The sequence below is a fragment of the Streptomyces corynorhini genome (genome assembly GCF_003346515.1).
Lineage (GTDB): Bacteria > Actinomycetota > Actinomycetes > Streptomycetales > Streptomycetaceae > Streptomyces > Streptomyces corynorhini.
Genome location: NZ_QQNA01000094.1, coordinates 1 through 56963, shown reverse-complemented (window position 1 = coordinate 56963; position 56963 = coordinate 1). Strand labels below are relative to the sequence as shown.

General features: G+C 72.0%; 46 protein-coding genes, 4 pseudogenes and 1 riboswitch (1 of these 51 running past the window's edge). Of the genes and pseudogenes, 25 read left to right on the top strand and 25 right to left on the bottom strand.

Going from position 1 to position 56963, the window contains the following annotated elements; genetic code table 11:
* The 3 genes in view from DVH02_RS13500 to DVH02_RS13490 are tightly spaced (at most 6 nt apart) and all read left to right on the top strand, a layout consistent with a single transcriptional unit that may run on beyond the window.
* On the top strand, window positions 1–376 hold the 3' portion of the coding sequence (locus tag DVH02_RS13500; RefSeq protein ID WP_114624036.1) for a carbohydrate ABC transporter permease. Its footprint begins 599 nt before the window's first position; 376 of the gene's 975 nt are visible here — the last part of the coding sequence; its start codon lies off the left edge, out of view; it ends in the stop codon at window positions 374–376.
* On the top strand, window positions 373–1209 hold the full coding sequence (locus DVH02_RS13495; protein ID WP_114624035.1) for a carbohydrate ABC transporter permease: 837 nt from the start codon (window positions 373–375) through the stop codon (window positions 1207–1209). Before DVH02_RS13500 ends, DVH02_RS13495 begins: the two co-directional genes overlap by 4 nt.
* Window positions 1210–1215: 6 nt before the next feature.
* Window positions 1216–1827 carry a hypothetical protein gene (locus DVH02_RS13490; protein ID WP_114624034.1) on the top strand — a complete coding sequence of 204 codons (612 nt, stop codon included), beginning with the start codon at window positions 1216–1218 and terminating at the stop codon, window positions 1825–1827.
* 162 nt (window positions 1828–1989) lie between these two features.
* On the opposite strand, the gene DVH02_RS13485 is transcribed toward DVH02_RS13490, so the two are convergent.
* The 4 genes and pseudogenes from DVH02_RS13485 to DVH02_RS13470 form a co-directional block, all read right to left on the bottom strand.
* Entirely contained in the window at window positions 1990–3036 is a 1047-nt protein-coding gene (locus DVH02_RS13485) for a zinc-dependent alcohol dehydrogenase family protein (protein WP_114624033.1), read from the bottom strand.
* Window positions 3037–3113: 77 nt separating this feature from the next.
* On the bottom strand, window positions 3114–3524 hold the full coding sequence (locus DVH02_RS13480; protein WP_233518207.1) for a (2Fe-2S) ferredoxin domain-containing protein: 411 nt from the start codon (window positions 3522–3524) through the stop codon (window positions 3114–3116).
* A gap of 363 nt (window positions 3525–3887) precedes the next feature.
* Window positions 3888–4603, bottom strand: a pseudogene (locus DVH02_RS13475) (sugar-binding domain-containing protein); the annotation flags it as partial.
* Between the two features lie 127 nt (window positions 4604–4730).
* Window positions 4731–8063: a S8 family peptidase gene (locus DVH02_RS13470; protein ID WP_233518206.1), complete on the bottom strand. Its 3333-nt coding sequence runs from the start codon at window positions 8061–8063 to the stop codon at window positions 4731–4733.
* A gap of 384 nt (window positions 8064–8447) precedes the next feature.
* On the opposite strand from DVH02_RS13470, the gene DVH02_RS13465 reads away from it, so the two are divergent.
* Both DVH02_RS13465 and DVH02_RS13460 read left to right on the top strand, forming a co-directional pair.
* On the top strand, window positions 8448–10091 hold the full coding sequence (locus tag DVH02_RS13465; protein WP_147286055.1) for a hypothetical protein: 1644 nt from the start codon (window positions 8448–8450) through the stop codon (window positions 10089–10091).
* A 367-nt stretch (window positions 10092–10458) separates the two neighbouring features.
* Window positions 10459–12039: a hypothetical protein gene (locus tag DVH02_RS13460; RefSeq protein ID WP_147286054.1), complete on the top strand. Its 1581-nt coding sequence runs from the start codon at window positions 10459–10461 to the stop codon at window positions 12037–12039.
* 189 nt (window positions 12040–12228) lie between these two features.
* On the opposite strand, the gene DVH02_RS13455 is transcribed toward DVH02_RS13460, so the two are convergent.
* Window positions 12229–12627 carry a RidA family protein gene (locus tag DVH02_RS13455; RefSeq protein WP_114624030.1) on the bottom strand — a complete coding sequence of 133 codons (399 nt, stop codon included), beginning with the start codon at window positions 12625–12627 and terminating at the stop codon, window positions 12229–12231.
* Window positions 12627–13904: an acyl-CoA dehydrogenase family protein gene (locus DVH02_RS13450; protein WP_114624029.1), complete on the bottom strand. Its 1278-nt coding sequence runs from the start codon at window positions 13902–13904 to the stop codon at window positions 12627–12629. Before DVH02_RS13450 ends, DVH02_RS13455 begins: the two co-directional genes overlap by 1 nt.
* A 121-nt stretch (window positions 13905–14025) precedes the next feature.
* Between DVH02_RS13450 and DVH02_RS13445 the strand changes: the two genes are divergently transcribed.
* Together DVH02_RS13445 and DVH02_RS13440 are read left to right on the top strand one after the other, a co-directional pair.
* Entirely contained in the window at window positions 14026–15660 is a 1635-nt protein-coding gene (locus tag DVH02_RS13445) for an AMP-binding protein (RefSeq protein ID WP_114624028.1), read from the top strand.
* A gap of 24 nt (window positions 15661–15684) precedes the next feature.
* Window positions 15685–16569: a PaaX family transcriptional regulator gene (locus DVH02_RS13440; RefSeq protein WP_114624027.1), complete on the top strand. Its 885-nt coding sequence runs from the start codon at window positions 15685–15687 to the stop codon at window positions 16567–16569.
* Here the strand turns inward: DVH02_RS13440 and DVH02_RS13435 are convergent.
* Both DVH02_RS13435 and DVH02_RS13430 read right to left on the bottom strand, forming a co-directional pair.
* Entirely contained in the window at window positions 16556–18973 is a 2418-nt protein-coding gene (locus tag DVH02_RS13435; protein WP_114624026.1) for a bifunctional salicylyl-CoA 5-hydroxylase/oxidoreductase, read from the bottom strand. The genes DVH02_RS13440 and DVH02_RS13435 overlap by 14 nt on opposite strands.
* Entirely contained in the window at window positions 18970–19800 is an 831-nt protein-coding gene (locus DVH02_RS13430) for an enoyl-CoA hydratase family protein (protein WP_114624025.1), read from the bottom strand. The genes DVH02_RS13435 and DVH02_RS13430 overlap by 4 nt, the downstream gene beginning before the upstream one ends.
* Window positions 19801–20131: 331 nt before the next feature.
* Between DVH02_RS13430 and DVH02_RS13425 the strand changes: the two genes are divergently transcribed.
* Window positions 20132–20542 (top strand): ATP-binding protein, encoded by a 411-nt coding sequence (locus DVH02_RS13425; protein WP_114624024.1) that lies wholly within the window; start codon window positions 20132–20134, stop codon window positions 20540–20542.
* 22 nt (window positions 20543–20564) lie between these two features.
* Here DVH02_RS13425 and argF read toward each other — a convergent pair whose 3' ends face one another.
* The 9 genes from argF to DVH02_RS13380 all read right to left on the bottom strand — a co-directional run bounded on the left by argF (window position 20565) and on the right by DVH02_RS13380 (window position 30211).
* The gene (gene argF, locus DVH02_RS13420) at window positions 20565–21581 is read right to left on the bottom strand and encodes an ornithine carbamoyltransferase (protein ID WP_114624023.1); all 1017 of its coding nucleotides are present in this window, start codon (window positions 21579–21581) and stop codon (window positions 20565–20567) included.
* Window positions 21582–21729: 148 nt separating this feature from the next.
* The gene (locus tag DVH02_RS13415; RefSeq protein WP_114624022.1) at window positions 21730–22962 is read right to left on the bottom strand and encodes an arginine deiminase; all 1233 of its coding nucleotides are present in this window, start codon (window positions 22960–22962) and stop codon (window positions 21730–21732) included.
* A gap of 77 nt (window positions 22963–23039) precedes the next feature.
* Window positions 23040–23951 (bottom strand): homocysteine S-methyltransferase, encoded by a 912-nt coding sequence (mmuM, locus tag DVH02_RS13410; protein WP_114624021.1) that lies wholly within the window; start codon window positions 23949–23951, stop codon window positions 23040–23042.
* Window positions 23952–24070: 119 nt separating this feature from the next.
* Window positions 24071–24994: an LLM class F420-dependent oxidoreductase gene (locus DVH02_RS13405; protein ID WP_114624020.1), complete on the bottom strand. Its 924-nt coding sequence runs from the start codon at window positions 24992–24994 to the stop codon at window positions 24071–24073.
* A gap of 57 nt (window positions 24995–25051) precedes the next feature.
* Window positions 25052–25603: a DUF6099 family protein gene (locus DVH02_RS13400; protein ID WP_199566270.1), complete on the bottom strand. Its 552-nt coding sequence runs from the start codon at window positions 25601–25603 to the stop codon at window positions 25052–25054.
* A gap of 145 nt (window positions 25604–25748) precedes the next feature.
* On the bottom strand, window positions 25749–26105 hold the full coding sequence (locus DVH02_RS13395) for a nucleotide pyrophosphohydrolase (protein WP_114624041.1): 357 nt from the start codon (window positions 26103–26105) through the stop codon (window positions 25749–25751).
* Between the two features lie 176 nt (window positions 26106–26281).
* Window positions 26282–27436, bottom strand: a complete 1155-nt coding sequence (locus DVH02_RS13390) for an AAA family ATPase (RefSeq protein ID WP_114624042.1) — start codon at window positions 27434–27436, stop codon at window positions 26282–26284.
* Between the two features lie 129 nt (window positions 27437–27565).
* Window positions 27566–27952: a cell division protein SepF gene (locus tag DVH02_RS13385; RefSeq protein WP_114624019.1), complete on the bottom strand. Its 387-nt coding sequence runs from the start codon at window positions 27950–27952 to the stop codon at window positions 27566–27568.
* A gap of 138 nt (window positions 27953–28090) precedes the next feature.
* Window positions 28091–30211, bottom strand: coding sequence for a glycogen debranching N-terminal domain-containing protein (locus DVH02_RS13380; RefSeq protein WP_114624018.1), 2121 nt, complete (start codon window positions 30209–30211; stop codon window positions 28091–28093).
* A gap of 176 nt (window positions 30212–30387) precedes the next feature.
* Between DVH02_RS13380 and DVH02_RS13375 the strand changes: the two genes are divergently transcribed.
* The 5 genes from DVH02_RS13375 (at window position 30388) to DVH02_RS13355 (ending at window position 35820) form a co-directional block, all read left to right on the top strand.
* The gene (locus tag DVH02_RS13375; RefSeq protein ID WP_114624017.1) at window positions 30388–31440 is read left to right on the top strand and encodes a LacI family DNA-binding transcriptional regulator; all 1053 of its coding nucleotides are present in this window, start codon (window positions 30388–30390) and stop codon (window positions 31438–31440) included.
* Window positions 31441–31533: 93 nt separating this feature from the next.
* Window positions 31534–32778: a sugar ABC transporter substrate-binding protein gene (locus DVH02_RS13370; protein ID WP_114624016.1), complete on the top strand. Its 1245-nt coding sequence runs from the start codon at window positions 31534–31536 to the stop codon at window positions 32776–32778.
* A 186-nt stretch (window positions 32779–32964) separates the two neighbouring features.
* Window positions 32965–33951 carry a carbohydrate ABC transporter permease gene (locus DVH02_RS13365; RefSeq protein WP_407697619.1) on the top strand — a complete coding sequence of 329 codons (987 nt, stop codon included), beginning with the start codon at window positions 32965–32967 and terminating at the stop codon, window positions 33949–33951.
* Window positions 33948–34883 carry a carbohydrate ABC transporter permease gene (locus DVH02_RS13360; RefSeq protein WP_114624014.1) on the top strand — a complete coding sequence of 312 codons (936 nt, stop codon included), beginning with the start codon at window positions 33948–33950 and terminating at the stop codon, window positions 34881–34883. The genes DVH02_RS13365 and DVH02_RS13360 overlap by 4 nt, the downstream gene beginning before the upstream one ends.
* Window positions 34884–34956: 73 nt before the next feature.
* A complete protein-coding gene (locus DVH02_RS13355) occupies window positions 34957–35820 on the top strand; it encodes an endo alpha-1,4 polygalactosaminidase (protein ID WP_233518205.1) in 864 nt (287 codons plus the stop codon).
* Between the two features lie 59 nt (window positions 35821–35879).
* Here the strand turns inward: DVH02_RS13355 and DVH02_RS13350 are convergent, their stop codons facing one another.
* From DVH02_RS13350 to DVH02_RS13335, 4 genes are all read right to left on the bottom strand, one after another.
* Window positions 35880–37016: a DUF5954 family protein gene (locus DVH02_RS13350; protein ID WP_114624040.1), complete on the bottom strand. Its 1137-nt coding sequence runs from the start codon at window positions 37014–37016 to the stop codon at window positions 35880–35882.
* Window positions 37017–37157: 141 nt separating this feature from the next.
* Window positions 37158–37583: a hypothetical protein gene (locus DVH02_RS13345; protein ID WP_114624012.1), complete on the bottom strand. Its 426-nt coding sequence runs from the start codon at window positions 37581–37583 to the stop codon at window positions 37158–37160.
* A gap of 53 nt (window positions 37584–37636) precedes the next feature.
* Window positions 37637–38362 carry an HAD family hydrolase gene (locus tag DVH02_RS13340; RefSeq protein WP_114624011.1) on the bottom strand — a complete coding sequence of 242 codons (726 nt, stop codon included), beginning with the start codon at window positions 38360–38362 and terminating at the stop codon, window positions 37637–37639.
* Window positions 38363–38594: 232 nt separating this feature from the next.
* The gene (locus tag DVH02_RS13335; RefSeq protein ID WP_114624010.1) at window positions 38595–39605 is read right to left on the bottom strand and encodes a ScbA/BarX family gamma-butyrolactone biosynthesis protein; all 1011 of its coding nucleotides are present in this window, start codon (window positions 39603–39605) and stop codon (window positions 38595–38597) included.
* 126 nt (window positions 39606–39731) lie between these two features.
* Between DVH02_RS13335 and DVH02_RS13330 the strand changes: the two genes are divergently transcribed.
* On the top strand, window positions 39732–40427 hold the full coding sequence (locus tag DVH02_RS13330) for a ScbR family autoregulator-binding transcription factor (protein ID WP_114624039.1): 696 nt from the start codon (window positions 39732–39734) through the stop codon (window positions 40425–40427).
* Between the two features lie 154 nt (window positions 40428–40581).
* Here DVH02_RS13330 and DVH02_RS13325 read toward each other — a convergent pair.
* Window positions 40582–40812 (bottom strand): annotated as a pseudogene (locus DVH02_RS13325) (LacI family DNA-binding transcriptional regulator); the annotation flags it as partial.
* Between the two features lie 321 nt (window positions 40813–41133).
* Between DVH02_RS13325 and DVH02_RS13320 the strand changes: the two are divergent.
* Both DVH02_RS13320 and DVH02_RS13315 read left to right on the top strand, forming a co-directional pair.
* Window positions 41134–42156 (top strand): Gfo/Idh/MocA family protein, encoded by a 1023-nt coding sequence (locus DVH02_RS13320; RefSeq protein ID WP_114624009.1) that lies wholly within the window; start codon window positions 41134–41136, stop codon window positions 42154–42156.
* 270 nt (window positions 42157–42426) lie between these two features.
* Window positions 42427–43350: a nitrilase-related carbon-nitrogen hydrolase gene (locus DVH02_RS13315; RefSeq protein ID WP_114624008.1), complete on the top strand. Its 924-nt coding sequence runs from the start codon at window positions 42427–42429 to the stop codon at window positions 43348–43350.
* A gap of 51 nt (window positions 43351–43401) precedes the next feature.
* Here DVH02_RS13315 and DVH02_RS13310 read toward each other — a convergent pair whose 3' ends face one another.
* Both DVH02_RS13310 and DVH02_RS13305 read right to left on the bottom strand, forming a co-directional pair.
* Window positions 43402–44217, bottom strand: a complete 816-nt coding sequence (locus tag DVH02_RS13310) for a transglycosylase SLT domain-containing protein (RefSeq protein ID WP_114624007.1) — start codon at window positions 44215–44217, stop codon at window positions 43402–43404.
* A gap of 2 nt (window positions 44218–44219) precedes the next feature.
* A riboswitch (cyclic di-AMP (ydaO/yuaA leader) is annotated at window positions 44220–44409 on the bottom strand.
* 583 nt (window positions 44410–44992) lie between these two features.
* Window positions 44993–45484, bottom strand: a complete 492-nt coding sequence (locus tag DVH02_RS13305; RefSeq protein ID WP_233518204.1) for an AMP-binding protein — start codon at window positions 45482–45484, stop codon at window positions 44993–44995.
* Between the two features lie 489 nt (window positions 45485–45973).
* Between DVH02_RS13305 and DVH02_RS13300 the strand changes: the two genes are divergently transcribed.
* From DVH02_RS13300 to DVH02_RS36085, 9 genes and pseudogenes are all read left to right on the top strand, one after another.
* Window positions 45974–46966, top strand: coding sequence for a substrate-binding domain-containing protein (locus DVH02_RS13300; protein ID WP_199566269.1), 993 nt, complete (start codon window positions 45974–45976; stop codon window positions 46964–46966).
* 68 nt (window positions 46967–47034) lie between these two features.
* On the top strand, window positions 47035–48141 hold the full coding sequence (locus DVH02_RS13295; RefSeq protein WP_199566268.1) for a galactitol-1-phosphate 5-dehydrogenase: 1107 nt from the start codon (window positions 47035–47037) through the stop codon (window positions 48139–48141).
* Between the two features lie 25 nt (window positions 48142–48166).
* Window positions 48167–49702 carry an FGGY-family carbohydrate kinase gene (locus tag DVH02_RS13290; RefSeq protein ID WP_114624005.1) on the top strand — a complete coding sequence of 512 codons (1536 nt, stop codon included), beginning with the start codon at window positions 48167–48169 and terminating at the stop codon, window positions 49700–49702.
* A 27-nt stretch (window positions 49703–49729) separates the two neighbouring features.
* Window positions 49730–50695, top strand: coding sequence for a sugar-binding transcriptional regulator (locus DVH02_RS13285; protein WP_114624004.1), 966 nt, complete (start codon window positions 49730–49732; stop codon window positions 50693–50695).
* Between the two features lie 35 nt (window positions 50696–50730).
* Complete coding sequence (locus tag DVH02_RS13280; RefSeq protein ID WP_114624003.1) at window positions 50731–52317, top strand: sugar ABC transporter ATP-binding protein; 1587 nt, start codon at window positions 50731–50733, stop codon at window positions 52315–52317.
* The gene (locus DVH02_RS13275; protein WP_114624002.1) at window positions 52314–53333 is read left to right on the top strand and encodes an ABC transporter permease; all 1020 of its coding nucleotides are present in this window, start codon (window positions 52314–52316) and stop codon (window positions 53331–53333) included. Before DVH02_RS13280 ends, DVH02_RS13275 begins: the two co-directional genes overlap by 4 nt.
* A gap of 46 nt (window positions 53334–53379) precedes the next feature.
* On the top strand, window positions 53380–54312 hold the full coding sequence (gene deoC, locus DVH02_RS13270; RefSeq protein WP_114624037.1) for a deoxyribose-phosphate aldolase: 933 nt from the start codon (window positions 53380–53382) through the stop codon (window positions 54310–54312).
* Between the two features lie 16 nt (window positions 54313–54328).
* Window positions 54329–55789 carry an aldehyde dehydrogenase family protein gene (locus tag DVH02_RS13265; protein WP_114624001.1) on the top strand — a complete coding sequence of 487 codons (1461 nt, stop codon included), beginning with the start codon at window positions 54329–54331 and terminating at the stop codon, window positions 55787–55789.
* Between the two features lie 76 nt (window positions 55790–55865).
* Window positions 55866–56690: pseudogene (locus DVH02_RS36085) on the top strand (aldehyde dehydrogenase family protein); the annotation flags it as partial.
* Window positions 56691–56786: 96 nt separating this feature from the next.
* On the opposite strand, the pseudogene DVH02_RS37110 reads toward DVH02_RS36085, so the two are convergent.
* A pseudogene (locus DVH02_RS37110) lies at window positions 56787–56945 on the bottom strand (aldehyde dehydrogenase family protein); the annotation flags it as partial.
* Between the last annotated feature and the right edge of the window lie 18 nt (window positions 56946–56963).

Here is a 56963-nt window from a genome sequence, read left to right as displayed (position 1 = left end):
CCTGGCCGGACTGCAGCAGATCTCGCCCGATCTCTACGAGGCGGCGGCCCTCGACGGGGCGGGCCGGTGGCGGCAGTTCGTCTCCATCACCGTGCCGATGCTGTCGCCGGTCGTCTTCTTCAACCTGGTGCTGGAGATCATCAACTCGTTCCAGGTGTTCACCCCCGCCTACGCCGTCAGCGGCGGCGACGGCGGGCCCGCCGACGCGACCATGTTCTACACGCTGTACCTGTACGAGCGCGGCTTCGTCACCTCGCACATGGGCTACGCGGCGGCCATGGCCTGGCTGCTGCTGGCCGCCATCGGCGTCATCACCCTGGTCCTGTTCCGGACGTCCCGGTCCTGGGTCTTCTACGCGGACGAGGAGGGACGATGAACATCGCCACGAAACGGTGGCTGCCGCACATGTTCGCGGCGCTGTCCCTGCTCGTCCTGCTGTACCCGCTGGCCTGGCTGCTGGCGACCTCGCTCAAACCGGCCGACGAGGTGGTGACCAGCCTGAACCTGTGGCCGAGCCGTCCCGAGTGGTCCAACTACACGACCGCCCTGGACGGGGTGTCGGGCATCACCGTCACCCAACTGCTCGGCAACACGGTGCTGATCGCGGTGGGCGCCGTCGTCGGCAACGTGCTGTCCTGCTCGCTGGCCGCCTACGCCTTCGCCCGGCTGCGCTTCCGCATGCGCAAGGTGATGTTCGCCTTCATGGTGGCGACCCTGATGCTCCCGCACCACGTCGTGCTGATCCCGCAGTACATCATCTTCAACCGGCTCGGGATGGTCGACTCGTACTGGCCGCTCATCCTGCCCAAGTTCCTGGCCACGGAGGCGTTCTTCGTCTTCCTCATCGTCCAGTTCATGCGCGGTCTGCCGCGCGAACTGGAGGAGTCCGCCCGTATCGACGGCTGCGGCCCGTTCCGTATCTACCGCTCGATCACACTGCCGCTGAGCAGGCCCGCGCTGATCACCACGGCCATCTTCACGTTCATCTGGACGTGGAACGACTTCTTCACGCAGATGATCTACCTGTTCTCGCCGGAGAAGTACACCATCACCCTCGCGCTGAGCAGCTTCGTCGACCAGTCCAGCACCTCCGCCTACGGCCCCATGTTCGCGATGTCGGTGATCTCCGTCCTGCCGATCGTGCTGTTCTTCTTCGTGTTCCAGCGCTACTTGGTGCAGGGCATGGCCACCTCAGGACTGAAGGGCTGACCCACCATGTCCCACGCACCCGCACCACCGCGTGACCGCCGGGAACCGGGAGAGGTGTTCGGCCCGGGATTCTCCCTCTTCGCCGATGTGCTGCTCGTCGGCCTGCTCACCACGCTCGCCTGTCTCCCGGTCGTCACGGCCCCGGCCGCCTTCGCCGCGGCGGCCGCGTGCCTGGGCAGGAGCGTCGACACCGGTGTGCCGGTCGGTGTCGGCGCGTACGCCCGGCGGCTGCGCGGCCTGCTGTCGGCGCGCACGCTGGCCATGGGCCTGCTGCCGCCGCTGCTCGCCGTGGTCGTGACGGCCGATGCCGCGCTGCTGCGCGGCGCGCTGCCCGGGGCCGTCGTCATGGCCCCCGCCCTGGCGCTGCTCACACTGGGCATCGCGGTCGTGGGACTGCGCGCCACCGCGCTCACGGCCCCGCACCGGCTGTCCGCGCGCGAGGGGCTGCTGCGCACGGTCGCCGATCCGCGCGGCAGCCTGCTCCTGGCCGGCGCCGTCCTCCTGGCCGCGCTCCTCGTCTGGTCGATCCCGCTGCTGATCCCGCTGCTGCCCGGACCGCTGGCGTTCGCCGCCACCGCGGTGGCGGCGCGCGCCGGGGAGGTTGCGGGGCGGGACTGAGCGGGTCCCGCGCCGCGCTTCGTCGCGCTCGCGCTCGTGCCTGCGTTCGCGCTCGCGCTCGTGCCGTGCTCGTACTCGTGCCGTGCTCGTACTCGTACTCGCGCTCGTGCCGTGCTCGTACTCGTGCGCAGGTCCGTGTCCGTCCTCCGGTACGGGCGGACGTCAGCCGGGTACGAGTACGGCCGCGCCCTCGACCCGGTCGGCCGCCAGATCGGCGAGCGCCCGGTCGGCGCTGTCCAACGGGTAGCGGCTCACCGTGACCCGGATCCCGACGCGCTCGGCCAGCGCCAGGAAGTCCCGGCCGTCCTGGCGGGTGTTGGAGGTGACACTGCGCAGATCGCGCTCCTGGAACAGATGGCGCCGGTAGTCGAGGGCCGGGATGCCGGAGAGATGGATCCCCGCGACGGCGAGCGTGCCCGACCGGTCCAGGGCCGCCAGCGCCACCGGCACCAGCTCCCCCACCGGGGCGAAGAGGATCGCCGAGTCCAGCGGCTCTGGCGGTCTGTCGCGGGAGCCGCCCGCCGATGCCGCGCCGAGCCGCAGGGCCAGCTCACGGGCGCGCGCCGACCGGGTGAACACATGGACCGTGGCGCCCTCCGCGAGGGCCGCCTGAGCGGTCAGATGGGCCGAGGCGCCGAAGCCGTAGAGGCCCAGGCGCCCGCCCGGGGGCAGCATGCTGCGCCGCAGCGACCGGTAGCCGATGATGCCGGCGCAGAGCAGGGGCGCGAGCAGCGCCGGGTCCCGGTCCTCGGGCAGCCGGTACGCGTACGCCTCGGGAACCAGCGCCGTCCCGGCGAAGCCGCCGTCCGCGTCCCAGCCCGTATAGGTGGAGCGCGGGCAGAGGTTCTCCCGGCCGGCCCGGCAGTACCGGCACGCGCCGCACGTGGAGCGCAGCCAGGCCCCGCCCGCCCGGTCACCGGTACGGAAGCGGCTCACGCCCGCGCCCGCGGCCGCGACCCGGCCGACGATCTCGTGGCCGGGGATCGTGGCGGGGCGGTGCGGTGCGAGATCCCCTTCGGCCAGATGCAGATCCGTGCGGCACACACCGCACGCCTCCACCCGCAGCAGCAGCTCTCCAGGGCCGGGCTCCGGCGTCCCGCGCCGGACCCGCTCCAGCGGCCCGGTCCCGGTCCGCGCCGTCCCGACCGGGCCCGGTCTGCGCACGGCCCAGCCACCGTGGGTACCGGCGGCGGACGAAGCAGCGGCCATGTCTCCACCCTGCGACGGTGGGACGGCCGGGGCAAGCGGGCGGGCCTGTGGTCGGGCGGAGAGGCGGGTGGCGCCGGTCAGGACGCCCTGTCGCGGCGCGGCGGCCCGAAGGCGTACAGGTCGAGGATCTCCGGGCGGGGAGCGACCCCGGGGCCGCCCGCCCGTACCCACGCGACGATGTCCTCGGTCGCGTCCGGGTCGTTGACCAGGCCCAGCCAGACCGGACGGCCACCGGCGGCCCGGCCCGCCGCGGAGGGCTGCACGACGACGACGTTGGCCTGGTCGCACACGTCCAGGCAGGCGGAGACGCGGACGGGGGCCTCGGCGCGCAGCCGCGCGGTCTGCGCCGCGTGATCGACGCCGATCACCTTGGCGCTGCCGCAGCAGCAGTCCCGGCACACGACGACCCGGCACGGCGCGGGACCGGCCGTCCGCGCGTGCGCGGGCGCCGGGTGGTCCCGGGCCCCTCCGGCCGGATTCGCGGACATGCCGAATCTCCTCCCCGGATCACCGTCGCCCTGTCGGCGGCCCATCATTCCATCCGGGAACGGCCCACGTCACCGGGGCCCCGGCGGCGGTGGGGCCCCGGGGCCCGGCGAACCGTGCTCCCGCCGCCGCCTACTCCCGGCCCCGTTCCTCCACGGCTGCCGGGCGGAGCGCGCGGCACGGATCCGTTCGATGTCCAGCTCGGCGCCACGGTCGAAGCGGTGGACGCCGTCGCGCTCCTGGAACACGTCGGTCGGCTGCGTGCAGCAGTAGCCGAACGTGGCGGGGTCGTCGAGCAGCACACCGGTCAGGCCCGCGAACCGCGCGTGGAACTCCTCCTCGTCGCGCACCCGTTGCCCGTACCCCCAGGATTCCCCGCGGTCCTCGCCCGACTGCCCGGCGGCGGCGGCCGGGTCCCGCGGTGCGCGATCGAGTTCGGCGCGGACCTCGGCGCGGCAGACCTCGCCGTCGGCGTCGGTGAGCACGGCGCGCGCCCGGTGGCCGGGGCGGCTGCCGGCGAGGGGCAGCTCCAGGTGGGACGCCGGTCCCGCCAGGTCGGGCGTGATGCGGGGGCGCCTCAGGTGGAGTTCGGGTACGGGCTCCCGTCACACCGTCTGCCAGATGCCGGTGACGCGGGTGCAGTGGCAGTCGTGGTCGGCGTACGGGACGGCCTGCTTGCCGCGGGCCTGCGGACCGGAACGCGGGTCGCGGGCCCGGACGGTGAGGACGACCTCGTCGCCGGAGCCCGCGAGGCCACCGAGGCCACCGAGGCCACCGAGGTCGGCGGTGAACGGGGTGAACCCGCCCCGGTGGCGGGCCGCTTCGACGCCGTCGGCCCACACGGTGGTGTCGTGGTCGACGGCGCCGAAGTGCAGCAGCACCCGCCGTCCGGCCCAGGTGAGGGGCAGTGTGAGGACCCGCCGGTACCACACGGCCGCCAGGGAGCCGGTGTCGCCGACGCCGGACAGCTCCGATTCCGGCGGGAAGGGGACGAGGATCGTGCCGGTCGGGGCGCGGTCCGGAAGTCCCCGTTCGCGACCGCTGTCCTCCGGTCGGTCTCGAACTCCCAGGGGCCACGGAGGGCGTGCGGCGCTGACCCGGTGGGGGCCCCGCCGTACGCGGACGCGACCGCGCCCGGGGAACGTGGTGCCGGGTTCCCCGGGCGCGGCCGGATCGTCGTACGTGCCGCTCGCGGCTCGTCGCGTGACCTACTTGAGCAGGTACGCCTTGATGACGGTGACGTCGTAGGTGTTACCGCTCTTGTCCGTGAGCTTCGCCTTGAGGGAGACCGAGGTGGCCTTCTTCGGGTGGTTCAGGGACAGGGTCCGCTTGCCGCTCTTGGTGGTGACGGGGGCCTTGGACCACTTCTTGCCGCCGTCGTAGGAGACCTGGACGGCGAGGGACTTGAAGTTCTTGGCCGCCGGACCCTGGATGGTCAGCGGGACCGTGAGCTTCTTGCCCGGCTTGGCGGTGCTCGCCGGGGTCAGCGCCGGGGCGAACCGGACCGTGGAGACCGGCAGGTTGACGACCTTGTCGGCCGCGCCCTTCTTCGACGCGAACGTCCAAGCGGCCGTGAGCCGGGTGCTGACGCCCGCGACCGAGGTGGCGCGGGTCGCGTCCGTGCTGACCTTGATCTTGGCGGACTTGGCGGGAAGGGCATCGGTGTACAGGCACAGCTGGCCCTTCTCACCTGCGACCTTCTTGCCGTCGACGGTGAGGAGGGACTGCTGCTTGCTGACGACCGAGGTGCCGAGGTGGCCGGCGCCGTCGGTGAACTCGGCTATGCAGGCCATCATCTCGTTGTTGTAGCGCTGGGCGCCGCTCTGTCCGCCGACCTTCGGGCTGAACACACCGACGTTGTACGTCTCCGTGTACGTCTTCTTGGCCGTGTAGGTCTTCGGCGTGGAGACCAGCGAGACATCGGCCGCGCCCCGGCTGTCGAACTGGTCGACGCCCAGTCCCCAGGTGTAGCCCTTGGGCGTGGAGAGATAGGTCTTGGCCGTGGCGGGCAGGGCGAAGGGGTTGCCCATCGTGCCGATCGAGAACATCCCGGACGGCGCGATCCAGTACGGGCTGACGGAGCCCTTGCGGTTCTTGACGGACGAGCCGATCTTGGTGTTCACCAGGGCGAGTTCACCCTTGGCGGCCTTGTGGGTGAACCCGGTGTAGAACGAACCGGCGCGGTTGTAGAGCAGGTTGTAGGTGGTGGAGCCCTTCTGCCAGGTGCCGCCCGCCTGGGAGTTGAACAGCTTCGCCGGGACGGACGGGCCGACCTGGCCGACGCGGAAGCCCTGGTAGGAGTCCATCAGCCACATGCTGCTGAAGCCGCCGTTGGCCGACGCGAGGTCGTAGTTGACGTACGACTCGACGACCTTGGCGGAGTCCGGCGCGGTGACGCTGAGCGGCTTCGCCTTGCGGGCGTCGAAGGTGACCGTGGCGTTCTTGGTCACGTCGAGCTTCGGCTGGACCATCCAGGCGACGTCCGGGTCGGCCTTGCCCTTGGGGGTCTCGACCTGTGCGTCGAGCAGGTACGCGCCCTTCGGAACCCGGATCTTGGCGATCCCGTCGCTCTTGGTGGCGGTCGCGTCCCTCCAGAAACTGACGTTGTGTCCGAAGACCGTGGCCGTCGACCGGGAGGGCTTGCCCTTGACGTCGACGAACTTCACCGTGAGGTCGTACGACTCGACCTCGCGGACGGCGCCGAAGGCCGTACGGACGGCCTGGCCGCCGTCGGCGGCGCGGGCGACGACCGTACCGCTGAAGGCGCCGTCCTGGCTGCCCACGCTGGTGTGGGACGTGAGGTCGACGCTCACCGAGGCGCCGGCGGGGACGGTGACCTGGTCGGCGCCGAGGGTGAAGAAGCCGGCCGGGGCCGCCTTGCCCTTGGGGCCGGTGGTCTCCAGCGACAGGTCGAGGCTGACGTCCCGCGTACCGCTGTTGCTGTACGTGACCTTCTTGGTGACCGGCTTGTCATCGGTGTGCGGCCACTGCTGCGTGCCGAAGTTGATCCCGGTCTGCTCGCTGACGACGGTCTGGGTGATCGCCTTCGTCAGGTCGACGCGGCCGGTGCCCTGCTGATACGGGGTGAGCCCGGTGCCGGACTTGGCCGAGGAGGTCAGCGCCTGCTTGATGCGGGCACCGGTCCAGTCCGGGTGCTCCTGGGCGAGGATCGCGGCGGCGCCCGCGACGTGCGGGGTCGCCATCGAGGTGCCGGACATCGACACGTATCCGGCGGCGGCCGGGTCGCCGATGACGCCCTTGGCGGCCTTCGCGGCGACGATGTCCACGCCGGGCGCGGTGATGTCGGGCTTCAGCGAGCCGTCGGCCGTGGGGCCCGCGCTGGAGAAGCTCGCGATCCTGTCCTTGCTGTCGACCGCGCCCACAGTGAGGGCCGCGGCGGCGCTGCCGGGGGAACCGATGGTCTGCGCGTCCGGTCCCTCGTTGCCCGCGGCGATGACGAAGAGGATGTTCTTCTCGGCGGAGAGCTTGCCGACCGCCGCCTCCAGCGGGTCGACCTCAGGGGTGTCCTCGCCGCCGAGGCTCAGGTTGGCGATCCGCGCACCCTGGTCCGCGGCCCACTGCATGCCCGCGATGATGCCGGAGTCGTCACCGAAGCCGTTGTCGTCGAGCACCTTGCCGTCGAGGATCTTCGCGCCGGGCGCGACCCCCTTGTACTTCCCGCCCGACTTGGCGCCGGAACCGACGGCGATCGACGCGACATGGGTGCCGTGGCCGAAGTGGTCGACGGTGTTGCCCGAGCCGGAGAAGTCCTTCTGCGCGATCTCGGCACCCTTGAGGTCCGGGTGCGTCTCGTCGACCCCGGTGTCCAGCACGGCGATCTTGACGCCCTTGCCGTCGTACCCGGCCTGCCACGCCGTCGGCGCGCCGATCTGCGGCACGCTCTTGTCGAGCGCGGCCTTGCGCTTGCCGTCCAGCCACACCCGGGCGATACCGGGGGCGGCCTCCCTGGCCTCGCTCCGCGAGTCGCCCTCCGCCGTGAGCGCGTCCCAGACGTCCGCCGCGTCGTCCTTGGGCGCCGTGAGCGCCTCGCCGCCGACGGCGGGCAGGGTGCGGCGCACCGAGACGTCCGCGGCGGCGATCGCCGACTTCGCGCGCGCCTTCTGGTTCGTGTCCTTCGCGTACGACACGATGAGCGGGAGCGTCGCCCGGTGCGCGTCGTCGTACTCGGCCTTGAGCAGGCCGGTCACGTTGAACAGCCGCCGGTCCAGCTTCCCCTGGGCGACCAGCTCCGCGGCGTCGGCCGGCAGGACGTACACCTGGCCCGCGACGCGGTTCACGTTCATCCGGATGCCCTCGCGGCCCTTGGCGGCCTGTACGCGCGTCACCCGGCCCCGGTCGTCGAGGTGGACCCGGTCGCCGGTGATGAGCGTGACCGCGGACGCGTCGGACCGCGCCTGGCGCGCCTTCGCCGCGAACGACTGGACCGCCGCGGTCTCCCCGGCGGCGGCCGTACCCGTGGCGGCGGCCGTACCCGCGGCGGCTCCGGACATGAGTCCGGCCGTGAGCAGAGCGGCGACCATGGCCGCTCCCGCTCTCTTCCTGTCAGTGCGCAAAACTCCCCCAACCCTTGAGGCATTTATCGAACAAATCCCCGAAGTGCATGCGTGCTGAGTATGCACACACTCCGCACATGCGGAGAATCACCCCGCCCGCCACGATGCACAGAGCGCACAACTCGCCCCTTCTCGGGCACGGTTGGCGCATATCTCGATCTTGGCGATCGTTTCAGCCCGATAGACGAGGGCCGACCCCGATGGGTTCACTCGCACAGCTATCGATTTTGTTCGTCGTCGGCGACTTGGGCCCGCGTATGGGTCCGCGGGCCCTGCCGGTGGGCCCGCGGCCATATCTAGTCTTTCCGGACTCGGGGGAGTTCGGGACGCGGGACGACAAGGGAGTGACGCATGAGGGGAGCCAAAAACCTCCGTGACTGGCATGCCCATGGCGGGATAACCGCCGGGCGGGCCGGGGACAGAGGCGCGGCCGGCACGGAGTACGCGGCGATGATCATGGTCGTCGCCCTGATCGTCGCCGCGATCGTGGGGCTCTCCGTACCCCAGGACGAGGCCACGGGGCTCAAGGCCGCGGTCTGCCGGGTCATCCATCCCCTCGACGGCGCCGACGCCTGTGCCGACGGTGACTACCGGGACCCGGACGAACCGTACGACCCCGACAACCCCAAGGACGTACCGGACGTACCGGAGAACGATCCCTTCGAGCCCGCGAAGTGTCTGCTGGCCGAGGACCAGACGAAGACCACCGTCGTCGTGCAGATCCTCTTCATCAAGATCAGCGGTTCCGAGACGGTCAAGGTCCAGCAGTGGTCCGACGGCACCGTCACCATGGAGCGCGTGTCCGAGGTCGGCGGCGGGGTCACGGCCAGCATCTCGGCGGGCATTCCCGGGCTGAAGGACTGGGGCGGCAGCGCCTCCCTCAGCGGCAGCTACATGAAGGGCAGTGGCAGCGGCGGACAGTGGGTCTTCGACAAGAACAAGAGCGACGACCCGCAGGCCGACCTGGAGGCCAACCTCGCGGACGCCAAGAAGTTCGCCGACTTCCTCAAGGACGTCCAGGACTGCAACAACCGGCCGGGGCGGTCCGAACTCCAGATGATCTGCGGCTACCACGCCAACAAGAAGAAGGGCGACCTGGACCCGGACCGGGCTCCGGACGTCGACATCACCAAGACCTCCACCGAGGTGGCCGGCGGGCTGAGCCTCGGCAAGTCCTTCAGCAAGGGCAAGGGTGACGGCAAGAAGGACCTGGGCTCCATCTCCACCGACCTCCTCTCCGCGTCGATGACCGAGGACGTCGTCGTCCTGCGGACCAAGACGGGGTCGGACGCGGGCAAGGTCACCTTCGTCTACACCTTCTCCGTGGGCGGTCAGGGCGGCGAGGTGGTCCAGGGCAAGGGCAGCAAGATGCAGCAGGTCGCCGTCACCTACGACGCCGCCGCCTTCGACGAGGAGGAGAAGAACGGCGACCCCCACCGGCCCCAGAAGCTCGCCATCACCACCAGTGAGGAGATCGGCGACGGCGGCGGCGTCAAGGTGGGCGCGGGCGCCAACGCCGGTCCGGTCACCATCGACGTCGGCGGCGGAGGCGGCACCATCCACTCGACCATCCACACCGAGACCGCCGAACTGCCCCTCGACAACGACGCCGACAGCACCCTCGTCGAGGACTGGCTGCGCGGACGCGGCGACTTCCCCGCCTCCGACGCCCTGCCCAACCCCTCCGACGCCACCAAGCCGCTCACCGACGACGCGGGCCCCCTCGAAACACTGCTGCACGACAAGGCCAAGCTCTCCCGGCTCGACTACGAGGCCAACACCGACTGGTGGAACGCCTCCCTGGGCATCGGCTTCGGCATCTCGGCCGGTCAGGTCACCTTGGGCTTCAAGCTCTTCGGCATCGACGTGACCCACGAGGAGAAGAAGCAGACCATCACCGGCGACCCGACGTACGCCACCGGGCCGCAGAAGGGCGGCGGTCGCCCCTGGGTCGAATGGAAGAACTGCACCAGGACGAAGCCCATCCCGACCTGATCCGGCGCACGGCCCGGCAGCGGGCCGGGCGCGATCCGGCCACCTCTGCGAGCACGCCCCGAGGCGTCGGCGGTCCCCACACCGCCGGCGCCTCGCGCCGTACCCGCGGGGCGGGCCACCCGTACGGGCGGGCCCGCCCGACATCGGCCGGATCGTCCGTCAGCTGCCGAACCACCCGTCCCAGTGGGCCCACCAGTGGGCCTGTGGGCCCTGCCGATGGGCCCGGACCCCTCCCTAGGCTGCTGCCACTCGGGGGAGTTGGCGGCTTGCGGTCATGAGGCAATGAGGAGTTCGGATGAGACGGGCCATGGTCCGTGTCCGGTACACACCGGGCGGTAGCGCGATACGCGCCGCTCGGGACCGGGGCGTGGCGGGTACCGAGTACGTCGCGATGATCCTCGTCGTCGCGATGATCATCGCGGCGATCGTCGGGCTCTCGGTCCCCCAGGACGAGGCCACCGGGCTGAAGGCCGCCGTCTGCCGCGTACTCCACCCGACGAGCGGTTCCGAAGCCTGCTCCAGCGGCGACTTCGACGACCCCGACAACCCCTCGGGGGACCCCGACGACCCCGACGTTCCCGGCGTACCGCCCGAGAACGACCCGTTCGAGCCGGCGAAGTGCCTGCTGGCCGAGGACCAGACCAAGGACACCTACACCGTCCAGATCCTCTTCATCAAGATCAGCGGTTCTGAGCAGGTGAAGGTCAGCCAGTGGTCCGACGGCACCGTCACCCTGGAACGGGTGGTGGACAGCAGCGTCGGTGTCACCGCCAGCATCTCGGCGGGCATTCCGGGGCTGAAGGACTGGGGCGGCAGCGCCTCGCTCAGCGGCAGCTACTCCAAGGGCAGCGGCAGCGGCGGACAGTGGATGTTCTCCGGCCACAAGAGCGACGACCCGCAGGCCGATCTGGAGGCCAACCTCAAGGACGCCAAGCAGTTCGCCGAGTACCTCAAGGCATCCTCGAAGTGCAAGAGCGCGCCGCCGCGTGCCTGGGGCGCGGAGCTGGGGATGATCTGCAACGACGCGGCCAACAAGAAGAGGCCCGATCTCGACCCCGAGAAGGCCCCGGACGTCGACATCACCAAGTCGACCACCGAGCTGGCGGGCGGGCTGAGCTTCGGCAAGTCCTTCAGCAAGGGCAAGGGCGACGACAAGAAGGACCTCGGCTCCCTCTCCACCGACCTCCTCTCCGCGTCGATGACCGAGGACGTCGTCGTCATGCGGACCAAGACCGGCGCGGACGCCGGGAAGATCACCTTCGTCTACACCTTCAGCGTCGGCGGCCAGGGCGGCGAGGGAGTCCAGGGCAAGGGCAGCAAGATGCAGCAGGTCTCGGTCACCTACGACGCCGCCGCCTACGACGCGGAGGAGAAGAACGGCGACCCCCACCACCCCGAGAAGATGGCCATCACCACCAGCCAGGAGGCCGGGGCGGGTACGGGTGTCAAGGTCGGCGCGGGTGCCAACGCCGGTCCCCTCCCGGTGACCATCGACGTCGGCGGCGGCGCGGGCAACATCCAGTCCACCATCCACACCGAGACCGCCGAACTGCCCCTCGACAACGACGGCGACAGCACCCTCGTCGAGGACTGGCTGCGCGGACGCGGCGACTTCCCCGCCTCCGACGCCCTGCCCAGCCCCTCCGACGCCGCGAAGCCCCTGGGCAACGACGCCGGTCCCCTGGAGACCCTCCTCCACGACAAGGCCAAGCTCTCCCGGCTCGACTACACCGCCAATACGGACTGGTGGAACGCCTCGCTCGGCATCGGCTTCGGCGTCTCCGCCGGACAGGTCACCCTCGGCTTCAAGCTCTTCGGCCTGGACGTCACGCACGAGGAGAAGAACAGCCGGATCACCGGCGACCCGACCTACGCCACGGCGCCCAACAAGGGCGGGGCCCGCCCCTGGGTCGAGTGGAAGAACTGCACCCAGACCACGCCTGTCTGACGCCACCGCGCACACGGCGCGTCTCCCCGATCGGGCTCCGGCCCGCGGCTGCTCCCCCTCCGGGGTACGGCGCCGCGGGCCGGAGCCATGTGCGGCCGTGCGCACGGGCGCGGGTGCGAACGCGGGCACGGGCACGGGCACGGGCACGGGCACGGGCACGGGCATGGGCATGGGCATGGGTGCCCGGCCTCAGGGCAGTACGGCGATCCCGTCCAACTCCACCAGGGCCTGTTCGTCCCAGAGGCGTACGACGCCGATCACGGCCATGGCCGGATACTCGCGGCCGACCGCCGCCCGCCATATCCGGCCCAGCCGGGCCGTGTGGGCGCGGTAGTCGGCGACGTCGGTGGTGTAGACGGTGACCCGGGCCAGATCGCCCGGCGTGCCGCCCGCCGCCGCGAGCGCGGTGAGCAGATTGCCGAGCGCGACGGCGAACTGGTCCGGGAGCGTGTCGCCGGTGATCCGGCCCGCGCTGTCGAGCGCGGTCTGTCCGGCCAGCAGGACCAGCCGGCCGCCGGTGGCGGTGACGGCGTGCGAGAAGCCGGTGGCCGGGGAGAGCGCGGCGGGGTTGGTCCGTTCCAGGCCCATCAGTGCTCCTCCCGTGGGGTGTTGTCCGCTGCCCGGTACAACTCCTTGGCGATGATGGTGCGCTGGACCTCGCTGGCTCCCTCGTAGATGCGCACCGCCCTGACCTCGCGGTAGAGGTGTTCCAGCCGATGGCCGCGCTGGAGGGCGCGGGCGCCGTGCAGCTGGACGGCGGTGTCCACGGCGAACTGGGCGGTCTCGGTGGCGTACAGCTTGGCCATCGCCGAGCGCGCGGGCACATCGGGCGCGCCGCTGTCGTGGGCGTGGGCCGCCGCGTACACCAGGAGGCGGGCGGCCTCGATCCGGGTCGCCACCTCCGCGACCTGGTGGGAGACCGCCTGGAGTGCCTTGAGCGGGCCGCCGAACGCGGTACGGGTCGCGGTGTGCTGCACGGCCGCGTCCAGCGCGCTCTGTGCCATGCCGACGGCGAAGGCGCCGACGCTGGGGCGGAAGAGGTCGAGGGTGGCCATGGCGACCCGGAAGCCGTGGCCGACCTCGCCGAGCACATCGGCGCGGGTCACCGGCACGGCGTCGAAGGTGAGGGCGCCGACCGGGTGCGGGGCGAGCATCTCGATCGGCGAGCCGGTCAGTCCCGGCCGCCCGGAGGGGACGAGGAAGGCGGTCACACCGCGGGCTCCGGCGCCGCCCGTGCGGGCGAAGACGGTGTAGAAGTCGGCCTCGGGCGCGTTGGAGATCCAGCGTTTCTCGCCGGTCAGCAGCCAGCCGCCGTCGCCACCGCCGTCGCCCGGACCGGCGCCACCGCCGTCGCCACCGCCGTCGCCACCACTGTCATGCGGACCGTCGCCACCACTGTCGCTCGGGCCGTCGCCACCGCCGTCGCTCCCGCCGTTACTCCGGCGATCGCTCCCGCCGTCCGGGTCGGCCCGCAGGGAGAGCGCGGCGGCGTCCGACCCGGCGCCCGGCTCGCTCAGCGCGAAGGCCGCCACGGCGCGGCCCGCCGCGACCTCGGGCAGCCAACGGGCGCGCTGCGCCTCCGTACCGGCCAGCACCAGCGGGTACGTGCCGAGCCCCTGGAGCGCGAGCGCGGTCTCGGCGTCCGTGCAGCCCTGGGCGAGGGACTCCCTGAGCAGGCACAGGTCCAGCGCCCCGGAGCCGAACGCCTTCTCCAGCAGGCCGAGTTCGCCCAGAGCCGTGAGCAGCTCCCGGTTCACCCGGCCCGGCTCGCCCCGCTCGGCGAGGGGACGCAGCCTGCGTGCGGCCACGGTGCGCAGGTCGGCGCACCATGCGGTCTGTACCGGATCGAGCGAGAATGCGGGCATCCGATCCCCTGCCTCCAGCGCTTGTATCGCGGACCGTTGACTGTCGTCACGTTCACGATACGCTCGTAGGGCGACCCCACCACAGGTACTGCCGAGACCGGCACCAAGTAGGGGGCGATCCATGGAGCTGACCCCGTCCGCCCACACCGACACCTTCACGCGCGACCATCTGCCGCCGGAGGAGCAGTGGCCCCGGCTCCTCCCCCTGCCACCCGGGTCCGCCGCCGACCGGCTCAACTGCGCGGTCGAGCTGCTGGACCGGACCGTCGACCGGTTCGGCCCGGACCGCCCCGCCTTCCGCACGGCGGCCCCCGAAGGACTGTGGTCCTATGGGGAGCTGCGCGACCGGGTGGACCGGATCGCCCACGTGCTCACCGCCGATCTGGGCGTGGTGCCGGGCAACCGGGTGCTGCTGCGCGGTCCCACCACCCCGTGGCTCGCCGCCTGCTGGCTCGCGGTGCTCAAGGCGGGCGCGGTGGCCGTGACCGTACTGGCGCAGCACCGGGCGGGCGAGCTGGCCGTCATGTGCGAGATCGCGCGGGTCGGCCACGCGCTGTGCGACGTCCGGGCGGTGGACGAGCTGGTCGCGGCCGAGGTGCCGGGGCTGCGGATCACCACGTACGGGGACGCGGCGGCGGCGGACGATCTGCTGCGGCGGGCGGGGCGCGCGCCCGGCCGGTACGAGGCGGTGGCGACGGCGGCCGACGACGTGGCGCTGATCGCCTTCACGTCGGGCACGACGGGCCGCCCCAAGGGGTGCATGCACTTCCACCGGGATGTGCTGGCGGTGGCCGACACCTTCGCAGGTCAGGTGCTGCGGCCGGAGCCAGGCGATCTCTTCGCGAGCAGCTCGCCCCTCGGCTTCACGTTCGGTCTCGGCGGTCTGCTGATCTTTCCGCTGCGGGCGGGCGCCTGTGCGCTGCTGCTCGAACAGGCGGGTCCCCGGCAGCTGCTGGCGGCGGCGGCCGAGCACCGGGTGTCGGTGCTGTTCACCGCGCCGACCGCCTACCGGCTGATGCTCGACGAGCTGGCGGCGCGCTCCTACGACCTCTCCTCGCTGCGGCGGTGTGTCTCGGCGGGCGAGAACCTGCCCGCCGGGACCTGGCGGGCGTGGCGGGAGCGGACCGGGCAGCGGATCGTCAACGGCATCGGGGCGACCGAGCTGCTGCACATCTTCATCTCGGCGGCGGACGGGGCGATCAGACCGGGGACGACGGGGGTGCCGGTGCCCGGCTGGCAGGCCCGGGTCGTGGACGGGGCGGGCGCGCCCGTACCGGACGGCGAACCGGGGCTGCTGGCCGTCCGGGGGCCGGTGGGCTGCCGGTATCTGGCCGATCCGCGCCAGCGGGAGTACGTGCGGGACGGCTGGAACCTGACCGGTGACACGTATGTGCGCGAGCCGGACGGCTACTTCCGGTTCGTGGCGCGCGCGGACGACATGATCATCTCGTCCGGACACAACATCCCGGGCCCCCAGGTCGAGGAGGCGCTGCTGGCACATCCGGACGTGGTGGAGGCGGCGGTCGTCGGCCTTCCGGACGAGGTGCGCGGCCGGATCGTGGCGGCGTATGTCGTGCTGCGCGGCGGTGTGGCACCGGGCGAGGAGACGACGAAGGCGCTGCGGGAGTTCGTGCGGTCGCGGCTGGCTCCGTACAAGTGCCCGCGCGTGTTCGTCTTCGTGGCCGCGCTCCCCCGGACGCCGACGGGCAAGCTCCAGCGCTTCCGGCTGCGCGAGGCGGAGGGGGACATGCCCTGACGGCCCGGTGCGTAACATGATCACGTGGCCGAGCAGCACTCCCCCCGATCCCTGATCGTCACCCTGTACGGCGCGTACGGGCGCTCCCCGGACGGCGCGCCGCTCGCGGTGGCCGAGCTGATCCGGCTGCTGGACGCTCTGGGGGTGGACGCGCCCTCGGTGCGCTCGTCGGTCTCCCGGCTCAAGCGGCGCGGGCTGCTGGTCGCGGAGCGTACGGCGCGGGGCGCGGCCGGGTACGCGCTCTCCGCGCAGGCGCGGCAGCTGCTCGACGACGGGGACCGGCGGATATACGCCCCCGCTCCGCCCGGGATCGCGGACGGCTGGGTGCTGGCCGTCTTCACCGTGCCGGAGTCGGAGCGCCACAAGCGCCATCTGCTGCGCTCCCGGCTGGCCCGGCTCGGTTTCGGTACGGCGGCGCCCGGGGTGTGGATCGCGCCCGCGCGGCTGCGCGAGGAGACGGGTCATATGCTGCGCAGGCTCGAACTCGACGCGTACGTGGAGCTGTTCGGCGGCGCGTACCTGGGCTTCGGGGCGACGGCGGACGCGGTGGCCCGCTGGTGGGATCTGCCCGCGATCGCCGGGCGGTACGAGGAGTTCCTCGCGGTGCACGAACCGGTGCTGCGGGACTGGGAGGCCCGAGGAGAGGACGGCGGGGAGAGCGGCGGAGAGGGCGGAAGGGAGGGCGGAAGGGAGGGCGGAAGGGAGCGATCGGCGCGCGACGCCTACCGCGACTATCTGCTCGCGCTGGACTCCTGGCGCGCGCTGCCGTACGCGGATCCCGGTCTGCCCGCCGAGCTGCTGCCGCCCGACTGGCCCGGTGGGCGCTGCGCCGAGGTCTTCGCCCGGCTGCACGACCTGCTGCGCGATCCGGCACGGGAGTTCGTCGACGGGGTCCTCAGCGAAGAGTGAGGCGCGCCTTCGGTGCGTCGGTGCGGCCGGCGGGCGGCGGCCTGCTGCCCGCGCGGTACGGCGTGGGCCAGGGCGCGGCCTGGCCCTCGTACCCCTGGGCCGCCGCCGCGTGCAGCGTCCAGTTCGGGTCGTGGAGATGGGGCCGCCCGAGCGCGCACAGATCGGTGCGGCCCGCCAGGATGAGGGAGTTGACGTCGTCCCAGGAGGAGATGGCGCCGACGGCTATGACGGGTAGGGACAGGGTGTTGCGGATCAGATCGGCGAACGGCGTCTGGTACGAGCGGCCGAACTCGGGCCGTTCGTCCGCGACGACCTGTCCGGTCGAGACGTCGATCGCGTCGGCGCCGTGCGCGGCGAAGGCGCGGGCGATCTCGACGGCCTCGTCCGGGGTGGTGCCGCCCGGCGCCCAGTCGGCGGCCGAGATACGCACCGTCATGGGCCGCTCGGCGGGCCAGTCGGCGCGTACGGCGTCGAAGACTTCGAGCGGGAAGCGCAGCCGCCGCTCCAGCGTGCCGCCGTAGGCGTCGGTGCGCAGGTTGGTGAGCGGGGAGAGGAATCCCGACAGCAGGTAGCCGTGCGCGCAGTGCAGTTCGAGCAGGTCGAAGCCGCTGCGCTGGGCCCGTCGCGCCGCCGCGGCGAACTGCTCGCGTACGGTGTCGAGCTGGCGCCGGTCGAGCTGATGCGGGATCTGGCCGACCCCCGGCCGGTAGGGCAGCGGGGAGGCGGCGTACAGCGGCCAGTTCCCGCCCGGCAGCGGCTCGTCCATGCCGTCCCACATGAGCCGGGTGGAGCCCTTGCGGCCCGCGTGCCCGAGCTGGACTCCGATGGCGGTGCCCGGTGAGCGGCGGTGGACGAAGTCGGTGACGCGGCGCCAGCCCTCGCTCTGTTCGCGGGTGTAGAGGCCGGTGCAGCCGGGGGTGATCCGGCCCTCGGGGCTGACGCAGACCATCTCGGTCATGACCAGACCGGCGCCGCCCAGGGCGCGGGCGCCGAGATGGACGAGGTGGAAGTCGCCGGGAACCCCGTCGGTCGCGCTGTACATGTCCATCGGGGAGACGACGACGCGGTTGCGCAGGGTCAGCTCGCGCAGCCGGAGCGGGGTGAACATGGGCGGGGTGCCTGGCGGGCAGCCGAAGTCCTTCTCGACGGCCCGGGTGAAGCCGGGATCACGCAGCCGCAGGTTGTCGTGGGTGACCCGGCGGCTGCGGGTGAGCAGGCCGAAGGCGAACCGGTGCGGCGGCTGGGCGGTGTAGGCCGCCAGCTCCTCGAACCAGCGCAGGCTGGCGGCGGCCGCGCGCTGGGTGGACTCCACGACGGGGCGGCGTTCGCTCTCGTAGGCGGCCAGCGCGGCCGGCAGATCGGGCCGCTCCTCGATACAGGCGGCGAGGGCGAGGGCGTCCTCGACGGCGAGCTTGGTGCCGGAGCCGATGGAGAAGTGGGCGGTGTGCGCGGCGTCGCCGATGAGCACCGTGTTCCCGTGGCTCCAGCGGTCGTTGACCACGGTACGGAACGCGGTCCAAGGCGAGGCGGGTGAGCCCGACGAGGCGCGGGAGCGCAGCGGCCGGCCGCCGAGGGCGCCCGCGAAGATCGCGGCGCAGCGGTCCACCGACGCCCGGGGGTCCGGGGCGTCGAAACCGGCCGCGCGCCACACCTCCTCGCGCATCTCCACGATGACGGTGCTCGCGTCCGGGGCGTACGGGTAGCCGTGCAGCTGCATCACCCCGTACCGCGTCTCGGCGGTCTCGAAGCGGAACGCGTCGAGGGCGAAGTCGGCGGCGAGCCAGATGTAGCGGCAGCGGTGGGTGGTGACGGCCGGGCCGAAGGCGTCGGCGTGGGCGGCGCGGGTGAGGCTGTGCACGCCGTCGGCGGCGATCACCAGATCGTGCGTGGCGGCCAGTTCGGCGGCGGGCGGTGCCTCCGTACGGAGGTGGAGCCGTACGCCGAGGGAGGCGCAGCGCTCGGCCAGGATCTCCAGCATCCGGCGCCGGGCGAGCGCGGCGAAGCCGTGGCCGCCGCAGGTGAGGGTGTGGCCTCGGTGGACGATGTCGATGGCGTCCCAGCGCACGCAGGCCGCCCGCAGCGCCCGGTGGACGACGGGGTCGGAGTGTTCGACGGAGCCGAGGGTCTCGTCGGAGAGGACGACGCCGAAGCCGAAGGTGTCGTCGGGGGCGCCGCGCTCCCAGACGGTGATCTCCCGGGCGGGGTCGAGGCGTTTGAGCAGGGCCGCCGCGTACAGCCCGCCGGGGCCCCCGCCGATGACGGCGACGCGCAGCGCGCCGTTGCCGTTGCCGTTGCCATTGCCGTTGCCATTGCCGTTGCCGTTGCCGTTGCCCCCGCTCGTGTCTTCGCCTTTGCCGCCGTCCTTGCCTGTGCCGATGCCTGTGCCTGTCCCCGGGGCGGTCATCGGCCCTGCCAGAGGGGCGCCCGCTTCGCGGTGAACGCGGCGTGGAACTCGGCGTAGTCCGCGCTGTTCATCAGCAGCGCCTGCGTGGCGGCGTCGAGTTCGACCGCCGCCGCGAGCGGCATGTCCAGCTCGGCGGTGAGCAGGGCCTTGGTCTGGGCGTACGCCAGGGCGGGGCCCGCGGCGAGCCGACGGGCCAGCTCGGCGGCCCGGTCACCGGCCCGGCCCTCCTCGGCCAGCTCGCTGATCAGCCCGATCCGCTCGGCTTCGGGGGCGCGTACCGGATCGCCGAGCATCAGCAGCCGTGTCGCGTGGCCGAGGCCGACGACCCGGGGCAGCAGATAGGCGGCGCCCATGTCGCCGCCGGAGAGACCGACCCGGGTGAAGAGGAAGGCGAAGCGGGCGGAGGGGTCGGCGATCCGGAAGTCGGCGGCGAGCGCGAGCACGGCGCCCGCGCCCGCCGCGACTCCGTGCACGGCCGCGATCACCGGGAAGGGGCACTCGCGGATCGCCCGTACCACCTGGCCGGTCATCCGGTTGAAGTCCAGGAGCCGGGCGGCGTCCATGGCGAGGGTGGCGCCGATGATCTCGTCCACGTCACCGCCCGAGCAGAAGCCGCGCCCCTCTCCGGCCAGCACCAGGGCGCGTACCGAACGTTCCCGGGACAGTTCGGCCAGCAGATCGCGCAGATCGGCGTAGGCGCCGAAGGTGAGCGCGTTGAGTTTGTCGGGGCGGGCGAGCGTGACGGTCGCGACGCCGTCGTCCTGCCTCACCAGCCGCAGATGCCGCCAGTCCCGGGTGCGGGGCGCGGAACCTTCGAACGGGCTCATGGAAGGCGGCCTCCTTCAGCGCGTGTGTGCTGCGGATGCTGTTGCCGTGCGCCGTGCGCCGTCGTGTGCCGTGCGTGGTGCGCCGTGCGCCGTCGTGTGCCTCGGTCGCTCTGTACCGGCTGCCTTCCGAAGGTATCACCCATGTGTGACTATCGTCACGAGTACGCGATAGAGGGGGCTCCGAAGGGCCGAAAGTCCCGCGCGCCGGGGCCGAAGGTCCTGCCCCGGCCGGGCCGCCGCCCCTTGCCTCTCCCTTTACGCTCCGTAAAGTTGAACGTAATAGGACTTCCCCACTCCTGATTACTTGCGCCCCCGATCGGACCACCCGCTCATGACCGAAGCCGCAGGCTCCTCACCCTGGCGAGTCACGCTTCCGCACAGCGCCGAAGCGGTGCCGCTCGCGCGCGCCCTGGTCCGTTCGGCGCTCGCGCACGTGGAGGAGAGCACCCACAGCGAGACGGCGGAGCTGCTCACCGCCGAGCTGGTCGCCAACGCCATCCAGCACACCGGCGGCGACCATCCGATCGAGCTGGTCGTGGTGCTGCTCCCGACCGGCTGTCAGGTCGAGGTGCACGACGGCGACCCGGCGCCGCCGGGCAATCTCTCGCAGCCGGGCGACATGCCGGACCCCTGGGAGGAGGACGGCCGCGGCCTGCTGCTGATCAGCACCCTCAGCTCGGCCTGCGGTCACCGCGCCACGGACCAGGGCAAGGCGGTCTGGTTCACCCTGCCCGCGGTCTGAGATCCGCCCCCGGCCCGCCCCGTCACTCCGCTACGGACTCCCGGCCCAGCGTCGCCACCAGTACGGCCTTGATGGTGTGCAGCCGGTTCTCGGCCTCGTCGAAGACGACCGCGTGTGCCGACTCGAACACCTCGTCCGTGACTTCCAGCTCGGTCAGCCCGTGCCGCTCGTGGATCTCGCGGCCGACCGCGGTGCCCAGGTCGTGGAAGGCCGGCAGGCAGTGCAGGAATTTCACCCCGGGGTTGCCGGTGGCGCGCAGCACGTCCATCGTCACGGCGTACGGCCCCAGGGCCGCGATCCGCTCGTCCCAGACCTCCTTGGGCTCCCCCATCGACACCCAGACGTCGGTGGCCACGAAATCGGCGCCCGCGACTCCCTCGGCGACCTCCTCGGTGAGCGTGAGCCGGGCGCCGCTGGCTGCCGCCGCGGTCTCGGCCAGCGCCCGGATCTCCTCGCTCGGCCAGTAGGCGCGCGGCGCGACGATCCGTACGTCCATCCCGAGCAGGGCGCCGGTGACCAGGTACGAGTTGCCCATGTTGAAGCGGGCGTCCCCCAGATAGGCGAAAGCGACCTCGGTCAGCGGCTTGTCGGTGTGCTCGGTCATGGTGAGCACGTCGGCGAGCATCTGGGTGGGGTGCCAGTCGTCCGTGAGCCCGTTGAAGACGGGGACCCCCGCATACGCGGCCAGCTCCTCGACCGTCGCCTGCGCGTCCCCCCGGAACTCGATGCCGTCGAACATCCGGCCGAGCACGCGGGCGGTGTCCTTGGCCGACTCCTTCTTGCCGATGTGCGAGCCCGCCGGGTCGATGTACGTCGTGGAGGCGCCCTGATCGGCGGCGGCCACCTCGAAGGCGCAGCGCGTCCGGGTCGACGCCTTCTCGAAGATCAGCGCGATGTTCTTCCCGCGCAGCCGCTGGACCTCGGTACCCGCCTTCTTCGCCGCCTTGAGTTCCGCGGCCAGATCGATCAGACCGCGGAACTCCTCGGCCGTGAAGTCCAGCTCCTTGAGGAAGTGGCGGCCTTCGAGGTGTATCGCCATGTTGGCTGCTCCCGGAGCGCGTGAGGGTGAGGGAAGAACAAATGGAGCCGTAACTATATACGATGCCCTGTATTGCTATACAGTCCTGGTCGGCCCGATCCGGGCGAAAGTGCCCAGGTCCGCTCGGACAAGGCCGCCCGGACAGGACCTACGCGGCGTCCCGCTCCACCGGGCAGCTCATGCACCGGGGCCCGCCCCGCCCCCGGCCCAGCTCGCCGCCGGGGATCTCGATCACCTCGATGCCCTGCTCGCGCAGATGGCTGTTGGTGGTGACGTTGCGCTCGTACGCGACGACCACCCCGGGCTCGACGGCGAGCACGTTGCAGCCGTCGTCCCACTGCTCGCGCGCGGCCGAGTGCACGTCCTGCGTGGCGGTCAGCACCCGGATCGCGTCCAGGCCCAGCGCCGCCGCGATGGCCCGGTGCATGTGCTCGGGCGGATGGTCGGTGACCTTCAGCTCCTGGCCGTCGGCGCCCGGTTCGATGGTGTAGGAGCGGAGCATGCCGAGCCCCGCGTACTGGGTGAAGGTGTGGTCGTCGACCATCGTCATCACCGTGTCGAGATGCATGAACGCCCGCCGCTTGGGCATGTCGAGCGCCACGATCGTGGTGGCGGAACCCGCCGCGAAGAGGCCGCGCGCGAGCATCTCGACCGCCTGCGGGGTGGTGCGCTCGCTCATCCCGATCAGCACGGCGCCCGCGCCGATGACCAGGACATCGCCGCCCTCGATGGTGGAGGGGTAGTCGTCCTGTCCTTCGGACCAGTGGTGGAACTCGCCCGCCGGCGCTCCGGCGAAGAGCGGATGGTGCTTGTAGATGGCCTCGAAGTGCACGGTCTCGCGCTGTCTCGCGGGCCAGCGCATCGCGTTGATGGAGACTCCGTCGTAGATCCAGGCGGAGGTGTCCCGGGTGAAGAGGTGGTTGGGCAGCGGGTCGAGCAGGAAGTCGTCGAGGTCCATCACATGGAAGCGGACCGAGGTCGGTTCCGTGTGCCGCTCCAGGAAGTCCCGTTTGGTCATCCCCCCGACCAGCGCCTCCACCAGCTCGGCCGTGGGCAGCTTGTCGAAGACCTCCCGGAGATGGCCGGTGGCGAGCGGGCCGTACTCCTTCTCGTGGAAGACCCGGTCCAGTACCAGCCCGCGCGCGACCGGCAGTTCCAGCGACTCGCGGAGCAGATCGCCGAAGAGATGGACCCGCACCCCTCGGTCGCGCAGCACGGCGGCGAAGGCGTCGTGCTCCTCCTGCGCGCGGCGGACCCAGAGCACGTCGTCGAAGAGCAACGCGTCCTTGTTGCCCGGAGTGAGCCTCTTCAGCTCCAGATCGGGGCGGTGCAGTATGACGCGGCGCAGCCGCCCGGTCTCGGAGTTCACCTGGAATCCCATGCCCCCATCGTGGCGCGATCGCCCCGGGAGCACCACCGTCACTCTTGGCCAGACAGCGGGCGGCACGGTCGGGGCGGTCAGGCCGTCGGCGGCGCGGTCAGCGCCGTCAGCTCCGCCGTCCCGGCGGGCCCCACCCGGCAGCAGCCGCCGACCAGGCGGGCCCCGGACGCGCTCCAGGACCGCACCCGGCCCGGGTCGAACCCGGGCCGCCCGCGCCACTCCCGGGCCGCCGCGTCCCACTTCTCCCCGCTGTTCGGGTAGACGACGACGGGCTTGCCCGTCACCGAGGCGGCGATCTCCACGGCACGGTCCACATCGCCGGGCTCACAGCAGTTGACGCCCACGGCGATGACCTGGTCGACCCCGGCGGCCGGCGCGAACGCCTCGGCCAGCGGCTGACCCGCGCGGGTGTGCTCGCCCGCGATGGAGTACGAGAGCCACACCGGTACGCCGCACCCCTCGACGGCCCGCAGCAGCGCCCGCGCCTCGTCCACGTCGGGCACGGTCTCCAGGGCGAGGACATCGGGACCCGCCGAGGCGAGGGCCTCGATCCTGGGCCGGTGGAAGCGCTCCAGCTCCGCCACCGGTACCCCGTAGCGCCCCCGGTACTCGCTGCCGTCCGCGAGCATCGCGCCATAGGGGCCGACCGAGGCGGCCACCCACACCTCCCGCTCCCCCGCGTCGGCCGCGCGGCGCGCCAGCTGCACGCTGCGCGCCAGCAGCGCGGTCGCCTCGTCGCGGGCGACGCCGCGCCGGGCGAAGCCCTCGTACGTCGCCTGGTAGCTGGAGGTGATGAGCACCCGCGCGCCCGCCCGCACGTACGCCGCGTGGGCGGCCTCTATCCGCTCGGGGCTGTCGACCAGGAGCCGGGCCGACCAGAGCGCGTCGGACAGATCACAGCCCTGGGCCACGAGCTGGTTGGAGAGACCGCCGTCGAGGACGACGGTCTCCTCGGCGAGGACGTCGGCGAGGGCGCGGACGGGCTTCACGGCTGCTCCGGTACTCGGTGCCCGGTGTCCCGGCCGCTCGGCGCACCCGGGACACCGGAGACGGCATCACTTCCCCGGCCAGTCTCGCAGGCACCGCTCCCGGCGGAGTCGGACCGAACTCAGCCGAGCTGGGACTGCACCTGGGCGGAGATCAGCTCCAGCTGGTCGAGGTCGTCGAGATCCATCACCTGGAGATAGATCCGCGACGAACCGACGGCGGCGTAGCGGCCGATCTTGTCGACCACCTCGGCGGGCGAGCCCGCGAGCCCGTTCTCCTTCAGCTCCGCCACCTCCCGGCCCAGGACCGCCGCGCGCCGGGCCACCTCCGCGTCGTCCTTGCCCACGCAGACCACCAGCGCGTTCGAGTACACGAGGTCGTCCGCCGCGCGCCCGGCCGACTCGGCCGCGGCCCGCACCCGGCCGAACTGCCGCTCGGTGTCCTCGACCGAGGCGAACGGGATGTTGAACTCGTCGGCGTACTGCGCGGCGAGCCGAGGGGTGCGCGTCGCGCCGTGTCCGCCGATCAGGACCGGCACCTTGGACTGTGCGGGCTTGGGCAGCGCGGGCGAGTCGGTGAGCTGGTAGTGCGTGCCGCGGTGGGTGAAGGTCTCGCCGACCTCCGTGGCCCACAGCCCGGTCACGATGGCCAGTTGCTCCTCCAGCCGGGCGAACTTCTCCTTGGGGAAGGGGATCCCGTACGCCGTGTGCTCCTCCTCGAACCACCCCGCGCCGAGTCCCAGCTCGACCCGGCCGCCCGACATCTGGTCCACCTGCGCGACCTGGATGGCCAGCACCCCCGGCAGCCGGAACGTCCCGGCGGTCATCAGGGTGCCGAGCCGGATCCGCTTGGTCTCCCGCGCCAGCCCGGCCAGGGTGATCCAGGCGTCCGTCGGCCCCGGCAGACCGTCGACGGAGCCCATCTTCACAAAATGATCAGAGCGGAAAAAGGCATCGAAGCCAAGCTCCTCGGTGGCCCTGGCCACGGTCAGCAGCGTGTCGTAGCTCGCCCCTTGCTGGGGCTCGGTGAAGATTCGAAGATCCATGGCTCCATCCTGCACCTTCGCCCCGCTCTCCTCGGCACCCTCCCGTCGGGGCGGATCTCACAGCGGCCCCACCGGCGAGTCCGCGGCGCCGTCCCGCTCGCGCACCCAGCGCCGCTCCAGCGCCCCGCCCCAGTCCGGGTGGCGCTCCCGCTCCCGCTCGCGGTCGCGCTCCTGTGTCATGAGCCTGCGCAGCATCGCGCCCACCTGGTCGCCGGACTCGTCGGCCGCGTCGATCGCCTCCATGCACTGCCAGTACAGCCCCTCCTCGTCCGTGTCGCACGCCACCGCGACCAGCGCGATCCCCACCTCGCCCAGCAGCGCGGCCAGCGCGCCGAGCGCCGCCCGCACATCGGGCACTCCCGAGAGCCTGCGCGCCCGTATCCCCCCTTCGGTCAGACCCGGTTGGTCCGGCCGCCCGCAGCCGCGCCCGCTCGCCTCGCACAGCTCCCGCGCCTCGCCCCGCAACTCCGCCGGTCCGCCCGTCGCCAGATGGTGGCCGATCGCCCGCGCGAGGGCCTGCGCCTGCCACGCCTCCGTGAGGACCTCCAGCGCCTCCGTGCTTCCCGCCAGGGCATGGCGGCTCACCCCGATGAGCCGTTCCGCATTCATCCGCTGCCCCTCTTCGTACGACAATCCTGCCCACCAACTCCCACTACCCAGAGTGAGGGAACGGCGACAGAAAGGCCAGAGCATTGCGGAAATCTGTGGACAGCTGACTCGTTGTGCATAACTCACTCACTCCGCAGAGTGACGATCAGGCGGGATCCGGGCGCTCCTCGGGCCCCTTGACGGGGAAGCGGACCTCATTCCGCTCCAGCTTCGCGGCGAGCGCCGTCAGCGGGTCGACGTCCAGTACCGCGCAGAACTGCAGGAGGTAGGCGAGCACGTCCGCGACCTCGTCCCGTACCCGGTGAGCCGTCTCCGGGTCCGCCATCACGCGCGCGGACTGCTCCGGCGTCAACCACTGGAAGATCTCCAGCAGTTCGGACGCCTCGACGCTCAGCGCCGCCGCCAGGTTCTTGGGGGTGTGGTACCGCTCCCAGTCGCGGGCCGCCGCGAACTCGGCCAACCGCCGCTGGAGCCCGGCCATATCCATGTCCGTGGCGGCCATGTCCGTGTCCGTGGCAGCCATGTCTGTGTCCATGTCCGTGTCGATGTCGGTATCAAGATCGGTGTCGGTATCAAGATCGGTGTCGGTATCAAGATCGGTGTCGGTATCAAGATCGGTGTCGGTGTCGGTGTCGGTATCAAGATCGGTGTCGGTGTCGGTGTCGATGTTCTTGTCCTTCACGGGGTCAGGTCTACCACCGTCGCCCCGGCGGTCCCCCGCGCGCACGAGGCGTCCGCGACCGTCCCCACCAGCCGCAGGCCGCCCTCCGCGCAGACCCCGGCCGCCAGCGTGATCAGCTCCCGCGTCTGCCGCCGGTCCATACCGCGGTCGAATCCGTCGGCGAGCACGGTCAGGGAGCGCAGCGCCGGGTCCACCTCGACGGGCCCGCCCGGCCCGAGCAGGCCGGGCACGCCGGCTCCGGCGAGCAGCACGAGCGCCAGCGCCAGATAGCGCAACTCGCCCTCGCCCAGCCGCTCCAGCGGGGTCGCGGCCCGCACGCCGGAGTCGTCCCGGGCGAGCAGCGCCCGTACCGTACCGTCGGCGAGCCGCTGCACGGCCAGTTCGGTGACCGGGCCCGCGCAGCCCGCCCGCGCGGCCGCCGCCAGCCGCGCCCGGAGCCCGCCGTGCGGGTCGCGGGCCCGGCCGAGGAGGCGGTCGAGGACGGCGGGCAGGTTCTCGCAGCCGCGGCCGAGGCGCTCGCGCCCCGCGGCCACCGGCCGCCGCATGAGCTGTGGCTGCGGGTCGCAGACCAGGACGGAGCGCAGCGCGAGCACCGTCTGTTCCGCGGCGGCGAGCACCCGCAGCTGGCCCTCGGTGCGGCCCGCCACCCGCAGCGGCAGCAGCGCCGTGGCGAGCCGGTCGTCGGGCAGCGGCGCGCGGGTCACGGGGACGGCGCCCGCCGTGTGCCAGGCCGCCTGGACCGTGGGGCGCCCGGGATCGCGCAACGCCGTGGCCAGCAGGGTCTGCCCGCCGCCGGTCAGCCGCTCGCCGACGATGCGCAGTTCGGGCTCGGCCTGGACCGCGAGGTCGAGCCGTACGGGACCGGCGGGCCCGTCGACGGTACAACCGATCCGAAATCCGCGCCGGCCCTGCGCGTCGGCGGCGGCCCGCTCCGGGACACAGGCCGCCGCGTCCTGGAACGCCTCCCGCAGCGGGGCGCCCGCGCCGAGCCGGGCGAGCGACTCGTACGCGCGCAGCGCCGTGGTCTTGCCGCTGCCGCTCGCCCCGGTGAAGAGCGTCATCGGGCCCAGCGGGAAGGCCGCTCCGCGGTGCGAGGTGAAGGCGGAGAGCCGCAGCTCGGTGACGGCGGGACGGGTACGGGAAGGTTCCATGGCCGGACCGTATGCGGCCACCCGGGCGCCGAACCGTTCCTGCCGAGCCCGCTTCCCACCTTCGGGGGACGGCCCGGAACACGGCGCGACAGCGCCGCGAGGCACCGCACCGCCCGGCACGAACGCCGGTCAGGGCAGCGTGTCCTCGGGCGTCCCGTCCACCTCCGTACCGTCGGGCGCGAGCAGGAAGACGTTCTTGTCGACCCGGTGCATCGCGCTGCCCAGGCCGAAGACGACACCGCTGCTGAAGTCCAGGATCCGTTTGGCCACATCGGGCTCGGCGCTGGTCAGATCGAGGAGCACGGGGATCTCGGCGAGCAGGTGGTCGGCGACCTCCCGCGCGTCGCCGAACACCTGCACCCGCAGCACGATGAACCGCCGGTTCTCCGCCGGGTACTCCGGGACGGCCCGGTGGTCGACCCGTGAGGGCCATTCGTCGCGGCCCCGCAGGGGCACGACCTGGGCCAGACCCTCCCACTGCTCGTCGGTGGCGTCGTACCTGTCGTACCTGCTCACCGGACCACCTCGCCCGCACACTGTGTCTGCATCCGGACATCCTCCCGTCCCTCACCCGTTCGGCCCATCAGCGACACGGCCCGAGCGGCGATCGGCTTCGGTCGTGCCGCTCGGACCCGGACCGGCCCCCGGCCGCCGTCAGCGGGCCGCCGGGTGTTCCCGCCGCACCTCCAGACCGGCCGGTGCCTCGATGTGCGCGGTGCCGTCGGCGTCCACGGAGACGTCCAGCCGGCCGCCGGCGACCGCAAGTCCCTCGACCTTCAGCGGCCGGTAGGGCTCCGCGAAAGCGGGCGCGACGGTCAGCGTACCGCCGGGCACATCGGCCGAGAGCCCCAGCGCCGACTGCAGCACGACGACCGACGAGGCCGCCGCCCACGCCTGCGGACGGCAGGACGCGGGGTACGGCGAGGGCACCGGGTCGCTCGCGGCGCCATGACCCGCGAACAGCTCGGGCAGCCGGGCGTCGAAGCCCGCGGAGGCCGTCAGCAGCCCCCCGGCGAGACTCGCGGCGGCGTCCGCGAACCCGGCCCTGGCCAGCCCGTGCACCGCGATCGCGGTGTCGTGCGGCCAGATGGAACCGATGTGGTAGCCGTACGGGTTGAACCCGACGGAGTCGCTGCTCAGGGTGCGCAGCCCGTGGCCCGAGTCGAGGTCGGGCGCGCTGAGCCGGGCGGCGAGCAGCGCGCTCTCGTCGTGGTCGAGCAGGCCCGTGCCGAGCAGATGGCCGAAGCCCGAGGTGACCGAGTCGACCGGCCTGCCGTCCCGGTCGAGGGCGACGGCCGGATACGGGCCGCGCTCGTCCTCCACCCAGAACCGGGCGCGGAAGCGGTCGCCGAGCCGCTCGGCCCACTCCTCCCACCGGTCGGCGTCCGGCCGTCCGAAGGCGCGCAGCAGCGCGGCGCCGCCGCGCGCCGCCTCGTACGCGTACGCCTGGACCTCGCACAGCGCGATCGGGGAGGCGGCGAGCCGGCCGTCGCGGTGCCGGATGGAGTCGCCCGAGTCCTTCCAGCCCTGGTTGGCCAGACCGCGCCCGGTCTGGTCGACGTACTTCAGGAAGCCGTCGGCGTCGGTGTCGCCCTGGGCGCGCATCCAGTCGAGCGCCGCCTCGGCCTGCGGCAGCAGCTGTTCGACCTGTTCGGGGGCGAGGCCCCAGCGCCAGGAGTCGTGCAGCAGCGTGATCCACAGCGGGGTGGCGTCGACCGTGCCGTAGTAGCAGGGCGGCAGGGAGAAGTTGTCGTCGAAGTTCTGGGTCGCCCTGCGCACCTCGTGCAGGATCTTGCCGGGCTGCTCCTCGGTGGCCGGGTCGGTCCTGGTGCCCTGGCGGCGGGCGAGCGTGCGCAGCGTACCGGCGGCCAGGCCGGTACCCAGGGGCAGCAGCATCCTGGCCGCCCAGAGGGAGTCACGGCCGAAGAGGGTGAGGAACCAGGGGGCGCCCGCGGCCAGGAACTGGTCGGCGGGGCGGCCCTCTTCCGCGGGGCCGGTCGGGTCGGTCAGCCGCAGCCGGTCCAGGTCCGCGACGGACTGGCTCAGCCACTGGTCGAAGCGCCGGTCGGCGCTGCGCAGGGCAGGGGCGCTCCAGGGGAGGGTGCCGACGGGGGGCGCCGGGAACTGGTCGCCGTCCGCATGAGAAGCGTCACAGCGCAGTACGGCGGTCCAGCTCTCGCCGGGCGCCAGTTCGATGTCGTACGCGAGGCGGCCGGATCCGGCGTCCAGGGCGGTCGGCCGGGGGGAGCTGGTCAGTGTGGCGGAGAAGGTGTCGCGGGTCCAGCCGAAGCCGTCGCCCGCGGCGTTGGGGGACGCGGGCAGGAGGTCGCACGCGTCGCCCTGCTTGACGCGCTCCATCGGGGCGAGGTCGGTGGTGGCGGTGACGACCATCCGGAAGGTGACGTCGCGGATGCCCGCGTTGCCGACTTCGAGGGTCTCCTCCAACTGCCCGGCGGTGAGCCGCCGGCGCCGGTGCAGGGTGAGCGCCGGGTCGGGCGTCGACTCGCCGAGGCCGCGCAGTACGGCGCGGAAGGCGGCGCGGTCCGCGCCGTCGAGTCCGCCCCTGGCGGGGGCGATGGCGATGCCGTCGGCCTCGACGGTCAGCCGGGCCAGCGCTCTGCTGTCGCCGTGGTAGAAGCCGTCGGCGCCCCCGTCGATCTGCCCGTCCGCGTGGGATACCGCGAAGCTCGGCGCGTACAGCGTCACACACGCGTCGTGCAGGAAGGGCTGGAGGCCCTCGGCCTGGGGGCCGGCCGCCGCTGCGACGGAGTTCATAACGTCGTGGGTCTTGACAGTAGTGGACAACAGAGCAGAACCTCTCAGTCATTGGAGCGTTCCAAGAACCCTAACGACGACTTCAGCTCGTTGACAATGGCATTGGAACGCTCCAATCAACTCGTCGTTTCACACGAACAACTCATCGCTTCACACGAACGGTTCCGGAGACAGTCATGCCCCGCCCCGCCGACAGCCCCGCGCCCAAAGCCGGTCCTGTGACCCTGGCCATGGTGGCGCGGCGGGCCGGGGTGTCCCCGCAGACCGTCTCGAACGCCCTGAACTCCCCCGGGCTGCTGCGCCCCGAGACGCTGGAGCGCGTCAGCCGCACCATCGACGAGATGGGCTACCGCCCGCACCGCGCCGCCCAGACCCTGCGCACCCGCTCCAGCAGGCTCATCGGGTACGGCATCCGCCCCACCGCCCCCGGGGCGCCCGCCCCGGTGATGGACCGCTTCCTGCACGCCCTGTCCCAGGCCGCCGACGAGGCCGGGTACCGGATCCTGCTGTTCGCCTCGCCGCCCGGCACCGCCAGCCTCGACGGCCACGAGGAACTCCTCGACCTGCACAGCGTCGACGGTTTCGTACTGAGCGGCACCGACAGGGGCGACCCGCGCCAGGCGTGGCTCGCCAAACGCGGGGTGCCGTTCGTGGGCTTCGGCCGGATGTGGTCGGGCCGGCAGATCGGCGACTGGGCCGATGTGGACGGCGCCTCGGGCACCGACGCGGCGGTCGAACACCTGGTGGCCCTCGGCCATCGCCGGATCGCCTTCCTCGGCTGGCCGCGCGGCTCCGGCGTCGGTGACGACCGCGCGGACGGCTGGCGGCGGGCCATGCGCCGGCACGAGCTGCCCGTACGCGGCCGACGGGCGCACAGCGTCGACGACATCGCCTCGGCCCGGCAGGCCGCGGGCCCGCTCCTCGACGCGGGCGCCACGGCCGTGGTCGCCGCCAGCGACGTGCTCGCCATGGGCTGCTACCAGGCGCTGCGCGAGCGCGGCGCCGTACCGGGCGAGGACGTCGCCGTCATCGGCTTCGACGACTCCCCCACCGCCGCGCTGCTCTCCCCCGGGCTGACCACGCTCGCCCAGCCGCTGGAGGCGGTGGGCCGCGAGTGCGTACGGCTGCTGCTGTCCCGGATGGCGACGCCCGGCGCCGCCCCCGAGCGCGTACTGCTCGAACCCACGCTCGCCGTACGCGACAGCACACCCCGCCTGCCGGGCGGCTGACAGCCGCGTACCGCCGACAGCCACCGAACCCTTCCGCACCACGCCCTCTCCAGGGCGACAGAGCCGCATTTCTCATCTTTCATGGAGGAACACATGGTCACCCGCACGGCCGTCGCCGCCCTCGCCACCTGCGCGGCGCTGCTGGCCGCCACCGGCTGCTCGTCCAGCTTCGACAGTGGCAAGGAGCCGGACCAGGACAAGGCCGCGAAGCAGAAACTGACGGTCCTGATCGCCACCTCGGGGGACGCCGAGACGCAGGCAGTCAAGGCGGCGACCGCCGCGTACGCCAAGGAGTCCGGCAACTCGGTCACCGTCGAGATCGCCAAGGACATGAACCAGCAGCTGGGCCAGGCCTTCGCCGGGCACAAGCCGCCGGACGTCTTCTACGTCAACTCCGACCAGTTCGCGAACTACGCCAAGGGCGGCTCGCTCTACCCGTACGGCGACCAGATATCCGACGCGGACGACTTCTCGGAGCAGCTGCGCACCTCCTTCTCGTACGACGGCAAGCTGGTGTGTCTGCCCAAGGACACCTCCACCCTCGGGCTCGCCATCAACACCGACCTGTGGAAGAAGGCCGGGCTGACGGAGAAGGACTACCCGAAGGACTGGGACCAGCTGAAGACCGTCGCGGCCAAGCTCACCGGCGGCGGCGTCACCGGTCTGGTCACCAGCGACGAGTTCCAGCGGCTCGGGGTCTTCATGAAGGAGGCGGGCGGCTGGATCACCGACGCGGACCAGAAGAAGATGACCGCCGACTCCGCCGCCAATGTGCGGGGCCTCACCTACGTCCAGTCCCTGCTGAAGTCCGGCTCGATGAAGTTCGCCAAGCAGGTCGACACCAGCTGGGGCGGCGAGGCGCTCGGCAAGGGCAAGGCCGCCATGACCATCGAGGGCAACTGGCTCGACGGCGGGATGAAGCTCGACTACCCCGACGTCGACTACGCCATCGCCCCGCTGCCCGCGGGCCCGGCCGGGCAGGGCACGCTCGCCTACAGCAACTGCTGGGGCGTGGCGCAGGACAGCAAGCACCGCGCCGCCGGTGTCGACCTGGTGAAGTACCTGACCTCCGCGAAGCAGCAGAACACCTTCGCCGACGCGTTCGGTGTGATGCCCTCGCGCACCAGCGCCCTCACGACGTACGCCGAGAAGCACCCCGCCGCCAAGGCGTGGGTGGACGGCAGCGCCTACGCGCAGGGCCCGGTGACCATCGCGGGCTTCGACAAGGTGCTGAGCCAGTTCAACACCGACCTCCAGTCGCTGCGCACCGCCGACCCGAAGAAGATCCTCGCCGACCTTCAGCGCAACGGCGAACAGGCGATCGCGAAGGGCAACTGAGCCCCCATGTCCCTGCGCACCACACGCTCGCGCGGTTCCGCCGCGCGCGGCGCCCCCCGATCGACCGGCGCACCGGGCGAACCTGACACGCCCGGCGCGACCGGTACGCCCCCGACGGCCCGCAACCGTGCCCCGCGCGCGGGCCGTCGGGGGGAAGGCGCCTGGGGCTGGCTGTTCGTCAGCCCCATGGTGATCATCCTCGGTCTCTTCCTGGTCCTGCCCATCCTGATGGCGCTCTGGGTCAGCCTGCTGCACTGGGACGGGCAGTCCAACCCGTTCGGCGGCCAGGCCGACTTCGTGGGCCTGGACAACTACCGGGCGCTGCTCACCCAGGACGGGCTCGACCGCACGCTCTTCGCGACCTCGCTGCGCAACAACGCGTACTACGTCCTGCTGACGGTGCCGCTCCAGACCCTGCTGGCGCTCGGGCTGGCGCTGATCGTCAACCAGAAGGTGCTGCGGGCCAGGGGCGCGCTGCGCACCACGTTCTTCTTCCCCTCGGTCACCAGCTCCATCGCCGTCTCGACGGTGTTCCTCTTCCTCTTCCAGGGCAGCGGGGCGGTCAACTCCCTGCTGTCCTGGATCGGGGTGAAGGGCCCGAACTGGTTCGCCGATCCGCGCGGGGTCCTCTCGCTGATCCTCGGCGATCTCGGCATCGTCGATCCCGAGAAGCCCGCCGGGGCGCTGGCCAACCACTCCTTCATGGGCCTGTCCTGGTTCGAGTGGCTCTCGGGCCCCTCGGTCGCGATGTGCACGATCATCCTGCTGGCCGTCTGGACCACCTCGGGCACCTTCATGCTGATCTTCCTCGCGGCGCTCCAGGACATCCCCCGCGAGCTGGAGGAGGCCGCCGCCCTGGAAGGGGTCAACCGCCGCCAGCTGCTGCGGTACGTGACGCTGCCCGCGCTGCGTCCCGTGCTGTTCCTGGTGCTCACCCTGGGGCTGATCTCCACCTGGCAGGTCTTCGACCAGGTGTACGTGATGGGGCAGGGCGCCCCGGGCAACACGACGCTGACGCCCGCGTTCCTGTCGTACTCCTCGGGCTTCGACAACGCGGACTTCGGCCAGGGCTCGGCGATCGCGTTCATCCTGCTCGCCCTGATCCTCTGTCTGACCGTGCTCCAGCGCTGGGTGCTGCGGGAACGCGGCGAGCGCACCGGGAGGAAGCGATGACCGCCACCGCCACGACCGAGGACCGGCGGGCCGCGCGGACCCGCCGCAAGGCCGCGCGCTCCGCCGCCCGACCGGTGCTGCCCCGCTTCCCCTCGCCCGCCAGGGTGCTCGGATACACCCTGGTGGTGGGGGTCGGGCTGCTCTATCTGCTGCCCTTCGCGATCCAGCTGGTCACCGGGTTCAAGACGGACCCGGACGCGGCGTCGCATCCGCTGTCGCTGCTGCCCGCCACCCCGACAACGGCCGCCTACCAGCGGCTGTTCGGGCTGAGCGAATCGGCGCAGGGGGTGCCCTTCCTGCGCTGGCTGTCCAACTCGGCGTTCGTGGCGGTGGTGGTGACCGCGGGCCGGGTGCTGTTCGACTCGATGGCCGGGTACGCGCTGGCGCGGCTGCGCTTCCGGGGCCGTTCGGTGCTGTTCGGCTTCGTGCTCGCGGTGATGGCGGTGCCGGGGGTGGCGCTGCTCATCCCGAAGTTCCTGGTGCTCAACACCTTCGGGATCTTCGACACGTACACCGCGATGATCGTGCCGCTGCTGGTGGACGCGGCGGGGATCTTCATCATGAAGCAGTTCTTCGAGTCGGTGCCGCGCGAGGTCGAGGAGGCCGCCCGGGTCGACGGGGCCGGGGTCTTCCGGATCTTCTGGTCGGTGGTGCTGCCGATGGCCAGACCGGCGCTGATCACGCTGACGATCCTGTCGTTCCAGGGGTCGTGGAACGAGTTCACCCACTTCCTGGTCGCCACCCAGTCCGGCCAGTACGAGACGCTCACCACGGGACTTGCCCGCTTCGTCTCCGGCGGGCTCGGCGGCGGCACCCAGTATCCGCTGAAGCTGGCGGCGGCGCTGCTGTCCACCCTGCCGGTCGCGGCGCTGTTCTTCTGCTTCCAGCGTTACTTCGTGAACGGGGCCAACTCCGGCGCCGTCAAGGAGTGACCAGGTCGGGCGGGCGGCGGACGCGATGGGAAACTTGACGCGTCCGCCGCCCCTCCGACGTCAAGGCGCCACCGTGCCGTTCCGCTCCGCCACCCGTACACCGGTGGCACCCCTGCTGCTCGCCCTCGCGCTCGCCCTCGCGCTCGCCCTGTCCGGGTGCGCGGAATCCGGCGCCCCCGAGGGCGCCCCCGCGACGAAGAGCCCGGCCGACTCCGACCGCCAGGTTCGGCAGCTGCCCGATCAGCCGTTCGACTACCAGCTCGGCGGCGCCTACCCCCCGCCCGAGGGGGTGCGTACGGTCGTCCGCGACCGGACGGCCGCCCCCGAGCCCGGCGCCTACAACATCTGCTACGTCAACGCGTACCAGACACAGCCGGACGAGGTGGGATGGTGGCGGAAGAACCATCCCGATCTGCTGCTGCGCGACGCCGACGGCGATCTGGTCGTCGACGAGGACTGGCAGGAACCGCTGCTGGACATCTCCACCGCCGGTCACCGTGAGCGGCTGGCCCGTATCGTCGGCGGCTGGTTCGACGGCTGCGCGAAGAAGGGGTTCGACGGGCTCGACTCGGACAACCTGGACTCGTATCTGCGCTCGGACGGCCTCCTCGACCGGAAGCAGGCGTCGGCCTTCGCCGAGCTGCTGGTGGCGCGGGCACACCGGGCCGGGCTGGCGATCGGCCAGAAGAACGCGGCGGACATGGCCCCCGTGGGCCACCGGCTGGGATTCGACTTCGCGATCGCGGAGGAGTGTGCGCGGTACGAGGAGTGCGCGGCCTACGCGGACGCCTACGACGACAAGGTGCTGGTGATCGAGTACCGCGGGGCGGATCTCACCGCGGCGTGCCGGGAGTGGGGCGAGCGGCTGCCGATCGTCCTGCGGGACCGTGATCTCGTACCGGCGGGGCGCTCCGGCCATGTGAACGAGCGCTGCTGACCCCCTCGCCAGGAACGGTCCCCCCGGGGTGCGCCGCGGGCGGGCCCCGGGGGTCCGGCTCAGGAGTCGCCGTCCGACGGCCCGCGCGCCGCCCGCAGCGCGTCGCGGCGTCGCTGCTCCTCGTCGAAGAGGTCGTTGAACCGCTGCGCCCCGGGGGGAAGTTCGGCGCAGTCGGCTCCGTCGTCGTCCTCGGAGATCAGCCCCTGTGCGAGCTGCTGCTGGTGCTGCACCATCACCGGCGGCTCGGGGTCGTGGTCGGAGGGGCGCGGCCCCTCCGGGCCGTCGGGGCCGATGCGGACCAGGCGTTCGACCCGGGCGACTCTGAAGCGGCGCCCCTCGACGGTCAGTTCGTCGCAGCGCTCGGCGTCGAGCCGGTCCGCCGCCGCCGAGTAGGGCGCGCGTTCGGCCGGGCCGAGCCGGCCCTTCCAGGGGATCATCACGCGCAACTTCATGGCCAGGGAGTCCCGCGCGTTCTGCGGGGTGACGGCGATCACGGTGGACTGGGGCCGCCAGTGCCCGCCGCCGTACTCGGTCGTCATGAACGAGGGCGGCAGCAGCACCCCTCCGGGATGCGTGTGCGCCGCGGTCAGCGCGTCCGCGCGTACGTCCTGCGGGACCGTGCCGGCCTTCGGCATCAGGGAGAGGAGTTCGACCTTCAGGATGCCCTCGGACATGCCCGTGGCGATGACCGGATCGAAGACGAACCCGGCGGCGGGGTCGGGGGCCCGGTGCGACTCGCCGGCCACCATGGGGTCCGGGTCGGTGGGGCGCGGCGGCTCGGGCCCGTCGGGGCCCGACCGTACGAAGCACTCCGCCCGCACCACCCGGTAGCGCGTGCCGAGCACGGTCATCTCGTCGGTCGTCTCCCACTCGGTGCGCTCCGCCGCGCTCATGCACTCCTGGTACGCGGACTCGTCACCGGCGCGCCTGCGCTCCTGGGCCAGCAGCCGGAACCGCGCACCCATGCTGTCGCGGGAGTCCTGCGGAGCCAGTCCGGAGAACGGCGAGACCAGCTCCCAGCCGCCCGCCTCGCGCTCCCGTACCACGCCGAAGACCGGACCACCCGCCGAAAGGATGTCCGGATACGCTTCGCGCGCCTGCCACGCCGCCACATCCGCCACCGCCTCGACCGGGCCGTCCGGGCCTGTCACCCGGATCGTGCGGTACGCGGGCACGTTCTCACCATGCTCAGCCATGCGCACCAGCATGCCCATGTGGACGGGGCGCACGGGGTGAATCGGCGGAAACAACAGCCGACCGCGTGACATGACCGCGTACTCGTACACACGTGTGAAATCGAAGCGGCTTCCGGGGCGCCGTGCCGGTCGCCGGGCGGGCTATCCCGGGCGCCGGGGCCAGCGGGGAAGCCTGAGCCCCCGGCGCCGCCGTTGGGGGAGCGCGGGTCCCGCGCCCCGGTAGGGCAGGCCCGTGCCCTCACCGCCCGTGCCCTCGGGGCCGGTTGCGGTGTCGGCGGGAGGGTGCAGCCCCTCCTTGTCGTAACGGGCGGTGGCGATGGTCTGCACCAGCTGTTCCTCGGTGAACTCCTCGGAGCCGCGTACATGCGGAACGAATCCGACCAGGACGCCGTCCTGTACGACCTCGGCGCGCAGCCCCATCACCGCGTCGATGTCCCAGATCGCCTCACCGCCGCCGATGAGCACGATCTGCACCCCGCACTGGTAGACGCCCAGATGGGCCAGGTGCGCCAGCACGCCCCGGGCACGCAGCGACGAGACGAGACGGCCGGCGCGTTCCTCATCCATCCGTGGCCATCTCCCTGCGCGGCGGCATTGGGGCTGATATGTCCTTCAGGGATTCATGGTAGGCCGATTTCCTGTACGGGCGCGCTTCCGCGCGACAACTGCGCGGGCACCCGGGTGTCCGCCCAGCCGCGCACCTCCGGCTCGTCCAGCGAGCGGACCCACAGGTCCACCAGGGCCACGGTCCGGTCGCCCGGCCAGGGGCCGACGCCCATGATGCGCATCCCCGCGCGCTCGGCGGCCTGGATGCCGACGTGGGAGTCCTCGACCGCGAGGGTCTCGGCGGGCTCGGCGCCGCAGAGCCGGGCGGCCGCGAGGTAGACGTCGGGGTGGGGTTTGGGCCTGATGGCGCCGTCCGGCACCACGACATGGCCGAAGTGGCGGAGCAGACCCGCGGTGCCGAGGCAGGATTCGACGACCTCCCTCGGGCAGTTGCTGGCGACCGCCAGCGGGGCGAACCGGGCGGCGTCCTCGACGAGTTCACGGGCGCCGGGCATGGTGACCGGGTTGTCGTCGACCAGCGCGCGGAAGTGCGCGAGCAGCCTGCCGGTCATCTCCTCGCCGAGTTCGGGCCGGCCGGCCTCCGTCGCCATGAGCAGACCGCATTCCGAGTAGTGCAGGCCCTTGGCGCGCTCGGCGAAACCGGGCGCGGGAGTGAATCCGTACTCCCGCAACGCGTGAATACGGGCGTCCTGCCAGTGGATTTCGGTGTCCATGAGAGTGCCGTCACAGTCGAAGACGATGGCGGCGGGGGTCCAGGAAAGGATGCGTTGAGCTGTCATCCGGTTCTTTTCCATTCGGGGAAAGCCCTGATCGCGGCAGCGCTGGCCGCCGCACCGGTGCGAAACACCGCGGGCGCGTCTGTGGTCACCCGCGGACATGCGGGTGGGATTCCAGGCGGGCACCGGCCTCTACGGAGAGCCTGTCGGGCGACCGCCGAAGAACATAACGATCACTACGCTAGGGAGCATCACTCAGGGCAGTCAAGCGATTGCCATTAGTGTCCCTATGTGTTTATTGGTAGCGCAGCGCGCCGAATGCCTTCTGTTCACCGCCCTGCAGAAAGCGGAAGACGCAGGTCGTGTGGTGCGGCACGCACAGAACTCGGGCGGGGGGCGCGTATTCGATGAAGCGCGCGGTTTTCAGCCGACCGGCGGTAGGCCGCATCAGCCTTCCCCCGCTTGCGAGGGCCGCCGCCTGCCGGGCCGCCTCCAGAACGATCATGCCGGGCAGGTGATCGGTGGCGTGATCGAAGAAGTAGGGGTGTCTCGGGTCGGCGGGTTCCACCAGGAGGGTGGCGCCGTCGGCCGCGATCATGACATCGTGCGCGCCGTTCACCCCGAGCCGGTGGGCCGCGGGCCGCACCGGCCGGGGTGCCGGGGCCGGCGCGCGCGGAGTCTCCCGCGCCGGCTCGCCGGTCCGCGCGCCCCCCGCCCGTACGGCGGCGTACCGCTCCGCGTCCAGGAACCGCGAGCCGCCGCCGGCCCGCGCGAAGACCACGCCACCGGCCCGGAAGGAGACCTGGAGCCGCAACCCGGTGACCTCGCCGCCCGGACCCCGGCGCACCCCGCCGACCAGCACACGACAGTCGACTCTGGTGGCGCCCGAGCGGGCCACGGGCTCGCCGCGCGGATCGGTCTCGAAGTACAGATCGGTGATCACCAGCCGGTCCGAGGGCGCCACCCCGAAGTACCGGAGGGGTACGTAGATGCCGAGCTGCCGCAGCGTCTCGACGATCATCAGCGGGCTGTGCAGATCGGCGCCGTCACGCGGGAATGTCGGATGCGACCGGGGCCAGGACGCCGCGGCCTCGAACCCGCCGCCCCGGGCCCGCCGTACGTCGGTCAGCAGCACCTCGGCCACGGAGTCGCGGTGGACCAGTTCGCGCGGGACGGTGCGCGACCAGGACAGCGGACGGACCCGGGCCGACCGGCCGCGCGGCCCGCCGTCCGGGGGCGTGTCACCCGCGGGTGTGCCACTCGCGGACACGCCGCCGACCGCTACACCATCCACCGATGCGTTCATACGATAAGCACAACTCAATTCACCCGACTGCGCACCCCAGCCCGGTTCGGCCAAAAGCGCTACATTGCGTGCTGTCAGTTAACGGAACGGCGATCCGGAGTACACGTGCAGGTGCGAGCGGCGCAGATGCGGGCGAAGGCGACGCGGAGGTTTCTGCTGGAGTCGGCGGCACGCCTGTTCGATGAAAGAGGCTATGCGGGCACCAGTATCAGCGATATCAGCGCACGGTCGGGACGCACCAGCGGAGCCATCTACTTCCATTACGCCAGCAAGGAGAATCTCGCCCTGGCCATTGTCGAGGAGCACTTCGCCACCTGGCCGAAGCTGATCGGCCGGTACGGATCCGCCGATCTGCCGGCGCTGGAGAAGATGGTCGCACTCAGTTTCGATGTGGCGCGGGCTTTCCGCGACGATGTCGTCACCCGTGCCGGAGCCAGGCTCTGGGCGGAGCGCGCCGCCATCGACGCCACTCTTCCCCGCCCCTTTGTCGGCTGGCTGGAGACGATTACCGAATTGCTCGAAGAGGCCCGCGCGGAAGGCCAGCTCGCCCCGGGCGTGCCGCCGGACGTGGCCGCGTACGGACTGGTGTGCGCCTTCTTCGGACTGCACACGGTCTCGGACGCCCTGGAGGGCCGCAGCCATATCGAGGAGGGGCTCCACGACCTCTGGCTCCTCCACCTCAACGCGCTCCAGCCGAACCCAGAACCGGAGGCGCTGCTGGCCCGGGTGCACGCGTACTGCGACCGGGAGGGCCCTCTGGGCCCGGCCGCCGCCCGGCCGGTCACCGCGCAGCAGGCCGCCACCGCGCAGCCCGTCGGCTGACGCGGCGGGCGCGCGTACCGTCCCCTGGCGGGGGATCTCCTCGCGGACCGCCCCCTCGGGGGACGATCTCCTCGCGGACGTACGCCCCCGGCCGTGCCTGCCGTCCGTCCGGCGGCGCCGAACTCGTGCCCCGCACCACCAGTTTGGGGTCGAGGACGGCCTCGACGATGTCGGTCTCGAAGAGCTGATGGAGCGTCAGCATGACTCCGAGGGTGCGGCTGCGGCCCGGGGCGAGCAGCCTGGCGGCGCTGTCGGGGCGGTACCCCGGCTCGTCGGCCGCGCGCAGCACGCGCCGCCGCGTCTCCTCGGCGGGTCCTGGCTGGTTGCGGAACACCAGGGAGACGAGGGCACGGGAGACTCCGACCCGCCGCGCGACGTCGGCCATCGTCGGGCGCCGCTTGCCGGGTGACTCCGCCACCGAGGCCCCCTCCCCTTCCGTGACTCGTCCTTGACTCGCCCATGAACCCTGGTGCCGCTCCCCGGAGAAGAGGCCGTAACCACACATTGACAGGACATATGGACGTGGACGATCGTACTGACAACTGGAGCGCGCCAATAGAGCGCGTCAGTTGAGCGCGTCAGTTGTTGGAGGTCCCCACACATGGCAGCCCTTGACGTCCTGACCAGGGGACGCGGCGGGCTCGACACCCACCCCACCGACCCTGTCTCCTCCCCCAACTGAGCCGCTCCGAAAGGGAGATCCCTCATGACTGTCCGCATTGGTGTGATCGGCACCGGCATGATCGGCCAGGACCACATCCGCCGACTGACCCATGTCGTCACCGGCACCCGGGTCACCGCCGTGTTCGACATCGACTCCGCCCGCGCCGAGGAGGTCGCCGCGTCGGTCGGCGCCCGCGCGCTGCCCAGCGGCGCCGAGGTCATCGGCGCGGCGGACGTCGACGCCGTCGTCGTCACCTCCTGGGGCCCGACCCACGCCGAGCACGTCCTCGGCGCCATCGCCGCGGGCAAGCCGGTCTTCTGCGAGAAGCCGCTGGCCACCACCGCCGAGGACTGTCTCAGGATCATCGAGGCGGAGACGGCCCATGGCACCCGGCTCGTCCAGGTCGGCTTCATGCGCCGGTACGACTCCGGCTACCGGGAGATGAGGAAGGTCATCGAGTCGGGCGGGATCGGCGAGCCGCTCATGGTGCACTGCGCCCACCGCAACGCGACGGCCCCCGCCTCCTACACCTCGGCGATGGCCGCGCAGGACACCGCCGTCCACGAGATCGACGTGCTGCGCTGGCTGCTGGACGACGAGATCCGCTCCGTACAGGTGCTGCGTCCGCGCCCGACCCGCAAGCGGCACGAGCACCTCCAGGACCCGCAGATCATGCTCATGGAGACCGCAGAGGGGGTCAGGATCGACCTGGAGGTCTTCGTCAACTGCCAGTACGGGTACGACATCCAGTGCGAGACCGTGGGCGAGGAGGGGCTGGTACGGCTGCCCGACCCGGCGGCCGTCGCGGTCCGCGGCCGTGGCCGCGACTCCACCGCGGTGCTCCAGGACTGGAAGGGCCGCTTCGAGAACGCCTTCGACACCGAGTTCCGCGAGTGGGCCGGGTCCGTGGCGAGCGGCACCGAGCCCACCGGGCCCTCGGCCTGGGACGGCTACGCCGCGACCGTCATCACGGACGCGCTCGTGGAATCCATGGAGTCCGGCGCGACCGTAGGGATCGAAGCCCTGGAGAAACGCCCCGCCTTCTATGGAGGAGCAGAGCGATGAGGATCGCCCTCGCCCCGTACCCGCTGCGCGCCCTGCCCAGCGGGGAGAGGGCGCGCACCGTCGCCGACCTGGGTTGTTCGTAGATCGGATTGTCCCCGCGCGACGCCTTCCGCGTCTTCGCCCGGGAGGAACGGGCGCGGTCCGGGTCGCACGGCCGGGGAGCCGTCGGCGTTCCTGCCGGTACGCGTGCCGAAGGAACTGGTCAGCTGAGACACTCACCACCGGATACCCGGTGGTACGGCGAGCCGGGGCGCTCCGTACGGTCGCCGCATGACGCATCTGACAGCGGCCGTCGTCCAGGCGGGCTCCCGGCTCTTCGACACACCCGGCGATCTCGGCAGGGCCCGGGACCTGATCCGCGAGGCGGCCGGCCGGGGAGCGGAGGTCATCGTGCTGCCCGAGGCGTTCCTCGGCGGCTATCCGAAGGGGCTGGACTTCGGTGTGACCGTCGGCAGCCGCACCGCGGAGGGGCGGGAGCTGTTCCGCCGCTACGCCGAGTCGGCCATCACGGTGCCCGGCCCTGAGACGGCGGAGCTGGGCGCGCTCACGCGTGAGCTGGGCTGCCACGCGGTGGTGGGCGCCGTGGAGCGCCGTGGTTCGACGCTGCACTGTGTCGCGCTGTTCTTCGGCCCCGAGGGGTTCCTCACCCACCACCGCAAGCTGATGCCGACCGCGGCGGAGCGGGTGATCTGGGGCACCGGTGACGGCTCCACGATGCCGGTGGTGGACACGGGCCGCGCCCGGCTGGGCGCGGCCATCTGCTGGGAGAACTACATGCCGCTGTTCCGCGCGGCGATGTACGCCAAGGGCGTCGACCTCTGGTGCGCGCCGACCGTGGACGACCGGGAGAACTGGCAGGCCACCATGTGCCACGTGGCCCTGGAGGGCCGCTGCTTCGTGCTGAGCGCCAACCAGTACCTGCGCCGCGCGGACCTTCCGGCCGACGTCCACCCCGTACAGGGCGACGCGCCGGACACCGTGCTGATCGGCGGCGGCAGCACCATCGTCTCCCCGCTGGGCGAGGTCCTGGCGGGACCGCTCAGGGACGGCGAGGGGATCCTCACGGCCGAACTCGACCTGGGCGATCTCGCCCGGGGCCGGTTCGACCTGGATGTGACCGGGCACTACGCCCGGCCCGACATCTTCACCCTGGAGGTGGACGAGACCGCCCGTGACGTGCGGTTCGCGGGATAACGCCTTCAGGGGTGACGCCGGGCCGGGCTCCGGCCGGACCTGCGGGAACCGTCAGTACGGGCCGTTGACGTTGTCGATCGAGCCGTACCTGGCGGCGGCGTAGTTGCACGCGGCGGTGATGTTGGCGACCGGGTCGTAGCTGTTCGTCGAGGTACCGGGCACGTGGTACGCCTGGAACGTGGGGTCGATGACCTGGAGGAGCCCCTTGGAGGGGGTGCCGGCGACCGCGTTGGAGTCCCAGTTGTTGATGGCCGCCGGGTTGCCGGAGGACTCGCGCATGATGTTGCGGTGGATCCCGTCGTAGGAGCCCGGGATCCCGCGCGCGGCCATGATGTCCAGCGACTCGCGGATCCAGCCGTCCAGGTTGTCGGAGTACGTCTTCAGCGCGGCGGGCTCGGCGTCGGCGACGGTCTGGGCGGCGATGGCGGTGCTCTTCCCGGTGCTGCTCTTCGCCGTGCTGCTCTTCGCGGTGCTGCTCTTCGCGGTGGCCGACTTGGTCGGCTTGGCCGCCTTCGTGGCGGACCCGAGGACCAGCTTCTGGCCGGGGAAGATCCGGGACGGGTCGCCACCGATGGCGCGCCGGTTGTCCTGGTAGAGCTTCTTCCAGCCGCCGGTCACGGAGTGCGCCTTCGCGATCTTGGACAGCGAGTCACCGGCGACGACGGAGTACGTCAGGGGGGCCTGGCGAGCGGCACCGGCGGTCGATGCCGACGCCCCGGCGGTGGCGTACCCGGCGGAGGGCGCCGCCTGGGCGGTGGTGGCCGCCAGCAGCGGGAGCGCGAGTACGGCGCCTCCCGCGCTCACGGCGACGACACCCCGGGCGAGCGGGCCGGTTCTGGGGCGGCGGTGCTTGGCCTTTGCGGACATGACGCGTTCCTCTCCGTCGCCTGCGAGGTGAGCTGTCGGGTTCGGGCAGGAGATGCCCGGTCGCGAGAAAAGACGACTTCACCCCAAGCCGGTCCAACCACTGGACCGGCGGCTTACCTGGGTCCCCCGCTCCTGCCGTACGTGTGTAGGTGTGGGTTTCCGGGCAGCGGCAGGATTCGGCGTTCTGTCCGGAGTGACGAGAACGTAAGCGAGAAGTCCCGGGGGAGACAAGCCCAGAATTCACAACGCGATGCGAGGGGTCATTGCAGCCGGGAAGATCGAAATTCATCTTCGGCCTCGGGGCGCCTCAACTCTCCTTTCCTGTGAGCCAGGTGAAGGAGAGAGCGCGAACCCTGAGCGATCTCCTGGGTGACGCATGTCACGCCTGCGGGCGCAACCTTGATCGCACAACACCACACAGAGGACGACAAGATGCCCGAATATCCCCATATCGACGCAAGGGTCAATAGGTATCAAAGCGCCCATATAACCGACAGGCACCCCACCCCGCGCACGGACGTCCCGTAGACGGTTTCCGGGCGGCGGGCCGTCGGAATTCAAGGCCCGATCCATGCCGGATACCTGTCGGATACCTGTTGGATCTATTTTGCCGAAGGAAAGATCGGCAACGCCGGAAAATCCATGGTGACGAATCGTCAATCGGAGAATTTCCGTTGATGCCGCGTCAGATATGCGGCGTCGGGTGCGAGAAGAGAGCGACCAGTTCGCGTTTCAGTACCTTGCCGCTGGGGCCGAGCGGGAATGTCTCGACGAACTACACCCGACGCGGGTACTTGTACGCGGCGACCCGCTCCTTGCACCAGGCCACGCTCGCCGCGGCGAGCGCCGGATCCGGCTCCGTGCCGGGCCGGGTACGCACGACCGCGCAGACCTCCTCCCCGTACACCTCGTCCGGGACTCCGATGCAGCGGCAGCCGAAGACCTCCTCGAACTCCTCCAGGACCGCGACCGGCAGCGCGGAACCGTGGGCGATCTCCTCGGCGCGCAACAACCCGTGCACCGGCACCGCGACGGCGCCGAGTGCGAGGACTCCGTAGTACACCATCGGGAAATGCGGTGTGTTGGGGAGCGGCAGCGCGATCCGGTCGCCGGGGCGCGTGCCGCGTTCCCGCAGGGCGGCGGCGTACTGGCGGGTGGCGTACCACAGTTCGGCGTAGCCGATCCGCCGGGACGCGTGCACGAGCGCGGTGTGTCCTGGGCGGCGCAGCGCGGACTCGGCGAGTACGGAGGCCAGTGTGGGACTCATGCCGCCCCGGTGGTCCGTGCGGCCAGCGACTGCTTGTCGGGCTTGCCCGCCCCGGTGAGCGGCAGGTCGTCGTGGAGGGTGAGTACGGCGGGACGCGCTTCGGCGACAGGACGGCGGCCACGTGGGCGGCGAGCCCGTCGGCGTCGGTGGTGGCGCCGGCCTTGAGCACCGCGGCGGCGTGCATGTGTTCCACCCGGTCCCGCAGCACATGAGCGCTCCCCCAGCGGGCCCGGCCACCGGCCGGGCCCGCTTTCGTGCGCGTGGCCAAAAACGCCCTCCGTGAGCCCCTTCCCGGGCTCTCCCGCAGGCTCTCCCGCGCACCTCTTTCGCGGGCGCACGCCCGATCCGGCCGCGTCACAGCGCGCGTCCGGCGGATCACGGCTGGTCAGCGGGGTCTGTGCTCATGAGAGCAAAAAAATCCACATGTGTTGCCGGGAGGTTAATTCCGGACCTACTGTCCCTCGCCAAGGACCACATCTGGAGGCCCACATGCGTATGAAGCGCATCTTCGGGATCTTTGTCGCGACATCCACACTCGCGTCGCTGGCCGCCTGCTCCGTCTCCACCACCCCCGGTGGCTCGGACAGCGGCGGCAAGAAGTCCAGCGGCACCCTGTCCATCGGCTTCAGCCAGGCGACTCAGCAGTCGCCCTTCTACGTACAGCTGCGCACCGGGGCCGAGCAGGCGGCCAAGAAGGCCGGGGCCAAGCTCAACTTCGCGGACGCCGGAGACGACGTCACGAAACAGAACAACGACATCCAGGACCTGATCACCCGCGGTGTCGACGTCCTGCTGATCAACCCCGTCGACCCCAAGGGCGTCAAGGCGGGCCTGGCCGCGGCCAAGGCCGCCGGCATCCCGGTGGTGACCGTCGACCGCCCGGTCCCCTCCGGCGCCGCCTCCCATGTCGGCCGCGACAACAAGGAGATGGGCCGGCTCGTCGGCGCGGAGGTCGCCAAGGCGCTCGGCGCTTCGGGCGGCAAGGTCATCGAGATCAAGGGCGACGCGGGCGGCGCGGTGGCCCGCGACCGCAGCGCCGGGTTCCACGAGGCCGTGGCCGCCAACAAGAAGATCAAGATCGTGGCGGGCCCCTACTGCGACTACATCCGCTCCAAGGCCGTCACCGCCATGCAGGACCTCCTCCAGACGAACCCCGACGTCAAGGCCGTCTACGCGCACAACGACGACATGGCCCTCGGCGCGCTCCAGGTGCTCAAGGAGAACAACCGCACCGACGTCAAGGTCGCCGGGGTCGACGGGCTGATGGAGGCCGTGAAGTCCATCGCGGCCGACGGTCCCTACCTCGCCACCGCGCTCAACGACCCGATCTCCCTGGGTGCCACCGCCGTGAGCACCGCGCTGGACGTCCAGGCGGGCAAGAAGGTCGCCGCCTCCGTCGACGCCGGAACCGGGCTCATCGACCGCGCCGACGCCGACACGTACACCGGCTCCACCACCTTCGCCCTCGCGGGCAAGGAATGACACCGCACCCCACCCCGCGAGCCGGATCCGACCGTGCGCCCGGCCCCGTCCGAGAAAGCGATACGAACATGCCGCAGACCATGCGAGCCGCCCTGCTGCACGCCCCGGGCGACATCCGCGTCGAGGAGGTTCCCGTACCGGAGCCCGCACCCCGCGAAGCGCTCGTGCGCGTCGCGGCCTGCGGGGTCTGCGGTTCGGACATACCCCGGATGCTGCGGCCGGGCGGCGCCTACCACCTCCCGCTGATCTGCGGCCACGAGTTCTCCGGCCATGTGGTGGCGCTCGGCGCGGAACTCGCCGCGGCCGGCACGGTCAAGGAGGGCGACCTCGTCGCCGTGCCGCCGCTGATCCCGTGCCGCCGCTGCGCGCCCTGCTCCCAGGGGCACTTCAGCCTCTGCGAGGACTACGACTACTTCGGCAGCCGACGGGCCGGCGCGTACGCCGAGTACGTCACCGTCCCCGAGGGCAACCTGATGGTCCTGCCCGCGGACCTCGACCCGCGCGCCGCCGCCATGCTCGACCCGGCCGCCATCGCCCTGCACGCCATCTGGCGCACCAAGCTGCGCACCGGCCACCGGGTCGCCGTCGTCGGCGCGGGCCCGATCGGCCTGTTCGCCGTCCAGTGGGCGCGGCTGGCCGGAGCGAGCGAGGTGCTCTCCATCGACGTGAGCGAGCAGAAGGCGGCGATGGCTCTGGAGGCCGGCGCCACCCACACCGCCACCACTCCCGAGCGGGCCACCGAACTCGCGGGCCCCGGATACGACGTGATCATCGAGTCCGCCGGGGTACCGGCCACCGCCGACCAGGCGGTCAGGCTCGCCGCCCGGCACGGGCAGGCCGTCTTCATCGGCATCCCGCACGACCCGGTCGTCCTGCCCAAGGCCACGTTCAGCAACTTCCTGCGCCGGGAGGTCACCCTGCACGGCGCCTGGAACTCCTTCTCGGCGCCCTTCCCGGGCGACGAGTGGCGCACCGCCGCCCGCGCGATGGGCGACGGTAGCCTCCGCTGGAAGTTCATGATCACTCACGAACTGGGGCTGGACGACGTGTCCTCGACCCTGCACCAGCTCGGCGAGCGGTCCATCTTCAGCTCCAAGGTCCTCTTCCTCCCGAACGGGACCCTCCCGAACGGGACTCCGCCGAACGGGACCCTGCCGAACGGAGACCGTCCGTGACCACCTCGCCGAACGGAGACCGTCCATGACCGCGCTCCTCGCCATCGACCTGGGGACCGAGAGCGCCCGCGTCGCCGTCTACAGCGCGGACGGCGAAGCGCTCGGGGTCAGCCAGAGCGGCTACCCGACCTCGTTCCCGCACCCCGGCCGGGCCGAGCAGAACCCGGAGGACTGGTGGCGCGCCGTGGTCACCGCGACCCGCGCCGCGCTCGCCGAGGCGGGCTCGCCCCCGGTGGCCGGTGTCGCCGTCGCCACCACCGCCTCGACGGTCGCCGTACTCGACGGCGCGGGCCGGCCGCTGCGTCCCGCGCTGCTCTGGATGGACAGCCGGGCCAGCGCCGAGTCCGAGCTGACGGGGCGCTCCGCCCACCCGGTCCTGCGCTACGCGGGCGGCTCCGACGCGGTCGAGTGGCTGGTGCCCAAGGCCATGTGGCTGGCCCGCCACGAGCCCGGCGTCTACCGGGCGGCCCGCCACATCACCGAAGCCGTCGACTATCTCGTGTGGCGGCTGACCGGCGAGTGGACCGGCTCGCGGATGAACGCCGTGTGCAAGTGGAACTACGATCCGCGCGGCGGCGGGCTGCCCGACGACCTGTACGCCGAGTTCGGCGTGCCCGATCTGCGGGACAAGCTGCCCGGCCGGATCGTCCCGGTGGGCGACCCGGTGGCGCCCGTGGGGGCGGCGGCCCGCGACGAACTCGGTATCACCGGCGGGGCCGTGGTGTGCGCCGGAGGCATCGACGCCCATCTCTCGCTGCTCGCCGTGGGCGGCGCGCGGCCGGGCCGGGTGTCGGTTGTCTCCGGCACGTCGACCGCGTTCGTCACCGAGATCGACGAGCCCGTGTTCCCGCCGACCGTCTGGGGCCCCTATCCGGACGCCCTGAACACCGGGCGGTGGCTGGTGGAGGGCGGTCAGGTCACCTCGGGGTCCGTGCTGACCTGGGCCGGAGAGCAGCTGCTCGGCAGGGACAGGTCCCAGTTGCCGGAGCTGATCGAGGAGGCGTCGGCGCTGGCGCCGTGCGCCCACGGGCTGATGGTCCTGGACTACTTCATGGGCAACCGCACCCCGCTGCGTGATCCGCGGCTGCGGGGCGCCGTCCTCGGGCTGACCCTGGGCAGCAGCCCGGCGCAGGTGTACCGGGCCGCGGTCGAGGGCGTCGCCTACGGCACCCGGCAGGTGCTCGAATCGTTCGTCGACGGCGGGATCGCCGTGGACGAGGTGTTCGTCTCGGGCGGTATCAGGCACAACCCGCTCTGGCTGCGGACCACCGCCGATGTCCTGGGCCGCCCGCTGCGGCTGGTCGGCGAGGACAATCTGACGCTGCGCGCGTGCGCGGTCGCCGCCGCCGCGGGCTCAGGCCAGGCCGCCTCGCTGGCCGAGGCCGCCGCGGGCTTCGCGCCGCGTGTGCGGATCGTGGAGCCCGACCCCACCCACCGCGACGCCCTGGAACGCGGCTACGCGGACTACCGCGCCGCCACCGAGGCCACCCGGGAGATCGCCCACCGGCTCAGCGCGCCGGACCGCTGGCCGGACCGTACGCCGGAGCGGCAGCCGGTCTGACCCGGGCACACGGACAAGGAGGTCCGGATGACCAACATCGAGGACGAGGCCCTGCTGTACCAGGTCGCCTCCCTGTACTACGAGCAGAACAGGACGCAGGAGCAGATCGGCGAGGAGCTGCACTTCACCCGCTGGAAGGTCGGCCGGCTGCTGGCCGAGGCCCGGCAGGCCGGGATCGTACGGATCGAGGTCGTCCACCCCAAGGCGCGGATGCGCGGCCTGGAGGACCGGCTGCGGGACGCCTTCGGGCTGCGCGACGCCGTCGTGGTCGCCGCCGACCGGGGCGACGACGAGGAGCGGCTGCGCGCCCGGGTCGCCGAGGCGGGGGCCGACTACCTCGCCCGGCTCCAGCCCGTACCCCGGCAGTTGGGCGTCTCCTGGGGCCGTACGCTGGACCTGCTCGCCGCCCGGCTCCACCCGGGGTGGGCGGCCGGGGTGCACGTCGTGCAGATCAACGGCGGGCTCAGCCGCTCCCGTACCCCCACCTCGGCGCAGGACATGGCGGGGCGGATCGCCCACCTCGCGCAGGGCACGCTCAGTGTGCTGCCCGTGCCGTCCATCGTGGAGCAGGAGGCCACGCGCCGGCTCCTCGAAGAGGACAGCGCCGTCGCCGATGTCCTGGCCCAGGCCGCGTCGGCGGACACGGTCCTGTTCAGTCCCGGCGGCATAGGGGCCGACTCCGTGCTGGTGGACTCCGGCTATCTGACGGCCGAGGACCTGGCGGGGCTGGCCGACGCCGGCGCGGTCGGCGATGTCGCGGGCCGGTTCATCGACGCGCGCGGCGCGATCGTGGACCGTGCGCTGGACGACCGCACCCTGGGCCTTCCGCTGGACCATCTGCGGCACAGCGCCGTGTCGGTGGCCGTCGTCTCCGGCGCCGCCAAACACGCGGTGTGCGCGGCGGTGGTCTCCAGTGGGCTGTGCAACACCCTCGTCACCGACCATCACACCGCGTCCCATCTGCTCAACCCGCCCTCGCGCGAGGAGCGATGAGCACGCGGAGCCCGGACATCCGGGAAGGAGGAGCCATGAGCCATCAAGGTACCGGCGGCGCGACACCGCGGCTGTCGATGCGCGGCATCGTCAAGCGTTTCCCCGGCACCCTCGCCAACGACGGCGCCGAACTGGTCGTGCACGCCGGGGAGACCCACTGTCTGCTCGGGGAGAACGGCGCGGGCAAGAGCACCCTGATGAAGATCCTCGCCGGTTCCTACCGGCCGGACGAGGGCGAGATCCTGCTCGACGGCGAACCGGTCGAACTGACCAGCCCGCAGGCGGGGATGGCCGCCGGTATCGCCGTGATCTACCAGGAGCTGGACCTCATACCGGATATGACGGTTGCTCAGAACCTGCTGCTCGGACACGCGCCCGCCCACGGTCCCTTCGTACGCCGCAAGGAGCGCGCCGAGCTGGCCCGTGCCGCCGTGGCCAGGGTCGGCGGCGAGTTCTCCGTCCACACTCCCGTACGCGATCTGCCGATCGCCGCGCAGCAGTTGACCGCCATCGCCAAGGCGCTGACCGCCGACGCGCGGGTCATCGTGATGGACGAGCCGTCGGCCACCCTCGGCGAGAGCGATCTGCGCAAGGTGTTCGAGGTGATCCGCTCGCTCACCGCGCAGGGCCGTTCCGTCATCTACATCTCGCACCGGCTCGACGAGGTCATGGAGATCGGTGACCGGGCCACGGTGATGCGCGACGGCCGGTCGGTCGCCGTGCGGGATCTGGCCACCACCACGGCCGACGAGCTGGTCGCCGACATGATCGGTACGACGGGGAAGCTCACCGGAACCACCGAACGGCCCCGCCCGCAGGGGCCGCCGCTGCTGGAGATCGGCTCCGTACGCAGTCCCGGGCTGATCGACGTCGCCGGGATCGAGGTGCGGGCCGGGGAGATCGTGGGGCTCGCGGGTCTCGGCGGCGCCGGGCGCACCACCCTGCTCAAGGCGCTGTTCGGGGACACCGGGGCGAGTGTCTCGGTCACCCTGGACGGCGAGGCCGTACGGCTGCGCAGCCCCGCCGCCGCCGTACGGGCCGGGCTGGCCCTGGTACCGGAGAGCCGCAAGGAACAGGGGCTGATGCCGGGTCTTTCGGTGGGCCGCAACGCCGCCGTCACCGCGCTCGGCAGGCCGCCCTGGCTGGCACCGCGCACGCTCGGCCGACGGCTGTCGGCACCGGTACTCGCCGACCTCGGGGTGCGGTTCTCCTCGGCGGACCAGCCCGTCGGCAAGCTGTCGGGCGGCAATCAGCAGAAGGTCGTCCTGGCCAAGTGGATCACCAAGGGCTCCGTCCGGGTCCTGCTGCTCGACGAACCCACGCGCGGGCTCGATGTCGGGGCCAAGGCCGATCTCTACCGCCAGGTGCGCCACCTCGCCGATCAGGGCGTGGCCGTCCTCCTCGCCAGCAGTGAGCTGGGCGAGCTGACCGCCAACGCCGACCGGATCTGGGTGCTGCACGAGGGCCGCAACGTGGCCTGCTTCGACCCCCGTACCACCGACGAGACCACCATCGCGCACACCGTCATCACCGGCGCGGTCCCGGCCGGGACGCGACCGGCCGAGGTGACGGCGACCGGCGCGACATCCACCGGAGCGACACCCCCTGGAGCACCCTCATGAGCACACCCACCACGGCGGCCGAGCCGACACCGGCCACCGACGACCGCGGCCCGGGGGCCGGATCCACCCGCCGGCGCGGCGCCGACCTCGTCGTCAAATTCAATCTGGTGCTGGTCTTCCTGGCGCTGTGCGTCGTCGCGACGCTGCTGGCACCGGAGTTCCTGACCACCCGCAACATGTCCAACCTGCTCCAGCAGTCCGCGCTGACCGGGATCGTCGCCGTCGGCATGACGCTGGTCATCCTCACCGCCGGGATCGATCTGTCGGTGGGAAGTGTGGCCGCCTTCGGCGGAATGACCGTCGCACTGCTGATCGACAAGGACATCAACTTCCTGCTGGCGATCGCCGCCAGCCTCGCCGCCGGCGCGCTGTTCGGCGCCGTCATGGGCGGGCTCTCCGCCTACCTGTCGCTGCCCGCGTTCATGACGACACTCGCCGGGCTCACCGCCATTCGCGGTCTGACGTATCTGCTCACCGACGGCGAGCCGGCCGGCGGCGACCTCCCGCACACCTTCCAGCTGCTGGGCGGCGGATTCATCGGCTACGTGCCGATCGTCGGCCTGATCTTCGTCGCCGTCGCCCTCGCCGCCGGGCTGCTCCTGCGGGGCACCACCTTCGGCGAGTACATCTACGCCGTCGGCAGCAACAAGGAGGCCGCCAGGCTCTCCGGTCTGCCGGTGCGCGGTGTGATCACCGCGGTGTTCGCGATCTCCGGGGCGCTCTCCGCGCTGGCCGGGGTGCTGCTCACCTCGCGGCTGACCATCGGCCAGCCCACCGCGTTCAGCGGGCTCGAACTCGACGCCATCGCCGCCGTCGTCCTCGGCGGGACCAACCTCTTCGGCGGCCGCGGCGGAGTGATGGGCACGTTCGTCGCCGTCCTGCTGCTGTCGGTCCTGCGCAACCTGTGCAATCTGATGGGCCTCGGATCGTTCTTCCAGATGGTCGTCACCGGACTGATCCTCGTGATCGCGCTCATCCTCAACATGCTGATCGAGAAGCGGGGTTCCCGTGCCTGACACCGACACCGACACTGACACCGTCGCGGCCGCCGCCCCGGCCGGGATCGCCACCGGCAACGCCGCGCTGCGGGCCTTCCTGCACGGTCTGCCCGGCGTCGACGAGGCCGGGGTGCACGCCCGGGTGGCCGACCTGGCGACCCGCTCGGTCAAGACCACCGCCAAGGCCCACGCCATCGATCTCGCGATCCGGATGGTCGACCTGACCACCCTGGAGGGCGCCGACACCCCCGGCAAGGTACGGGCGCTGGCCGCGAAGGCCCTGCTGCCCGATCCCGCCGACCGCGGTGTGCCGCCGGTGGCCGCCGTCTGCGTCTACCCCGACCTCGTCCCCGTCGCCGTACACGCCCTGCGGGGCAGCTCTGTCGGCGTCGCGTCGGTGGCGACGTCCTTCCCGGCGGGCCGCGCCCCGCTGGAGGCCCGGCTCCTCGACACCCGCGCCGCCGTCGCCGACGGGGCCACCGAGATCGACATGGTGATCGACCGGGGCGCGTTCCTGGCCGGTGACTACCGCAAGGTGTACGAGGAGATCGTCGCCGTCAAAGAGGTCTGTGCCCGCCCGGACGGCGAGCCCGCCCATCTGAAGGTGATCCTCGAAACCGGCGAACTGGCGGGCTACGACGACGTACGCCGCGCCTCCTGGCTCGCCATGCACGCAGGCGCCGACTTCATCAAGACCTCCACCGGCAAGGTCGCCCCGGCCGCCACGCCCGCCGTCACCCTGGTCATGCTCCAGGCCGTACGGGACTTCCGCGCCGCGACCGGGCGGCAGGTCGGCGTCAAGCCGGCCGGTGGCATCCGTACCACCAAGGACGCTCTGCGCAACCTCGTGCTGGTCAACGAGACCGCCGGGCCCGACTGGCTCGACCCGCGCTGGTTCCGTATCGGCGCCTCCAGCCTCCTCAACGACCTGCTGATGCAGCGGGCGAAGCTGACGACCGGCACCTACCCCGGTCCCGACTACTACTCCGCGGACTGAAAGGGACCAGGCACCCATGTCACCGACCACAGGCCCCGCCCCCGGCGGCCTCGTCTACGCGCCCGCGCCCGAGTCACGGGCGGCGGTGCGGCTGAAGTCCGCGTACGGACTCTTCGTCGACGGCGAGTTCACCGAACCCGGCGGACAGACCCTGACCACCGTCAACCCCGCCGACGAGCGACCGCTCGCCGAGGTGACCTCGGCCACCGAGGCGGAGCTGGACCGCGCGGTCGCGGCGGCCCGGCGCGCCTTCGAAGGAGTGTGGTCACGCACCAGCCCCTCGGAGCGGGGCAAGTACCTCTACCGGATCAGCCGGATCATCCAGGACCGCGCCCGTGAGCTGGCCGTGCTGGAATCCCTCGACAACGGCAAGCCCATCAAGGAGACCCGGGACGTCGACATCCCGCTGGCCGCCGCCCACTTCTTCTACTACGCGGGCTGGGCCGACAAACTGCCCTTCGCCGTGCCGGGCGCCCCCGCGCCCCGGCCGCTCGGTGTGGCCGCGCAGGTCATCCCGTGGAACTTCCCGCTGCTCATGCTGGCCTGGAAGATAGCCCCGGCCCTGGCCGCCGGGAACACGGTGGTCCTCAAACCCGCCGAGACCACCCCGCTGACCGCCCTGGTCTTCGCGGAGATCTGCCAGGAGGCGGAACTGCCGCCGGGCGTCGTCAACATCGTCACCGGCGCGGGCGACACCGGACGCGCCCTGGTCGCCCACCCCGGAGTGGACAAGGTGGCGTTCACCGGCTCCACCGGCGTCGGCCGGGAGATCGCCCGTACGGTCGCGGGCACCGCCAAGCGCGTCACCCTCGAACTCGGCGGCAAGGGCGCCAACATCGTCTACGCGGACGCGGCGCTCGACCAGGCGGTGGAAGGGATCGTCACCGGGATCTTCTTCAACCAGGGACACGTGTGCTGCGCCGGGTCGCGGCTCCTCGTCCAGGAGTCCGTCGCCGAGGAGGTCGTCGAGCGCCTGAAGGAACGGGTGTCCCGGCTGCGGCTCGGCGATCCGCTGGACAAGAACACCGACATCGGCGCCATCAACTCCGCCGCCCAGCTGGCCCGGATCCAGGACCTCGCGCGGGCGGGGCGCGACGAGGGCGGCGAGGAGTGGTCACCGGCCTGCGAACTGCCCGCACGCGGCTACTGGTTCGCGCCGACCGTCTTCACCGGCATCACCCAGGCACACCGGATCGCACGCGAGGAGATCTTCGGCCCGGTGCTCTCCGTACTGACGTTCCGCACGCCCGAGGAGGCCGTCGAGAAGGCGAACAACACACCGTACGGGCTGTCCGCCGGTGTCTGGACGGAGAAGGGCAGCCGGATGCTGTGGACCGCGAACCGGCTGCGCGCCGGGGTGATCTGGTCCAACACCTTCAACAAATTCGATCCCGCCAGCCCCTTCGGCGGCTACCGCGAGTCCGGTTACGGGCGCGAAGGCGGACGGCACGGACTGGAGGCTTACCTCAATGGCTGAACCGGCCACCACCCCCGACCGGGCGCCCGCGCGCCCTTCCCCGCCCGCACACACTCCCGTCCCCGCGCGGCTGCCGGTGCTCAAGACGTACAAGCTCTACGTGGGAGGCGCCTTCCCGCGTTCCGAGTCGGGCAGGAGCATCCCCGTGACCTCAGCCGACGGCGCCCACCTGGCCCACGCCGCGCTCGCCTCCCGCAAGGACGCCAGGGACGCGGTGGTCGCGGCCCGCGCCGCGTTCGGTCCGTGGGCGGCCCGCAGCGCGTACAACCGGGGCCAGATCCTCTACCGGATCGCCGAGATGATGGAGGGCCGCCGCGACCACTTCGTCCGCGCGACCGTGGACGCGCGGGGCGTCGCGCCGTCGCGGGCGCAGGACATCGTCTCGGCCGCCATCGACCGCTGGATCTACTACGCGGGCTGGACCGACAAGATCGCCCAGGTCCTGGGCACGGGGAACCCGGTCTCGGGTCCGTACGACAACAACTCGGCCCCCGAACCCACCGGCGTCGTCGCCGTCCTCGCCCCGCAGGACGCCCCGCTGCTCGGCCTGGTCGCGGTCCTCGCCCCGGTGATCGCGGCGGGCAACACGGCGGTGGTGGTGGCGAGCGAACGCGCCCCGCTGCCCGCCGTCGTCCTCGCCGAGGCGCTGGCCACCTCCGACCTGCCCGGCGGCGTCGTCAACATCCTCACCGGCCGCACGGCCGACCTGGCCCCCACACTCGCCGCGCACGCCGACGTCAACGCCGTCGACCTGGCCGGGGCGGGCGACCTGGCGACCGCACTGGAAACGGCGGCGGCGGCCACCCTGACCCGCGTACTGCGCCCGGACCCCCGCCCGGACTGGGAGACGCTGCCGGGCCTCGCCCGGATCACCCCGTTCCTGGAGACGAAGACGGTCTGGCAGGCCGCCGCAGTCCGGGCGGGGGTCCGGGCGCAGTACGCGGGTCAGGGTGGCCGCCGCCGCCGTTTCCAGTGCGGTCGCCAGGTCGCCCGCCCCGGCCAGGTCGACGGCGTTGACGTCGGCGTGCGCGGCGAGTGTGGGGGCCAGGTCGGCCGTGCGGCCGGTGAGGATGTTGACGACGCCGCCGGGCAGGTCGGAGGTGGCCAGCGCCTCGGCGAGGACGACGGCGGGCAGCGGGGCGCGTTCGCTCGCCACCACCACCGCCGTGTTGCC

Excerpts from the sequence above, each read along its gene's own strand:
- DVH02_RS13480 (WP_233518207.1), bottom strand. The coding sequence starts at position 3,524 with ATGTCCGCGAATCCGGCCGGAGGGGCCCGGGACCACCCGGCGCCCGCG.
- DVH02_RS13405 (WP_114624020.1), bottom strand. The coding sequence starts at position 24,994 with ATGGATCTTCGAATCTTCACCGAGCCCCAGCAAGGGGCGAGCTACGAC.
- DVH02_RS13290 (WP_114624005.1), top strand. The coding sequence starts at position 48,167 with ATGACCGCGCTCCTCGCCATCGACCTGGGGACCGAGAGCGCCCGCGTC.
- DVH02_RS13445 (WP_114624028.1), top strand. The coding sequence starts at position 14,026 with ATGGAGCTGACCCCGTCCGCCCACACCGACACCTTCACGCGCGACCAT.
- DVH02_RS13390 (WP_114624042.1), bottom strand. The coding sequence starts at position 27,436 with ATGGAACCTTCCCGTACCCGTCCCGCCGTCACCGAGCTGCGGCTCTCC.
- DVH02_RS13450 (WP_114624029.1), bottom strand. The coding sequence starts at position 13,904 with ATGCCCGCATTCTCGCTCGATCCGGTACAGACCGCATGGTGCGCCGAC.
- DVH02_RS13310 (WP_114624007.1), bottom strand. The coding sequence starts at position 44,217 with ATGTCCGCAAAGGCCAAGCACCGCCGCCCCAGAACCGGCCCGCTCGCC.
- DVH02_RS13275 (WP_114624002.1), top strand. The coding sequence starts at position 52,314 with ATGAGCACACCCACCACGGCGGCCGAGCCGACACCGGCCACCGACGAC.
- DVH02_RS13305 (WP_233518204.1), bottom strand. The coding sequence starts at position 45,484 with ATGAGTCCCACACTGGCCTCCGTACTCGCCGAGTCCGCGCTGCGCCGC.
- DVH02_RS13320 (WP_114624009.1), top strand. The coding sequence starts at position 41,134 with ATGACTGTCCGCATTGGTGTGATCGGCACCGGCATGATCGGCCAGGAC.
- DVH02_RS13335 (WP_114624010.1), bottom strand. The coding sequence starts at position 39,605 with ATGAACGCATCGGTGGATGGTGTAGCGGTCGGCGGCGTGTCCGCGAGT.
- DVH02_RS13415 (WP_114624022.1), bottom strand. The coding sequence starts at position 22,962 with ATGGGATTCCAGGTGAACTCCGAGACCGGGCGGCTGCGCCGCGTCATA.
- DVH02_RS13280 (WP_114624003.1), top strand. The coding sequence starts at position 50,731 with ATGAGCCATCAAGGTACCGGCGGCGCGACACCGCGGCTGTCGATGCGC.
- DVH02_RS13470 (WP_233518206.1), bottom strand. The coding sequence starts at position 8,063 with ATGGTCGCCGCTCTGCTCACGGCCGGACTCATGTCCGGAGCCGCCGCG.
- DVH02_RS13495 (WP_114624035.1), top strand. The coding sequence starts at position 373 with ATGAACATCGCCACGAAACGGTGGCTGCCGCACATGTTCGCGGCGCTG.
- DVH02_RS13465 (WP_147286055.1), top strand. The coding sequence starts at position 8,448 with ATGAGGGGAGCCAAAAACCTCCGTGACTGGCATGCCCATGGCGGGATA.
- DVH02_RS13350 (WP_114624040.1), bottom strand. The coding sequence starts at position 37,016 with ATGGCTGAGCATGGTGAGAACGTGCCCGCGTACCGCACGATCCGGGTG.
- DVH02_RS13425 (WP_114624024.1), top strand. The coding sequence starts at position 20,132 with ATGACCGAAGCCGCAGGCTCCTCACCCTGGCGAGTCACGCTTCCGCAC.
- DVH02_RS13380 (WP_114624018.1), bottom strand. The coding sequence starts at position 30,211 with ATGAACTCCGTCGCAGCGGCGGCCGGCCCCCAGGCCGAGGGCCTCCAG.
- DVH02_RS13435 (WP_114624026.1), bottom strand. The coding sequence starts at position 18,973 with ATGACCGCCCCGGGGACAGGCACAGGCATCGGCACAGGCAAGGACGGC.
- DVH02_RS13340 (WP_114624011.1), bottom strand. The coding sequence starts at position 38,362 with ATGACAGCTCAACGCATCCTTTCCTGGACCCCCGCCGCCATCGTCTTC.
- DVH02_RS13300 (WP_199566269.1), top strand. The coding sequence starts at position 45,974 with ATGCGTATGAAGCGCATCTTCGGGATCTTTGTCGCGACATCCACACTC.
- DVH02_RS13365 (WP_407697619.1), top strand. The coding sequence starts at position 32,965 with ATGGTGATCATCCTCGGTCTCTTCCTGGTCCTGCCCATCCTGATGGCG.
- DVH02_RS13485 (WP_114624033.1), bottom strand. The coding sequence starts at position 3,036 with ATGGCCGCTGCTTCGTCCGCCGCCGGTACCCACGGTGGCTGGGCCGTG.
- DVH02_RS13395 (WP_114624041.1), bottom strand. The coding sequence starts at position 26,105 with ATGGCCGCCACGGACATGGATATGGCCGGGCTCCAGCGGCGGTTGGCC.
- DVH02_RS13265 (WP_114624001.1), top strand. The coding sequence starts at position 54,329 with ATGTCACCGACCACAGGCCCCGCCCCCGGCGGCCTCGTCTACGCGCCC.
- DVH02_RS13400 (WP_199566270.1), bottom strand. The coding sequence starts at position 25,603 with ATGAATGCGGAACGGCTCATCGGGGTGAGCCGCCATGCCCTGGCGGGA.
- DVH02_RS13375 (WP_114624017.1), top strand. The coding sequence starts at position 30,388 with ATGCCCCGCCCCGCCGACAGCCCCGCGCCCAAAGCCGGTCCTGTGACC.
- DVH02_RS13430 (WP_114624025.1), bottom strand. The coding sequence starts at position 19,800 with ATGAGCCCGTTCGAAGGTTCCGCGCCCCGCACCCGGGACTGGCGGCAT.
- DVH02_RS13345 (WP_114624012.1), bottom strand. The coding sequence starts at position 37,583 with ATGGATGAGGAACGCGCCGGCCGTCTCGTCTCGTCGCTGCGTGCCCGG.
- argF (WP_114624023.1), bottom strand. The coding sequence starts at position 21,581 with ATGGCGATACACCTCGAAGGCCGCCACTTCCTCAAGGAGCTGGACTTC.
- DVH02_RS13370 (WP_114624016.1), top strand. The coding sequence starts at position 31,534 with ATGGTCACCCGCACGGCCGTCGCCGCCCTCGCCACCTGCGCGGCGCTG.
- DVH02_RS13315 (WP_114624008.1), top strand. The coding sequence starts at position 42,427 with ATGACGCATCTGACAGCGGCCGTCGTCCAGGCGGGCTCCCGGCTCTTC.
- DVH02_RS13490 (WP_114624034.1), top strand. The coding sequence starts at position 1,216 with ATGTCCCACGCACCCGCACCACCGCGTGACCGCCGGGAACCGGGAGAG.
- DVH02_RS13360 (WP_114624014.1), top strand. The coding sequence starts at position 33,948 with ATGACCGCCACCGCCACGACCGAGGACCGGCGGGCCGCGCGGACCCGC.
- DVH02_RS13330 (WP_114624039.1), top strand. The coding sequence starts at position 39,732 with ATGCGGGCGAAGGCGACGCGGAGGTTTCTGCTGGAGTCGGCGGCACGC.
- DVH02_RS13455 (WP_114624030.1), bottom strand. The coding sequence starts at position 12,627 with ATGGGCCTGGAACGGACCAACCCCGCCGCGCTCTCCCCGGCCACCGGC.
- DVH02_RS13285 (WP_114624004.1), top strand. The coding sequence starts at position 49,730 with ATGACCAACATCGAGGACGAGGCCCTGCTGTACCAGGTCGCCTCCCTG.
- DVH02_RS13295 (WP_199566268.1), top strand. The coding sequence starts at position 47,035 with ATGCCGCAGACCATGCGAGCCGCCCTGCTGCACGCCCCGGGCGACATC.